Origin of the sequence: Prevotella sp. AM23-5 (assembly GCF_003473645.1) — a bacterium.
Taxonomy (GTDB): domain Bacteria; phylum Bacteroidota; class Bacteroidia; order Bacteroidales; family Bacteroidaceae; genus Prevotella; species Prevotella copri_A.
In genome coordinates, this window is sequence record NZ_QUCG01000002.1 from 1 (window position 1) to 57671 (window position 57671).

Below are 57671 nucleotides of genomic sequence, written 5' to 3' on the forward strand. Positions count from 1 at the left end.
TATTTTTTGCCTTTTTAGGCGTTCTTTTCATCAAAAAAAGGTGGCGCATTCCCCTGTCAATGTGTCTACTTCCTATGTTTTAGGTGTCTACTTCGTAGGAAGTAGACACCCATTTTAACGATTTATTCCCTTTTATTATGCGTTTTTCTGGTATTTATTGAAAAATGGTTAATCCTGTTTTTTATCATCTGGGGCTGCATTTGCAACTTGTTCTTCTCGCCATTCGGTAGGCGTACAACCTTCCTTTGACTTGAATATCCGGTACAGATAGGTACGGGCAGAGAAGCCACACTCGGCAGAAATAATGTCATTACTATAGTCTGGAAATTCCAACATCATCTTCTTTGCCGCATTGAAACGTATATCACCAAGCCATATTCTGAATGTAGTTTTCAGATACTGGTCGAAGAATACAGATAACTCATCCTTGGAGATACAAAGTGTGCGAGAGAGGGTAAGCATATTCACAGTACTGTCCTTATATCCTAAATTCGCACACCATGCATCAAGACTTTTCTGGATGAAATCTCTGCGCTCATCGGAAAGTGGTTGTAAAGATTCTGTTCTGCTATCAGCAGAGGTCTGCTGTTTAGCAGAAAGTGCCCCCCCATATCTATATTTTGTTCCCACTAAGGCATAGTTTTCCACTTCTTTATCCAAGAGTTCTTCGGTAGGGATATAACTGCTGCCGAGAGCGATAAACGTAAGATTGAAGAACAGCAAGGCAAGCAATACGGCTGGACCTACTATATATAATAAGGTAGTAGAAAAGATGGCAACTGGCATAGCGAGAATTGCGAGCCATAGAATGATTACACTTGCACGCGAATATCTTACGTAAGGCAACAAGTCCGTTGCCGCCATTGTCTCCAACATATTTTTACGCCTAATCATCTCCTGAATAATCATGTATATGCAATAGAAAACACTTACGCAAAACAGAGTCAGCATCAGATAAAGCCCTTCTCTGATATACAGGCTATGATGGAGACTGATACCCACGCAAAAGACCACAATGATGGCAGCATAAATACCACTGCACATCAGTATCATCTTTCTGAGGTTAGCACGGGTGGTTTCTATGTTGTAGATTCCTATGGAGATGAGCGAGAAGCAGGGGGTATAGAGGAGAATGTTGATGACCGCCCCTAAATTATCGTGCATAGCACGGAAGCCGAACCCCATCTGCAGCACATATTGTATCGCCAGTCCTATCAGGGCAGCAACGATCATCCATCGAGAACGCTCATACCGCTTGTTCTCCCATCTTACATGCAGATGAGAGAGTGCTACGATGAAGGCATTGATGAGCATGAATATAAAACATGCAAACTGAAGTAGAAATAATGAATCCATACGCTTTTTCCTATTTCGTATGTCTCTTCAGGAAGATGCTGTGGTCGATGCAGGCAGGGAGCTCTTCCTTATAGTGAGTAACCATGATCATCGTCTTGTTCTTTCGCTTGCAGAATGCCTCGATGATATCCTTTACCAGGCGGCGGTTTCTGTTGTCAAGACCATGAAGAGGCTCGTCGAGGATGAGGAGCTCAGGATCCTTCACGAAGGCACGTGCCAGAAGAACCAGGCGCTGCTCGCCACTTGACAGCTTCAGAAAACCACGATCTTCCAAACCCTCCAGACCGAATACCTTCATCCAGAAACGGCACTGGTCCATATCCTCTTCCTTAGGCTTTACATAGAGACCCACTGAATCGGTAAGACCGCTCGCCACGATGCGGATGGCTGGCATATCACGCTGATAGGAACGGTGAAGCTCTGGAGATACATAGCCGATATGCTTCTTGATATCCCAGATGCTCTCGCCGCTGCCACGAGGATTGCCGAAGAGGGCTATGTCACAGGCGTAGCTCTGCGGATTGTCGGCACATACCAGACTGAGCAGGGTACTCTTGCCGGCACCGTTCTGGCCGCTCAGCGCCCAGCGCTCACCATTGTTGACCGTCCAGTCGAGATCGTTGAGGATGATGCGCTCGCCATACTGGATGCGAACCTTGTTCATCTTCACAACTTCCTGACTGTGATATTCCCGGTCGCTATATGGCAGGTCGATGATGGCCTGTTCTAATTCTTCGCATAATACGTGGGCAGGGATGGGGTTGCGCTGTGCCAGATATTCTTCCTTGGTAAGCTTAGGATATACCTTCATATCCTTCACTTCTACCACGTGGGTGATGAACTCTGGGATGTCATCGCTCTTGCTCAATACGAGGATGATCTGCAGATGATGCTCGGTGGTGAGTGACTTGAGAAGCTCCTTGAGCTGGTCGCGGGTGTCGGCATCCAGACCGATGAACGGATTGTCCATGATCAGCACGCGAGGCTCTGAGAAGAGGGTAGAGGCAAGCTTGAACTTGCGGAGCTCTCCACTGCTCAGCAGGATGGTGTATTTGTCGAGCAGGTGGTGCATGTGGAACAGCTCGTAGATGTGTTCCTGCAGCTGTCTGCGCTCCGGCGTATCTTCGCCAGCCATCTGATAAGCCTCTTCCAGCTTATCCTTGACGATAGGCGTGTTCTCATCTATTTCCAACTGGTTCCAGCGCTGCTGCAGGAAGTAGGTGCGGTCGTTGTCGCCTCCGTAGGTATCACGGAAGGTGATATACTTGATATTGTCGCTCACCAGGGATTTGGTACTAGGAGAAAAGTCGTAATCAGGATCGTGCATCAACAGCGGGTGTCTGCCCACAAGGATGTCCACGAACATCGACTTACCTCCACCATTGGGACCTACGATAGCGATATGCTCGCCGTCGCATGCCTCGAAGTTAACTGGCTCAGCCATACGCCATTCCGGCATACGGGTTACGCCATTCTGAATACTGATAATCTTTTGCATCTCTCTTATTTTTTTATTGATATGTTGCTTGATAACAGGATGATATTTCTGGGCTGGGCTACTTGTGCGTGGTACGGTTGATAGCCGCCAGAAGCTTTGCCTGCGGACCCGTCATACCTGTACCTTTCTCTATGCGGCTGGCGTTCTTGGTAGCAAAATCCTTCCAGCTGCTATAGTGCTTGTCGCCCGTTTCGGGTCTGCCCATCTGCAGGAAATGGCAGTAGGCAGCGCCCAGGGCATCGGTGGCATCCATGTATTTCGGCATCTCGTCTTCCCGGATGTTGAGCATGCGCTGCAGCATCGCCGCCACCTGCTCCTTGGAAGCCTGACCTTGTCCGGTAATCGCCATCTTGATTTTCAGCGGAGCGTACTCGTGGATGGGTACGTCGTGGTGGATGGCGGCAGCGATAGCCACTCCCTGCGCCCTGCCGAGCTTGAGCATCGACTGCACATTCTTGCCGAAGAAGGGAGCTTCTATCGCCATCTCGTCGGGCAGATAGGAGTCGATGATGCCAGTCACCCGCTCGAAAATCCTGCCGAGTCGCAAGTAGGGATCTTTCTCCTTGCGCATGTCGATGACGCCCATCACCACCAGTTCTGCCTTGTTGCCGATGACGCGTATCACGCCATAGCCCATCACGTTGGTGCCGGGGTCAATGCCCAGGATGATTTTCTCTGTGTTCGATTTCTTCTGAATCATCTGAATGCTGTATCTTCTGAATCCTTGGAATTCTGAATGCTGTATCTTCCTGAATCTATCGGTCCATATATGGATTATGAGCCAATTCCTCGCCGATGCTGGTAGCCTCACCGTGGCCTGGCAATACCTGTGTTTCATCCGGCAACATGCCGAGATGGCGCAGGCTGTTGATGATGCGGAACATGCTGCCGCCAGGGAAATCGGTTCTGCCGATTGAACTCTTGAAGAGGGTATCGCCCGAGAAGAGTACGTGCTCTGCCTCGCAATGGAAGCATACGGAGCCGTTGCTGTGGCCCGGAGTCTCGATGATGGTGAATTCGTGATTGCCGAACTTGATTACCTCATCTTCCTCAAAGAAATGACCGATAGGAGGAAACTGGGTGTCGAGCTGCATCTGGTAGAATGTCTCTGCCTGATGAGCCAGACCCTTCATCAGCTTCTCATCGCCCTGTGCCACTTCCGGCTTCAGTCCGAACTCCTGGTAGATGGTATCGTTGCCGAAATTATGGTCGAGATGACCGTGGGTAACGAGGAGATGAACAGGCTTCAGATTGTTCTTTCTGATATACTCGGTGATCGCCTTGCGCTCTTCTGGATAGAAGGCACCGCAATCTATGATGACGCACTCGAGGGTGTCATCGCTGACCACGTAGCAGTTTTCCTGCAACATGTTGACTTGGAATCTTTCGATATGTAGCATTTTACTTTTTCTTTAATTTAAGCAGGAACATAAACCAGCTGCTTGTCCTGGCTGAACCACTCCTCATCGAAGAAGGTGCTGAGAGGGGTGATTTCCGAAATCTTATAATACTGCTTGAGCTCCTCCTTCAGATTGCCGCCCTTGAGGCAGAGCAAACCGTTGGGCAGGGCATTCTGCCCCGCCTTCTTGAAGTTCTTCTTGATGATCTTCATCAGGTCGGGCAACTGCATCACGGCACGGCTCACCACGAAGTCGTACTTGCCTTTCTCGTCCTCGCCGCGCAGGTGTTCAGCCACCAGGTTCTTGAGTCCGATAGCGCCAGCCACCTCATTGCACACCTTAATCTTCTTGCCGGTGCCGTCGATGAGCTTGAACTTGCACTCAGGGAAGAGGATGGCGAGCGGGATGCCCGGGAAACCACCGCCGCATCCGAAGTCGAGAATCTCTGAACCCGGGCGGAAGTTGATCGCCTTGGCAATAGCCAGAGAGTGGAGCACATGGTGCTCGTAGAGGTTGTCGATATCCTTGCGGCTGATGACGTTGATCTTGGCATTCCAATCGCGATACAGACCGTCGAGGGCAGCGAACTGCTTCTTCTGCTCGTCGGTGAGGTGAGGAAAATATTTCTCTATGATATTCATTCTATCTTGTTTTTGTTTCTTTCTATCTATATTTATTAATGTATTCAAGTTTCGCAAGTATGCTCCACACGCCCTGAAAGGGCAGAAGCTCCTAGCCCAGGGCATCGCCCTGGGTAATGATGGGTGCAAGTCTGTCGCCCTGTAAGGGCAAAAGCCTTCAAATACCAGGCAATATACAAAGCTTTTGCCCTTACAGGGCGCCTTGCTGATTGCCATTATACCCAGGGCGATGCCCTGGGCTAGGAGCTTTTGGGCCTTCAGCCCGTACTTGAACCACATGCGAAACTTCAGTATACTATATTTATTAATGTATATAAACCGATGCAAAGGTAGTGCAAATTGTAGATAAAACAAAATAAAATTAGCTTTTTTTGTATATTTAGTAGTTATTTCGGGGCTTGTTAGCAAAAAAATGTGTACCTTTGCACCCGAAAAAGATGTTAGATAGTATTTATTTAATATAAAAAGTAATGATAAAAGCAGCATTATTCGACTTAGACGGCGTGGTTTTCGATACCGAAAGCCAGTATTCCGTGTTCTGGGGAATGATAGGCAGGGAGTATCATCCGGAGATGCCTGACTTTGCGCTTCGCATCAAGGGACAGACCCTGGTTCAGATCTACGACAAGTACTTCTCTGATGATGCCACATTCGCTCATATTGATGGATACACCGATTTCAAGTCGGAACAGGCTAAGATAACAGCCCGGCTCGATGAGTTCGAGCTGAATATGTCGTTTCCTTACATTCCCGGATTCGAAACTTTCCTGAAAGATGTAAAGGCGCATGGTGTGAAGTGCGCTGTGGTGACGAGCAGCAATCTGCAGAAGATGGAGCAGGTGTATAAGCATCATCCTGAGTTCAAGACCAATTTTGACCGCGTGCTCACCAGCGAAGATTTTGTCAAGAGCAAGCCGGATCCAGACTGTTATCTCAAGGGTGCTGCCTGTTTCGGAGCAAAGCCGGAGGAATGCGTGGGGCTGGAGGACAGCTTCAACGGACTGAAGGCAGTGAGAGCTTCGGGTGCATTTACCCTCGGACTCGCTACTACCAATTCTGCAGAGAGCATCCAGCCATACAGCGACTATGTGATAGCCGATTATAATGGATTCGGATACGATGACCTGGAGAAGATTGTAGAAACTTTTAAGTAAACACAATTATATGGGATATTTATCTACAGACAAAAAGAAAATCACAACCAAGACCTACGCCGAAATGAAGGCGGCAGGTGAAAAGGTTACGATGCTTACTGCCTACGATTTCACTACCGCAGGCATCATCGATGTAGCTGGCATCGATACCATCCTGATAGGTGATTCGGCTAGCAATGTGATGGCTGGAAATGCTGATACATTGCCTATCACCGTAGATCAGATGATTTACCACGCACGCAGTGTGGCCCGCGCCTGCAATCATGCACTCGTGCTCTGTGATATGCCTTTCGGCAGCTATCAGGTTTGCAAGGAAGATGCCTTGCGCAATGCTTGCCGAATGATGAAGGAGACGGGCGTGGATGCGCTGAAGCTGGAAGGTGGAGTGGAAATTCTGGATACTGTTCAGGCACTCATCAATGCCGGTATTCCTGTTTGCGGCCATCTTGGACTTACTCCTCAGAGCGTGAATAAGTTTGGCGGTTACGGCATCCGTGCCAAGGAAGATGCAGAGGCAGAGAAGCTGATCAGCGATGCTAAAGCACTGGATAAGGCTGGCTGTTTTGCCATCGTACTGGAGAAGGTTCCTGCCAAACTGGCGGCTGAAGTTTCACGTCAGGTAAACGCTGTAACTATCGGTATTGGAGCTGGTAACGGTTGTGATGGACAAGTGCTGGTTTATGCTGATGCGCTCGGTATGACCCAGGGCTTCAAGCCAAAATTCCTGCGTCATTTTGCCCAGGTAGGCGAGGAGATGCAGAAGGGAGTAAAGGCTTATATCGACGCCGTGAAGAGCGTGGAGTATCCAAGCGCAGAAGAGAGCTACTAAGATGGATACGCAAAATACCCCGGTGCATTTTAATCTGTGGCACCGTGACTTCTGGCGTCTCTGCTTCGCCAATCTCTTCCTGATGACGAGCATCTATATGCTCCTCCTGAGCATACCTTATTTTATGGCTAAGGAGGGATATTCCGTTACTCAGATTGGCGTGGTTTATGCTGCTTATGGCTTGGGCATCTTTCTTTTGGGTGGCTTCTGCTCCTATCTGGTGCAGCGCTATCGCCGCAATCGGGTATGCCAGATATCCATCCTGGGTGTGGCAGTCAGTCTCGTCATCCTTTATTATCTGGAAACCTTCTGGAATATCAAGGTGGGCTTCGAGATGCTGGTGGTGATGCGTCTGATTCAGGGCGCTTTCCTGGGTTTGGCAGAGATGTCGCTGGCGAGTACGCTGATTATCGATACCTGTGAATCTTTCCAGCGTACGGAGGCGAATTATATCACCTCCTGGTTTGCCCGCTTTTCCATTGCGGTAGGTCCATTGCTGTCGCTTCTGGTCTATCATGTCTTCAGTATGAAAGTCGTTTTTCCGGTAGCCTCAGTATTGGCATTGGTTGCCTTGGTGCTGGTTTCCAGAGTGAAATTCCCGTTCAAGGCTCCGTCAGAAAACGTGTCACTCATCAGCAGCGACCGCTTCTTCCTGCCTCAGGGATTTCCGCTGTTCGTCAATATTGTATGCATCATGGTGATACCGGGCTTCTATCTGTCGCAGCCTCATTCTCTCACCGTCTATGTGATGTTTTTTTGCGGACTGTTTCTGGCATTGGTGGCTGAGAAATACGTTTTTGCTGATGCAGAGCTGAAGAGTCAGGTAATCGTGGGACTGATATTGATCGCAGCAGCAGAATTTGTTTCCTTAAGCGATCAGAGCTTTGCCGAAGAGATGCTTGTACCTGCCTTGCTTGCCTTGGGAGTGGGCATCATCGGAAGCCGATTCCTGCTTTTCTACATCAAGCTTGCCAAGCATTGCCAGCGTGGCACCAGTATGAGCTCCTTCTTCCTGGCGTGGGAACTGGGGTTGAGCTTAGGAATCGGATTGGGCTTCTGGCTAATAAAGGACGTGTATCAGAAGTCTCCTGATGTGGATATGGCGATATTGAATCCAGTGTATAATGAACTTGTGTATCCAGCTTTCGGATTGACAGTGGTTTCTCTTCTGATGTATAATTTCCTAGTACATCCATGGTATATGAAGCATCGCAATCGCTGATGCTTCGTGTGCCTGCTTTATTAAAAGTTTCTAAAAATAGCGTTTGTGAAACTTTTTTAATATAATTTAGTTAGCTTTATTCGCTTTTGTGCTCATAATTGAGTACTTTTGCGTTTGATTTGAGGACGGAGGGCATTTTGGAAGTGCCCTTTGTTCTGTTTTTAGAATGAATTAAACGTAAAATTGATATAAGATTATGGCAGAAGCTATTGATATCCGTGAGTTGAATATCCGGATTGAACAACAGAGTCAGTTCGTTACCAACCTGGTAATGGGCATGAACAAGGTCATCGTAGGTCAGAAGCACCTCGTTGACTGTCTCCTTATCGGTCTTCTCTCTGATGGTCACATTCTCCTGGAAGGTGTACCGGGTCTGGCGAAGACTCTTGCAATCAAAACATTGTCACAGTTGATTAGTGCAGACTATAGCCGCATACAGTTTACACCCGATTTGTTGCCTGCCGACGTGATCGGTACGCAGATCTATTCGCAGAAGGATGAAGCCTTCCATGTGAAGCGTGGACCTGTGTTTGCCAACTTCGTCCTGGCAGATGAGATCAACCGTGCTCCAGCCAAGGTGCAGAGTGCCTTGCTCGAGGCGATGCAGGAACATCAGGTAACCATCGGCGAGCAGACTTTCCATTTGCCTAATCCATTCCTGGTGATGGCTACCCAGAACCCGGTAGAGCAGGAGGGTACCTATCAGTTGCCTGAGGCTCAGGTGGACCGTTTCCTCCTCAAGGTTATCATCGATTATCCTACCATCGAAGAAGAAAAGCTCATCATCCGTGAGAACATCCAGGGCGGTCTGCCTACCGTGACTCCGGTTACTACAGCCGAGGAAATCCTGAAGGCTCGCAGCATCGTCAACGAGGTGTATATCGATGAGAAAATTGAGCAGTATATTGCCGACATCGTCTTTGCTACCCGTTATCCAGACCGTTACGGCCTGGGCGAATTGAAGGATATGATTACCTTTGGCGGCAGTCCTCGTGCCAGCATCTCACTTGCCAAGGCAGCCAGAGCCTACGCCTTCATCAAGCACCGTGGTTACGTGATTCCTGAGGATGTACGTGCCGTGGCTCACGATGTGCTCCGCCACCGCATCGGCCTCTCTTACGAGGCAGAGGCAAGCGAAATCACCAGCGAGGAAATCGTCAGCCGCATCATCAACAAGGTTGAAGTGCCTTGATTTAGTTCAAAATTCAAAGTAAATTAAGTTGGATACACAAGATATCTTAAAGAAAGTTCGGAAGATCGAGATCAAGACTCGCGGATTGAGCCAGAACATCTTCGCCGGCCAGTATCATTCTGCCTTCAAGGGTAGGGGAATGGCCTTTGCCGAGGTGCGCGAATATCAGTATGGCGACGACGTGAGAGACATCGACTGGAATGTGACGGCTCGCTTCCATCGCCCTTTCGTCAAGGTCTTTGAAGAAGAGCGAGAGCTTACCGTGATGCTGATGGTGGATGTGAGCGGTTCGCTCGATTTCGGTACCATGCGCCAGATGAAGCGCGACCTGGCTACCGAGATAGCTGCAACCCTTGCCTTCAGTGCCATCCAGAACAACGACAAGATAGGTGTCATCTTCTTTTCCGACAGAATAGAGAAATATATCCCTCCCAAGAAGGGACGCAAGCATATCCTCTACATCATTCGTGAGATGCTCGACTTTCATCCCGAGAGTCAGCGTACCGATATCGGATGTGCCCTGGAATACTTCACGAGGGTGATGAAACGCCATTGCACGGCTTTCGTCATTAGCGACTTCTACGATAGCAAGGACTATCAGCACCAGCTGCAGATAGCCAACCAGAAGCACGATGTGGTGGGAATCCAGGTGTATGATCCACGTGCCAAGCAGCTGCCCGACGTGGGACTGCTCAAGGTGATGGATGCCGAGACGGGACACGAGATGTATATCGATACCAGTTCGAAGAAATTGAGAGTGGCTCACACTCAAAACTGGTTGCGACAGCAGGAGAATCTGCGACAGCTCTTTGCCAAGAGCAAGGTAGATTGGACTTCGGTAGCCACCAACGAGGACTTCTCGAAGGCGCTCCTGATGCTGTTCAAACAGAGAGGCTAAAGTAAGATAACATGAAAATAAAGAATATCATATTGACGATGGCGCTGATGGGTTGCTCTACGCTGGCTTTCGGGCAGACCGTGGAGCAGCGCATGGATTCCCTGCAGCTGCTTATCGGACAGCAGACCATCCTGCACCTCAAGGCTACAGCCCGGAAGGGTGCCAGAATTGTGCTGCCATCCTTCAAGCCTCAGGACCAGATTGTACCTGGTGTAGAGGTGGTGGAGCAGAGCAAGGGCGACACGATGCAGATGGGTGATGACCGCATCCAGGTGAGCCGCGACTATACGCTTACCTCTTTCGATGAGAAGGTGTATGTGGTTCCTGCACTCGATGTGAAGATTGACGGCAAGAGCTATCACGGAAATCCGTTGGCGCTGAAGGTGCTCACCGTTCCGGTAGATACGGTGCATCCTAACCAGTTCTATCCGGCAAAGGGTGTACAGGATAATCCTTTCGAATGGAGTGAGTGGAGCTTCGCCTTCTGGTTGAGCCTGCTGATGATTATCATCTGTGGAGCAATGATTTATCTCCGCAATCGTCTGAAGAAGAACAAGCCTATCATCGCCCGCATCCGCATCGTGAAGAGGGTGCCTGCCCATGAGAAGGCGCTGCGTGAAATCAATGACATCAAGCATCATCATACCAGCGCCAGCCAGGAGACTCAGAAAGAGTACTACACCCAGTTGACCAATACGCTGCGTGCCTATATCGTGAGCCGCTTCGGATTCAATGCGATGGAAATGACCAGTGGAGAAATCATCGAGCACCTGCGTGCTTCGGGCGACCAGAAGATGATAGACGAGCTGAGAATGCTCTTCTCTACCGCCGACCTGGTGAAGTTTGCCAAGTACGAGATTCCGATGAACGAGAACGATGCCAACCTGGTGAATGCCATCAACTTCATCGACCAGACGAAGACCGATGAGCAGCCTAAGGAGGAGAAGATCGTTCCAACGCTCAGCACTGAAGACCAGAAGTCGCAGCAGCAGCGCCGACTCATCAAGACCCTGCTCTGGGTGGGCGGCATCAGCGTAGTTGCCATCTTCGGCTACATTGTTTATCAGGTAGCGATGCTCGTGATGTAAATGTCATCAGGCTCGGAAATCCAGAGCTGGTGATGTAAACAATAAAAAGAAATTAAGAAATGGAATTTGCAAGTAAAGCATATTTTCTGCTGCTCCTGCTGCTGATACCTTATATATTATGGTATTTCCTGGGCAGGAAGAAGAGCGAGCCTACGATGCGCATGAGTGATACACGAATCTATCAGTATGCTCCGAAGAGCATGCGCGTCAGACTCATCCATCTGCCGATGGTGCTGAGATGCATCTGCTTCGTGCTCATCGTCATCGCCATGGCCCGTCCGCAGACCCACTATTCCTGGGACAACAAGACCGTAGAAGGTATCGATATCATGCTTGCCATGGACGTATCAACCTCTATGCTTGCTGAGGACCTGAAGCCAAACCGTATGGAGGCGGCGAAGGATGTTGCCACTGAGTTTATCTCAGGCCGTCCTACCGACAATATCGGACTCACCATCTTTGCCGGAGAGGCTTTCACGCAATGTCCGATGACCACCGATCATGCCAGTCTGCTCAGACTTCTGCATGATACCCGCACCGATATTGCGGCTCGCGGACTCATCGACGACGGTACCGCTGTGGGTATGGGACTTGCCAACGCCGTGACCCGACTCAAGGATTCCAAGGCAAAGAGCAAGGTGGTAATCCTGCTCACCGACGGTAGTAACAACATGGGTGACATCTCGCCTATGACCGCAGCCGAAATAGCCAAGAGCTACGGCATCAGAGTCTATACCATCGGTGTGGGAACCAACAAGGTGGCGCCTTATCCGATGCCTGTGGCAGGAGGCGTGCAGTATGTCAATATCCCGGTGGAAATCGATACCCAGACGCTGCGAGACATCGCTCAGACCACCGATGGAAACTTCTATCGAGCTACGAGTACAGCCGAGTTGAAGAAAATCTACAAGGACATCGACAAGTTGGAGAAGTCTAAGTTTAATGTGAAGCATTTTGCCAAGCGCTATGAGGCCTATCAGCCTTTTGCCCTGGGTGCACTCCTGATACTGCTCCTGGAGATATTGCTCCGCCTCACTTGGTTCAGAAGAATTCCTTGATGAAAGAGGAGTTTAGACAAAATAGATTATAACATCATATAAATATGTTAAGATTTGAAGATCCTACGTTTCTCTGGCTGCTCTGGCTGATACCGGTGCTCATACTGGTTCGTCTGGTAGGTTGGAGAAGGCGAAAGGCTAAGCTGAAAAGATTGGGCGATCCGGAGCTGCTCAAGCAGTTGATGCCCAACATATCCAAATACCGTCCTACGGTGAAGTTTGTGCTGATGCTTGCTGCCTTGGCACTCGTCATCGTGATGGTGGCTCGCCCTCAGATGGGAAGCAAGATTTCTCACGACAAGCGTAATGGCATCGAGACGATGATCTGTCTTGATATCTCCAATTCCATGCTTGCCGAAGATGTGGCTCCTTCCCGTCTCGACAAGAGCAAGATGCTGATAGAGAATTTGGTAGATAACTTCAGCAACGATAAGATTGGTCTCATCGTCTTTGCAGGCGATGCCTTCGTGCAGTTGCCTATCACCAGTGATTATGTATCGGCAAAGATGTTCCTGCAGAATATCACACCGGGGCTGATCCAGACTCAGGGTACCAATATCGGCGATGCCATCTCGCTTGCCACCAAGAGTTTTACCCAGCAGGACAATGTGGGTAGAGCCATCATCGTGATTACCGATGGTGAGAACCATGAGGATGGTGCCAAGGAGGCAGCCGAGATTGCCCAGAAGAAGGGCATCAACGTGTTTATCCTCGGTATCGGTAATACCAAGGGTGCTCCTATCCCGATGGGTGATGGCTCTTATCTGAAGGATCACGCAGGCAATACCGTGATGACTGCCCTCAACGAGCAGATGTGCCGCGAACTGGCGCAGGCTGGCAAGGGTCAGTATATCCATGTGGATAATACGAGTGATGCAGAAAAGGCATTGAATGATGACCTTACCAAGTTGCAGAAGGGAGATATGACCAGCGTGATATACAGTGCCTACGATGAACAGTTTCAGGCTGTGGGCATTCTCATCATCCTCCTGCTCATCATCGAGGTCTGCATGCTGGAAGTAAAGAATCCGTTGCTCAGGAACATCAAGTTCTTCAAAAGGGATTCCTTGAAGCTGCCGAAATAAAGCCTTATACGCAAGGCGCCCTGAAAGGGCAAAAGCTTTAAAATATAGATGTAAAAATGAAGTATATACATTATATAATAGTAACAGTGGCAATGTTGCTGGTGGGTACGGCACAAGCCGGAGCCCAGACTGATCGCAACCTGATCCGTCAGGGCAATCGTGCCTTCAAATCTCAGAAATGGGCAGTGGCAGAAACCCAATATCGCAAGGCTATCTCCAAGAATCAGAAGAATCCACAGGCGATATACAATCTTGGTTGTGCGCTCATGGCGCAGCAGAAAGACTCCATGGCGATACAGCAGTTTACCAATGCTGCCCAGTTGGAAACCAACCGCCTCCGCCGTGCTGCCAGCTATCACAACATGGGCGTGATCATGCAGAACCACCGTGAATATGCCCAGGCCATCGAATACTACAAGATGGCGCTGAGATGCAATCCACAGGACAATGAGACCCGTTATAATCTTGCCCTCTGCAAGAAGTTGCTCAAGAACAATCCGCAAAACAAGGATCAAAACAAGAACAACAAGGATAAGAACAAGGACAAGAATAAGAAGGATCAGAATAAGGACAAGAACAAAGGCAACAAGGATAAAAACGACGATAAGAATAATAAAAATAATAAGAATAACAAGAATAACAATAACAAGAATAATCAGAACCAAAACCAGCCGAACCAGGACAAGATGAGCCGCGAGAATGCCGAGCAGCTCCTGAATGCCGCCGTTCAGCAGGAGCAAGCCACCAAGCGCAAGTTGCAGAAGGCGATGAGCCAGCCACGCAGGAAGGCTTACGACAAGAATTGGTAAAAGATTAAATGAGATAAATACGATTTTAAATTAAAATACGATTTATAGATATAAATACGGTTTACATATAATATTTAGCTATTATTTAAGATACGATATGAAAAAAATAGGTTGGTATTTGATATTGCTGATATGCTTGCTAGGCTACCAGGTGCATGCGGTGGCCCAGCATATCTCCGTGTCGGCTCCATCGCACGTAGCGGCTGGAGAAAACTTCCGTGTCGCCTATACCATCAACACCCGTGATGTAGAGGAATTCAGAATGGGTGCGGTGCAGGATGGACTCGAAGTCATCGCAGGCCCTTACACATCTTCGCAATCCAGTTATCAGATGATCAACGGACATACCTCGTCCTCTTCATCTGTAACCATCACCTACACCCTTTATGCGGCAAAGAATGGTACCTTCAATATTGGTTCTTCCCACGCCATCGTGGATGGTAGGAACCTGGCTTCTCGCGCCGTGAAGATTACGGTGTCGGGGCACGCCCAGCATACCAACGGCGCTCCTAGCATGCACGGACAGAATAGCTACGACCAACCTCGTATGCGTACCGCAGGCTCTGCCATCTCAGGCAGCGACCTCTTCATCAAGGTGTCTGCCAACAAGAAGAGAGTACACGAGCAGGAACCTATCCTGCTTACCTATAAGGTATATACACAGGTGGAACTCACCCAGCTGGAAGGCAAGATGCCAGACCTGAAAGGATTCCACAACCAGGAAGTACCTCTGCCACAGCAGAAAACCTTTCATACCGAGATGGTGAATGGTCGTCCTTACAAGTGTGTCACCTGGAGCCAGTATGTGATGTATCCTCAGATGACCGGTAAGCTGGAGATTCCTTCCATCACCTTCAAGGGCATCGTGGTACAGCAGAACCGCAATGTCGATCCTATGGAGGCCTTCTTCAATGGCGGATCCGGATATGTAGAGGTAAAGAAGGACATCAAGGCTCCGGGTATCACCCTGCAGGTAGATCCGTTGCCTCAGCGCCCTGCCAACTTCTCGGGTGGAGTAGGTAAGTTCAATATCTCTGCTTGTCTTGACAAGAAGGAAATCAAGGCAGGCGAACCGATCACGCTCCGTGTGATTGTGGGAGGTATAGGCAACCTCAAGTTGCTTAAGCAGCCAGTAGTGAATTTCCCGAAGGATTTCGACAAGTATGATGCCAAGGTAACAGATAAGACCCGACTCACCGCCAATGGAGTGGAGGGTAATATGATCTACGATTTCCTGGCTGTGCCTCGCAATCAGGGCAGCTATACTATTCCAGCCGTGGAGTTCACCTATTATGATACCAGCAAGAATGCGTATAAGACCATCAAGACCCAACCTTTCACTCTGAACGTGGAGAAGGGAGATGGTTCAACATCCGAGTCGGCTGACTATACCAGCAAGGACAAGGATATCCATACCATCAAGTTGGGCAAGACCTCACAGCATCAGGCAGATGATATGTTCTTCGGAAGCTTCGGCTACTGGACCAGTCTGCTCATTCCGCTCATCGCCTTCTTCGTGCTGCTGGTGGTATTCCACCGCAGAGCCATCGAGAATGCCGACATCGTGAAGAAGCGCTCCAACAAGGCGGGCAAGATAGCCACCAAGCGTCTGCGCATGGCCAACAAGCTGATGCTGCAGGGCAAGCAGGGCGAGTTCTATGATGAGGTGATGCGTGCCCTCTGGGGATATATGAGCTACAAGCTGAACATGCCGGTAGAGCAGCTCTCTCGTGAGAATATCCGTGAGAAACTCTTCGCCCACGATGTGGACGATGCTACAATACAGAAGTTTACTTCCGCTCTCGATGAGTGCGAGTTCGAGCGTTATGCTCCAGGCGATCCTGCCGGCAATATGAACCGTACCTTCGAATCAGCAATGACAGCGATTATGGAAATAGAAAATGCAATCAATGCGACTCGCAAGAACGCCAAGAAGCATCCTGCCGGATATTCCTTCGTATGGCTGCTCCTGGCGATGCTGGGCTTCGGCGCTTCTCCGGTATCGGCAATCACCAAGAACAATGCCGATACGGAATACCAGAAGGGCAATTACCAGCAGGCTATCCGCGACTACGAAGAGCTGCTCAAGAATGGTGCCTCTGCCGAGATTTACTACAATCTCGGCAATGCCTACTATCGTACAGACAATATCACCAAGGCGGTGCTCAACTATGAGCGTGCCCGTCTGCTCTCGCCTGGAGATGAGGACATCAACTTCAATCTCCAGTTTGCACGCAGCAAGACCATCGACAAGATTACCCCGGTAAGCGAAATGTTCTTCGTTACCTGGTATAAGGCGCTGGTCAACTTCACGAGTGTAGATAACTGGGCGAAGACTGGCATCATCTCCATCATCATGGCGCTGCTGCTCGTGCTGCTCTATCTCTTCGGTCCGCACATCCTGATGCGCAAGATCGGCTTCTTTGGCGGTATCGGCTTCTTCCTCGTCTTCCTGCTGAGCAATCTCTTTGCCTATCAGCAGAAGCAGGCGCTCGACAACCGCAAGGGTGCCATCATCATCTCACCTTCAGTGAACATCAAGAAGACGCCTGCCAAGACCAGTACCGATCAGTTTGTACTCCACGAGGGTACCCGTGTAGATATCATCGACAAGGGAATGACCGACTGGCGTGGCATCCGCGTAGGCGATGGAAGAGAGGGATGGATCGAGACCAAGCATCTCGAGGAAATCTAGGAGAATGAAGTGGATGGAGCGTCAGACACTGATATCATTCTACATTCAACATTAAATATAAAACAATAAGTAAATGGATTTTAGTTCGATACAAGATATTGACTTTCAGATACTGCAGTGGTTCAACGGCAGTAACAATGTGATTCTCGACCAGTTGGTGATGGCACTTACTTCGGGTTTCACCTGGATACCGCTCTATCTTGTACTCTTTATCATCGTGATGCGCAATAATGAGACGATCGGGCAGATTGGTCTTATTGTAGGCTGCGCATTCCTGTGCATTCTTTTTGCCGATGGCATTGCCGAGGGAATCATCAAACCGCTTGCGGCCAGATGGCGACCTTCCAACGATCCGCTGGTAAAATATTCCGTACAGGTAGTGGATAATCTTCGTCTGAAGGACTACAGTTTCTGTTCGGCGCATGCAGCCAACACCATGGCGATAGCCGTGTTCTTCTCGCTGCTTGTAAGGAGCAGGATGCTCACCTTCACCCTGATAGCGTGGTCGCTGGTGAACTGCTGGACCCGCCTCTATCTGGGCGTTCATTATCCGTTGGACATCGTTTGCGGCATGCTGCTGGGCATGGTGGTTGGTACGCTGGTATATCTTTTCTTCCATCGTATGTACCGACGTATGTCACCGGAAATCAAGTATGTATCGAATCAATATACCAGTACGGGATATGATTGCGATGACATCGATATGATTATGACCGTCCTGATGCTCACCCTCGTATATGTCATCCTGCGTGCCGTCGTTCTGATGACGGGATTATAGTAGTATAATAGCCTTTTCTGAAAAAAGGCAAATCATAAAGTTCAAAGTTCAAAGCTCAAAGTTCAAAGTAAAATAATGGATACAAAACATATTAAGATTAGTGATTATAATTACGATTTGCCAGATGAGCGCATCGCCAAGTTTCCTATCTCACAGCGCGACCACAGTAAACTGCTGGTCTATAAGCATGGTGAGGTAAGCGACGATGTGTTCTTCCATCTTCCCGACTATCTGCCAAAGGGTGCCATGATGGTATTCAATAATACCAAGGTAATCCAGGCGCGCATGCATTTCCGCAAGGAGACGGGAGCCCTCATCGAGGTGTTCCTGATGGAACCTGCTGCACCTACCGACTATGAGCTGATGTTCCAGACTTCGGGTCACTGCTCATGGCTCTGTATGATTGGTAACCTGAAGAAATGGAAAGAGGGAAGCCTGAAGCGCGACTTCGAGATCAAGGGTCATCAGCTTACCCTCTCTGCTACCATGCGCCGTGGAGATGCGCTCAGCGCAGAGGCTTCAGAGATGGTGGCTAAAGGTGGCGGCACCAACTACTGGGTGGATTTCGACTGGGACAACGAGCATGTTTCCTTTGCCGAGATTCTCGAAGCAGTGGGAGAGTTGCCTATCCCTCCTTATCTGAACCGCAAGACAGAAGAAAGTGACAAGACCACTTATCAGACTGTATATTCCAAGATCAAGGGTAGTGTAGCTGCCCCAACAGCCGGTCTGCATTTCACCGATGCAGTGCTCCAGGACCTGGATGCGCATGGCATCGACCGTGAAGAGGTAACCCTTCATGTTGGAGCGGGAACCTTCAAGCCGGTGAAGAGTCTTGAGATAGAAGGTCATCAGATGCATACCGAATATATCGTGGTTCATCGTCGCAGTCTGGAGAAGCTCATCAAGCACGAGTGCCAGGTCATCGCCGTGGGAACCACCAGTGTGCGCACCATCGAGAGTCTCTACTATATGGGCGTGCATCTCATCAAGCATCCTGAGGCAAGCGAAGAGGACCTGCATGTAAACCAGTGGGATCCATACGAGTTGTCGGCAGATGGCAATCTGGTGGATGACATCACTCCGGTGCAGGCTATCCAGGCAATCATAGATTACCTCGACCACAACGGATTGGAAGCCCTTCACTCCAGCACGCAGATCATCATCGCTCCAGGCTACACCTATAAGATAGTAAAGATGCTGGTAACCAATTTCCATCAGCCTCAGAGCACCCTGCTTCTCCTGGTGAGTGCCTTCCTGCATGGTGATTGGAAGAAGGTATATGATTATGCCCTCTCTCATGATTTCCGCTTCCTGAGCTATGGAGATTCCTCCCTGCTCATTCCGTAAGGAGAAGAAGAAGTCAGAGCAATAACAGAACTGCTAATCATAAAGTTCAAAGTTCAAAATTCAAAGTTCAAAGTATAAAATATGATTTCAGTAGAAGGACTGAAAGTAGAGTTTGGCGTAAAGCCACTTTTCAATGATGTAAGCTTCGTAATCAACGACCGCGACCGCATTGCCTTGGTAGGCAAGAACGGTGCCGGCAAATCTACGATGCTGAAGATTCTCTGTGGCTTGCAGAAGCCAACCTCCGGCGTAGTGGCTATCCCTAATGAAACCACCATCGGCTATCTGCCTCAGGTGATGAAACTGCAGGATGATACCACCGTGAAGCAGGAAACCCGCAAGGCTTTCGCCCACAATACCGAGATGAAGGCGCACCTCGACAAGATGCAGCAGGAAATGGCCGACCGCACCGACTACGAGAGCGAGAGCTATGCCCAGCTCGTGGAGAAATTCACCCAGGAACATGATCGCTATATGATGATGGGCGGTGAAAATTACGAGGCGGAAATAGAGCGCACGTTGAGCGGTCTGGGTTTCACCCGTGAAGACTTCGACCGTCCTACCCGAGAGTTCTCTGGTGGATGGCGTATGCGTATCGAGTTGGCAAAGATCCTGCTCCAGAAGCCGGATGTACTTCTCCTCGATGAGCCTACCAACCATCTTGATATCGAGAGTATCCAGTGGCTGGAGCAGTTCCTGGCGCAGAGTGCCAAGGCGGTGGTGCTGGTAAGTCACGACCGTGCCTTTATCAATAATGTAACCAACCGCACCCTGGAGATTACCTGCGGCAGGGTAGAGGATTACAAGGTGAAATACGATGAGTATGTGGTACTTCGTGCCGAGCGCCGCGAGCAGCAGCTCCGTGCCTACGAGAACCAGCAGAAGGAAATAGCCGATATCAAGGATTTCATCGAGCGTTTCCGCTATAAGCCTACCAAAGCTGTACAGGTGCAGAGCCGCATCAAGCAGTTGGAGAAAATCGTTCCTATCGAGGTGGACGAGGTGGATACCAAGCAGATGCATCTCAAGTTCCCTCCTTGTCTCCGTAGCGGCGATTATCCGGTCATCTGCGATGAGGTGAGAAAGGATTATGGCGATCATACCGTCTTCGACCATGTGACCCTTACCATCAAGCGTGGCGAGAAAGTGGCATTCGTAGGTAAGAACGGCGAGGGTAAATCTACTCTGGTGAAGTGTATTATGGGCGAGATTCCTTTTACGGGCAATCTCAAGATAGGTCATAACGTGCAGATTGGTTATTTCGCACAGAATCAGGCACAGCTGCTCGATGAGAAGCTTACCATCTTCCAGACCATCGACAATGTGGCTACCGGCGAGATGCGCCTCAAGGTGAACGATCTGCTGGGTGCCTTTATGTTTGGTGGTGAAACTTCCGAGAAATATGTCAAGGTGTTGAGTGGAGGAGAGCGCAGTCGTCTGGCGATGATCAAGCTCCTGCTCGAACCGGTGAATCTCCTGATTCTCGATGAGCCTACCAACCATCTCGATATGCAGTCGAAGGATGTGTTGAAGGAAGCCATCAAGGCATTCGATGGTACCGCTATTATCGTGAGCCACGACCGTGAGTTCCTCGACGGACTGGTAGATAAGGTATATGAGTTTGCCGGTGGAAAGGTACGTGAGCATCTGGGCGGTATCTACGATTATCTCCGTGCCCACAATGCCGAGAGCATCAGTCAGGCACTTGCCAATCAGGTCGGAAGTCAGAATATGTCATCTGCCGGCTCTCCATCTTCTTCATCATCATCTGCAGAGTCTTCCGAAGTATCCTCCGGAAAGCTCAGCTATGCCGAGCACAAGGAGCAGCAGAAGAAGATTCGCAAGGCTGAGAAGGCAGTGAAGGAATGCGAGACGAAGATTGAAAAGCTCGAAACCCGCAAGGCTGAGATTGATGCCCTCCTGATGAAGCCTGAGAATGCCACGAATATGGAACTCGTTACCGAATATACCGAGCTGATGAAGAGCCTGGATGAGGAAAACGAGAACTGGATGATGCTCTTCGAAGAGCTGGAGGAAATCAAGAATTCATAGTTAAAACAATAATAAATAACGAGAAAATGAAAATGAAGTACATCCTTCCGATGATGATGCTCGCAGCCATGCCTTTGGCTGCTGATGCTCAGAACAAGTCGGGACTTGTCATGAGCAATCTTGACAAGACAGCAAAGCCTGCTGATGATTTCTATCAGTTTGCTACCGGTGGCTGGCAGAAGAACAATCCGCTGCCTGCTGCCTACAGCCGTTATGGTAGTTTCGATCAGTTGGCTGAGAACAGCAACAAGCGTATCAACTCTATCCTTGATGAGCTCAAGAAGAAGACCTACAAAGCTGGAACCATCGAGCAGAAGCTTTCCGACTTCTATAAGTTGGCGCTCGATATTGATCGCCGCAATAAGGAGGGCATTGCTCCCGTAAAGCCTCTCCTCGACGAGATTGCTGCTGCCAAGACCAAGGCTGAGCTCCAGAACTTGCAGGTGAAGTATGCCATGCAGGGTTTGGGCGTAGGTTTCGGTACCGGTTTCGGTGCTGATGAGAAGAACGTTACCATGAACATCTACAATGTGATGCAGGGTGGCTTGACTCTCGGTTCCAAGGATTACTACCTCAACAACGATGCTGCTACCGTAGCCATCCGTGAGGCATTCAAGACCTACGTGGCAAAGATGTTCCAGCTCTATGGCTTCTCTGCTGCCGATGCTGCCCAGAAGGCACAGAAGGTATTCCTCCACGAGACCAGTCTTGCTACTATCTCCAAGAGCCGTACCGAACTCCGTGACCCGCAGGCTAACTACAACAAGATGAGCCTGAAGCAGTTTAAGGAGAATTATCCAAACATTCCTCTTGAGGCATTGGCTAACGGCGAGGGCATCAAGAGTGAATATATCCAGGAGATGATTGTGGGTCAGCCTGCATTCATGGCTGGTTACGACAAGATTACTGCTGCTGAGGATGCTGAGACCTTGAAGGCATTGATGGAGTGGAGTGTCATCGGCAGTTCTTCTGCCTATCTCACCGATGAGATCCGTGAGGCAAACTTCGATTTCTTCGGCAAGACCATGAGTGGCAGAAAGGAAGACCATCCATTGTGGAAGCGTGCCACTTCTCAGGTAGATGCTCAGATGGGTGAGGCGCTCGGCAGAATCTACTGCAAGAAATTCTTCCCTGAGTCTTCTAAGAAGATGATGGAGACTTTGGTCAAGAATCTCCAGGTGAGTCTCGGTCAGCGTATCGACGCTCAGGAGTGGATGAGTGCTGAGACCAAGGCTGCTGCTCACAATAAGCTCGATAAGTTCTATGTCAAGATTGGTTATCCTAACCAGTGGACTGACTATAGCAAGCTTACCATCGACCCATCCAAGAGTTTCTATGAGAACGTGATGGCTTGCCGTCAGTTCCGCAACAATAAGGAGATTGCTGAGAAGGCTGGTAAGCCAGTCAACAGAGACGAGTGGTATATGACACCTCAGACTGTGAATGCATACTATAATCCTACCACCAACGAGATCTGCTTCCCAGCAGGTATCCTTCAGTATCCATTCTTTGATGCCAAGGCTGACGCGGCATTCAACTATGGTGCTATCGGTGTAGTGATTGGTCATGAGATGACTCACGGTTTCGATGATCAGGGTCGCCAGTATGATGCCAGCGGTAACCTGAAGGATTGGTGGACTGCTGCTGATGCAGAGGGCTTCAACAAGCGTGCAGATATGTATGCTGATTTCTTCAGCAACATCAAGGTATTGCCTGATTTGAATGCCAACGGTCGCTTTACATTGGGTGAGAACCTTGCCGACCACGGTGGTTTGATGGTATCTTTCAATGCCTTCAAGAATGCGACAGCCAAGAAGCCATTGAAGAACAAGGATGGTTTCACTGCTGATCAGCGCTTCTTCCTTGCTTACGCAGGTGTATGGGGTCAGAACATCACCGAGAAGGAGATTCGCAACCGTGTGAAGAACGATCCTCATGCGCTTGGCAAGTGGCGTGTAGATGGTGCTCTTCCTCACATTGATGCCTGGTATGAGGCATTCGGTGTAAAGCAGGGCGACAAGATGTTCATTCCTAAGAATGAGCGTCTGGAGCTTTGGTAAAGATCAAATATCCTATCCCGTTAGTTTTTAAAGTTTTAAAGGGATAAGAATGAAATATGAAAAGGCTGCGTTACTTTGTGGTGACGCAGCCTTTTTTGTACCTGATGCTCTAAAATATGGGTAATGATGATAACTAGTATTGATGGCTATCGTAAGTAATATGGTTAGCCATCGTAAGTGATATGATTAGCCATCGTAAGTGATATGATTAGCTGTCGTAAGTGATATGATTAGCTGTCGTAAGTAATATGAAAAGTCTTCGAAGTTAATAGGGATAGTTGTTGGAAGATATAATCTCTGTCGTTGGGATTGGCTATATCTAAAACCGCACAACAGCTGTTGTGCGCTTGCATATCAGCTGTTGTGCGGTTGTCCATCAGCTGTTGTGCAGATGCCCATCAGCTGTTGTGCTATGAAATCCTGGCAAATTATATGCCGTTAAAATAACTCCAGGATCTTATCGATTATCTTTTCGATGCTGGAAGAATCGGTGGTTTCGTCGAGCTTCTGGTTGATTTTCTCTTCTACCTTCTTGCTCACTTTATCCGCAGCCTTATCGAAAGCCTGATTGGCTTTCTCTTCCAGTTTCTTCTGCATTTTTGTGCTGAAGCTGCCTTCATCGCTTTCAGCCTGGTCCTCATTGACATTGGCTTCTGAATCTGAGCTATCCATATTAGGAGTGTCAGAGGATACATTTGATTCCGACTCCTCGATATGGAGATTATCGGCAGATTCCAGCGCCTTCACCATATCGTCGGCATTCATCGTATAGACATTGCCGAGGATACCGAAACTCACGGTATGCGGCTTGCCGTTGAACTCTACGGAACCCGTAGAGCAAACGATATAGTTGTGGTATTCGAAAAGCTGGTTCATCGCTTCGTCCATCATGCTGCCAGCCATCATCTTGGCTACAGAGCGGAGCGCCTGCGAGAAGAAATTGTTGTCGGTAGATCCTACCGCCTTTTCTACTGCCTTGCTTGCCTCCGTGCGAACCTTCTCCTTATGAGCATCTGCGCCCGGATTGGTTATGGCAAATAGGGCAAGGATGAAAATGATGAGACCGATCACCATCTTTATGGCGAAATGGCTCGTCTTCTTCTTAGACTGCTGCTGGAAATTCGAATTCATTGCTGCTCCCTGCTGGAATCCCTGCTGATAGGCTCCCTGCTGGAATCCCTGCTGATAGGCTTCCTGCTGGGCTTTCTGATAATCCTGCTGGTAGGTTTCCTGCTGGAAATCTTGCTGAACTCCTTCTTGCTTTTGGGCATTCTGGTTGCTCTGGTTGGCTTCTATAGCTTCCAGTACTGCTCTCAGTTCCTCTACCTTCCAGGCAGGAGTCCAGTCTGCCATACCCTGCTTCCACACCAGTGTTTCGGGACTGATGCCCTTCTGTACGAGTTGGTCGAAACTGAAAGGACCTGCCTGCTGTCCATTATGATCGATTATAAAAAATTCCATCTTTGTCCTTTTAATTTTTAAATGTTAACATTAAACTTTATTAGTACTTAACCTTTCTTTGCAAGTAAGTTCCTCTTTATGAGTACTTAACCTTTGCAAGTAAGCCCCACACGCCCTGAAAGGGCAGAAGCTCCTAGCCCAGGGCATCGCCCTGGGTATTTATGGACGCAAACCTGTCGCCCTGTAAGGGCAAAAGCTTTCAAATACCTGGCAATATACAAAGCTTTTGCCCTTACAGGGCGTCTTGTAAACTGCTATTATACTCAGGGCGATGCCCTGGGCTAGGGGCTTCTGCCCTTTCAGGGCGGCACGCTTGCGTCCATAATTCCCAGGGCGATGCCCTGGGCTAGGAGTTTCTGCCCTTTCAGGGCGTGCTGCTTCAGGTATTAGTGTGTTGCCTTCCACCATCCTGTCTTCTCTCTTCCCTTCAGGGCTACACTGTGCTGGCTCGGGTCGGAGATGGAAAGACCGCAATAGCTCTTCACCTGGAAGATGGTTCCTCTATACGGGTCCTTCAGCATGGTAAATGCCTCATCGGTATGTGCAGCAGCCTTGATGGTTTTCTGCATCTGGGCGGCAAACTGATCTTTCAGGTAACCGCTTGGCTTGAGGCTATCTACATATACCGACATGTCATAGAACAGGTTAGGAGTGAAGCCGTCGAGAGGTTGGATCGTTTCTAGAGGAGTGGAGGAATCGAGCGTATATTTGCTGTTGATTTCCTTCATGACGCTAGCCAGATTATCCATCTCGCGACAGTCGATGGCTGCCATGTTGCAATAAGGTACATAGCTGGATTTGTAGAAGTTGACAATGCCGTTTACGATGCCGGAATAGTTGGGCGTTGCGGAATTGAGCATGCTCCAGATGCTTCGGTATGGAAAGCCTATAGCCATCACCTCGCTGCTCGAACTGATGAGATAGTTGGTGACATCCTTCAGCTCGTATGCTGTCTCCACATTTCCCATATAGCAGGCATCGAAGAGAATGTATTGCATCTTCATTCCGCTCTGTCTGATTCCTTCTGCCAGGGTTGGGAGGTCCATGGCATAACTCTTGGAATTTACACTTCCAAAGAAGCGGGTGACCGGATGGTCTGGGTCGCTACCAAACTGGATGCCGCTGAATGCACTGGATGGCTTGCCGGCTGTGGCAGTGCTTCCGAAGCCAGGACGGGCATAGTTCGGATAATTCACCCAATCTTCTGCATAGGTCCATCCGGAACCATGTACTCCGATGATGAGGGCATAGTTGAGTGCCTCGGCATTTTGCTTCACTTCATTGAGAAGGTTGGCGAATCCCTCTGCCGTGCAATAGCTGTTGTCCTCGTAGGTCTTCACGGGCACACAGTTCACCTTCCTGCTGGCGGCATCGTACTGCAAATCGTAGAGTGTGCTCTTGTTGTATTTCTCGCTGAAAAATACCATCACACGTGAGTCACTGAGTCCTTTCTTGGCTACGATACCCTGGCAGATGCTGTCGATGTTGTTGGCTAGGTATTGCTTCAAACCCGAACTGGTGGTACTGCCTGTCCATGGATAATATACCAGGATGGTCTGCTTGTTGACGCTATCCACATCAAAAGCCTCGTCGCTACAACTGGTGAAAGTCATGGCGAACGAAAACATACATATAAATAAGGTGAAAAGCTTCTTGATCATAATAAAAAAGTTGAATGTTGAATGCTGAATGTTGAGTTGCAGAATGGCTGACGAATTCATCCGTCTGAGATTCTGCATTCATCATTCTACACTCAACATTCAACATATATAAAAAAAGAATTTGTTACTTCTTCTTGAGTTCCTCGATGGTAGCCTTCAGGGCAGCAATCTTCTCTACAGAGTCGCTTTCCTTCTTGCGCTCCAGAGCCACTACCTTCTCAGGGGCGTGAGCTACGAAGTTCTCATTGCTGAGCTTCTTGCAAACGCCCATCAGGAAGCCCTCCAGGTGCTTGAGCTGAGCCTCTGCCTTCTCAATCTCGGCTGCGACGTCGATGAGGTCGCCCAATGGTACGGCAAACTCGTCGGTGCCTACCATGAAGCTGGATGCATCGGCACTCTTCTCGGCGATGACCTCAATCTTGTCGAGGTTAGCCATCTTCAGCGTTACGTCGTTGTATGCCTCGAAATCGTTCTTGCCTACTACCTGAAGAGACAACTGCTCCTTCTGGGCAATGTTCTTCTGGTTGCGAACGGTACGAACACCGGCGATAATCTGCTTCACTGCCTCAATGTCGGCTGCCAACTTCTGCTCCTCAGCTGTAGGTGCAGGAATCTCCAGCTTCTCGCGCATGATGCTCTCGCCATCCTTGCGGTCGTAGATGTGCTGCCACAACTCCTCGGTGATGAATGGCATGAATGGATGCAACATCTTCAGGAGGGCATCGAAGAAACGGAGGGTAGCGTCGTAGCTCTTCTGGTCGATAGGCTGACCGTAAGCTGGCTTCACCATCTCCAGGTACCAAGATGAGAACTCATCCCAGAACAGCTTATATACAGTCATCAATGCCTCAGAGATACGGTAGTCCTTAAACTGCTTCTGCATCTCCTCGTTCACCTCCTTGAGCTTGGCGTCAAACCACTTCACGGCGATTTCAGCACTCTTAGGCTGCTCGATATCCGCAGTCTCCCAACCCTTCACGAGGCGGAAGGCATTCCAGATCTTATTGTTGAAGTTACGTCCCTGCTCGCAAAGGCTCTCGTCGAAGAGGATGTCGTTGCCGGCTGGAGCACTGAGCATCATACCCATACGAACGCCGTCGGCACCAAACTTGTCAATCAGATCCAATGGGTCTGGTGAGTTGCCGAGACTCTTGCTCATCTTGCGACCCAGCTTATCGCGAACGATACCTGTGAAATATACGTGCTTGAATGGCATCTTGCCACGATACTCGTAGCCAGCCATGATCATACGTGCTACCCAGAAGAAGATGATATCCGGACCAGTTACGAGGTCGGAAGTAGGGTAGTAGTAGTTGATCTCCTCGTTGTCAGGATGCTCGATGCCATCAAACAGAGAGATTGGCCACAACCATGAAGAGAACCAGGTGTCGAGGCAGTCGCTCTCCTGCTCAAGATCCTCAGCCTTGATGCTGGCGTTCTTCTCCTGAGCGAGCTTCAGAGCCTCCTCTGCAGTCTCTGCTACCACGAAATCCTTCTTGCCGGCATTGTCGAAGTAGTAGGCTGGGATGCGGTGACCCCACCAGAGCTGACGGCTGATACACCAGTCCTTGATGTTCTCCAACCAGTGGCGATAGGTGTTCTTGTACTTCTTAGGATAGAACTCGATGTCATCGTCCATCACTGGAGGGAGGGCGATGTCAGCAAAGTGCTGCATCTTGAGGAACCACTGTGTAGAAAGCTTTGGTTCGATAGGCACATTGGTACGCTCAGAGAAGCCCACCTTATTATTATAGTCCTCAATCTTTTCCATCAATCCGGCGTTCTGAAGGTCGATGGAAATCTGCTTGCGCACGTCCATGCGGTCCATACCTACATAGAGACCTGCAGCCTCGCTGATGGTACCGTTGTCGTTGAAGATATCGATGGTCTCCAAGCCGTGCTTCAAACCGAGGGCGTGGTCGTTGATATCGTGAGCTGGAGTTACCTTCAAGCATCCGGTACCGAACTCGATATCTACGTATGTATCCTCGATAACAGGAATCTCGCGGTTTACGAGAGGCACGATTACGTGCTTACCCTTCAGCCAGGTATTCTTCTTATCCTCTGGGTTGATACACATGGCAGAGTCGCCCATGATGGTCTCCGGACGGGTTGTTGCTACCACAGCATAGTAGCCCTTCTCATCCTTGTGCATCACGTTCTCCTCGTCCACCTGCTGGCAGTCCTGCTCTACTACATAATACTTCAAGTGGTAGAGCTTAGAGTGCTCGTCCTTGTAGATAACCTCCTCGTCAGAGAGTGCAGTCTGGGCCTGAGGGTCCCAGTTAACCATTCGCACGCCACGATAGATGAGTCCCTTCTGGTAGAGGTCGCAGAAAACGTGGATTACGGCACGAGAGCGGGTCTCGTCCATGGTGAATGCTGTGCGGTCCCAGTCGCAGCTGGCACCGAGCTTGCGGAGCTGCTTGAGGATGATGCCGCCGTGCTCGTGAGTCCAGTCCCAAGCATGCTTGAGGAACTCATCGCGAGTGAGGTCAGTCTTCTTGATACCCTGCTGAGCGAGGCGATTTACCACCTTAGCCTCGGTAGCGATACTAGCGTGGTCGGTACCTGGTACCCAGCAAGCGTTCTTGCCCTCCATGCGTGCACGGCGAACGAGAATATCCTGGATAGTATTGTTGAGCATGTGTCCCATGTGGAGCACACCTGTTACGTTTGGTGGAGGGATTACCACCGTATAAGGTTCACGACCATCTGGCTTAGAGCTGAAAAGCTTGTTGTCGAGCCAGTACTGATACCATTTACTTTCCACTGCTTGTGGATCGTATTTACTTGCTAATTCCATTGTTTCTATCTAATTTTTATTCTTTTTCTTTCTTTTTCCTTAAAAAACGGTGCAAAGATACGAATTTTTGAGCGAAAAATGCTATCTTTGCATCAAAATTATTAATTTTTGCACAAAACGATGGTTAGTAATGCAGTAAAAAAGTAGAAATATGAATTGGGATATTATGGGAGCTTGGTTTCTCTTTAATGTCATGGTATGTGTGGCAGCTGTTTCTTTCGCCATATTTCTTAATACGAAAGCGGGGAAGAAGTGGAAGAAGAACCTTTAAAAATTATGGAACTGATCTTTCGCAAGTGGTTTAAGTACGCCCTGAAAGGGCAGAAATAAAGATGGCAAGCTGGCTCCACACGCCCTGAAAGGGCAGAAGCTCCTAGCCCAAGGCATCGCCCTGGGTATATTGGCAGTCAACAAGGCGCCCTGTAAGGGCAAAAGCTTTGTATGTTGGCTGGTACTTGAAAGCTTTTGCCCTTACAGGGCGATAGGCATGCGTCCATAAATCCCCAGGGCGATGCCCTGGGCTAGGAGCTTCTGCCCTTTCAGGGCGTATGGGGCAACCCTCGTTGTTTCATGGCGTATGGGGCAGCCCTCGTTGATTCATGGCGTATGGGGGCAAACCTCGTTAGTTCTGTGCGTGGGGCTTATTTGTGAACTTGAATGTAGAATATTAAACACTTGAATATAATATATTTAAACAATGCATACGAAAGAAGAGAAAATGGCGGCGTTCAGCCGCTTGCTGGATGTGCAGGACCGTTTGCGCCTGCAGTGTCCATGGGATAAGAAGCAGACATTTGAGAGTCTTCGTCCGAATACCATCGAGGAGACTTTCGAGCTTTGTGACGCCTTGATGAAGCGCGATTACAAGGATATCAAGAAGGAGTTGGGCGATGTGCTGGAGCACGTGATGTTCTATAGCATCATCGGCAGAGAAGACGGCGAGTTCGATATCTGTGATGTCTGCAATCAGGAAGCTGACAAACTGATGTTCCGCCATCCTTTCATCAACTGGAAGGAAGAGGGAGAATGGACTGTGGCGAATCCTGATATGTATATCAATGATGAGGGACAGGTGGTATATAGAGAGTCGGAAGTGGAAGAAGAGAAGGCAGAAACTGCCAATTCGGAAGAAACCCTGGCTCTTAGTGTCACCAAACCCAAGAATGCTGCCTCGGTAGAGAAAACCTGGGAGCAGATCAAGCAGCAGGAGAAAGATGGCAACGAGCGCGTTCTGAGCGGTGTGCCAAATTCCCTGCCATCCCTTATCAAGGCCTATCGCATTCAGGACAAGGCACGAAACGTGGGCTTCGACTGGAAGGAGAAGGAGGATGTATGGGATAAGGTACACGAAGAACTGGAAGAACTCAAGGCAGAACTTGCCAAGGATGACAAGGAAAACTCAACCCAGGAACTCGGCGATTTCCTCTTCTCCGTCATCAATGCAGCCCGTCTCTATAAGCTCAATCCTGACAATGCGCTGGAGAAGACAAACCAGAAGTTTATCCGCCGTTTCAACTATGTAGAAGATCATTCGCTCAAGCAGGGTAAGAATCTGAAAGACATGAGTTTGGAAGAGATGGATAAACTGTGGGATGAAGCCAAGAAACAGGAAAGACTTCAGAAAGAATCGTAAGCTTCAATAGGAGGAGCTTCATGATAAACAAGATAAATAGGACGTTTTTATAACAACAAAAACTATAAGGATTATGAAAAGATTAGTTTATATGATGATGGCTTTGGTGGTACTCTTTGCTGCCAATAGCTGCAAGGATAAGAAAACCGCACAGGTAATCACTCCTACAGATTCCCTCGATCTGGAGGAAGTTGCCGATGATTCAACCATCTACGGTGTTTGTGGTGAGGGAACTTCCATGCACAATCTGGAGCTGATTTCTGATGAGGGTGACACGCTCTCTGTCTTCATCGATGATGAGCAGCCAGACATCGTGCAGGGTGGTTTGCTGGCAGGCGACCGCATCGCTCTTATCGGTTACAAGGCACAGGATGGAGAGATGATGGCACAGAAAATCATCAATCTTACTTCACTCTTGGGTAAATGGACTTCGCTCGACAAGAACTTCGACTTGCTGGAAGGTGGAGAGGTAAAAAACAATGTGAAGGCTGAGACCAATCCTTGGACTTCATGGAAAATCCTGAACGGAAAGCTCCTGCTCAACAAGGATACCTTTGCCATCGACAAACTGGGCTCTGACAGCTTGATGCTGGAAAATACCCAGGGCATCTATGTCTTCAAGCGCCAGGAGTAAATTGTCATTCTAAATTTTAGATTAAGTTGGAACCATTTAAGATACATATACTGGGGTGTGGCAGTGCGCTGCCAACCCTGAAACACAATGCTTCCTCGCAGCTCATAGAGATGCGGGGAAAGTGCTATATGATAGATTGTGGCGAGGGTGCACAGATGCAGTTCCGTCGTTCCCATATCCATTTCTCCAAGCTCAATGCCATCTTCATCACCCACATGCATGGAGACCATTGCTTTGGTTTGATGGGCTTGCTTTCTACGCTCGGAATGCTCGGACGAACATCTAAGTTAAGAGTCTATGCTCCAAAGGATTATGCTACTCTGTTTAAACAACAGGTTGACTTCTTTATGCAGACGATGGAGTATGAGATGGAGATGATTCCGGTGGATACGGAGAAACAGCAGATAATCTATGAAGATCATTCTCTGTCGGTGGAGACGGTGCCTCTGAAGCATCGTCTGCCATGCTGCGGCTATATCTTCAGAGAGAAGCCTACGCTGCCTCATATCAAGAGGGATATGATAGATTACTACGGCATCCCGATCAGTCAGATCAACAACATCAAGAATGGGGCTGACTGGACCAACGAAGATGGCGAGGTGATTCCGAATGCCCGTCTGGTGACACCTGCCGACACGCCCCGCAGTTATGCCTATATGAGTGATACCCGATATATTCCGAATCTCTGGGAAAAGGTGAAGGGGGTTACGGTACTTTATCATGAAAGTACTTATACTTCGGAGCAGGAAGACCGGGCTAAGATCTACAACCATAGTACGGCGAAGCAGGCTGCGATGGTGGCAAAGGCTGCCGGGGTAGGCAAGTTGCTCCTGGGACATTATAGTGCGAGATATAATGATGAGACGGTTCTACTGAAAGAAGCCAAAGAGGTTTTCGAGGAAAGCTATCTCACCAATGAAGGAATGGTTATCTCGGTATAAAAACAACCTTGCATCAAAAAAAATTTGTTTTTTGGTGCAAGGTTTTGTGTTGATATTCGTTTAATATATAAAAGATAGAGAAAATTGGAATCTGAAAAACTACTTTTGCACGACATCAAAGGCGGCAGTCGGGCGGCGATGCACCGGCTCTACGACCGCTACGTAGGATATGCCATGGCGGTAGCGCTGAGGTATGTCCCTTTACGTGATGATGCGGAGGATGTGGTGCAGGATAGTTTTGTGAAACTTTTCTCTGGTATTGCCAACTTCGAGTACAGGGGCGAAGGCTCGCTGAAGGCGTGGTTTCTCCGGATTGTGGCAAATGAGGCTATCAGCTTTACCCGAAGGCAGAGTCGCATCACTTTCGTGGATGAAGTTCCGGAAGATGTGAGTGACGACGAACCGGAGGTAGAACGGGTGCCGCCTGCCGTATTGACGAAGATGATCGGTGAATTGCCCGAGGGCTATCGACTGGTTCTGAACATGTTTGTGTTTGAGCAAAGAAGCCATAAGGAAATTGCTGATCTGCTGGGTATCAAGGAGAGTACCTCTGCCTCGCAATATCTAAGAGCCAAGAAGTTTCTGGCAAAGAAAATAAATGAATATCTAAATAATATAAACGAGAAAGAATATGAGTAATCAAGATTGGACAAGCAAACTTCAAGACCAGTTGGCAGGCTATCAGGAGTCTGTCAGCCACGACTTGTGGGCAGGCATTGAACAATCGCTTGCTCAGAATCATATAGAATCTGTTTCGTCGAATCCACAGACGATAGCTTCAGAAAGTTCAGAATCAGCTGATTCAAACGTTGGTTCAGAGGCTAAAAAGAATGCCAGGGTTTTACACGACAGTTCAGAGGCTAAAAAGGATGCCAGGATAGTCTATTTCAAGCGATGGTCTGCGGCTGCAGCAGCCGTGGCTTTATTGGGAATAGGTGGAAGCTATGTTTATCTGCACCAGGAGGATGTGGAAAAGGGTAATCTGCAATTGGCTGCATCCCAACCCGCTCCATCCCCCGTTGTTTCTGCGGATTTGCAATCCGCTGCATCTCAATCCGCTCCATCCCACGCTGTTTCAGCGGATTTGCAATCCGCTGCATCTCAACCAGCTCCATCCCCCGTTGTTTCATCGGATTTGCAATCCGCTGCATCTCAACCAGCTCCATCCCTCGTTGTTTCAGCGGATTTGCAATCCGCTGCATCCCAAAAGAAGATGGGTAATGTTCTTGAGAAAGAATCTGAGAATGAAATCTCTTTGCTTGCAGAGAAATCCAATCATAAGGCCTTAACCCGCTCTACCGATCATCATGCGGCAGCGTATGCTTCTCAATCTTATCATTTTGAAAAAAATGAGGAGGTTTCTGGCTGGTCGATGCAACTCTATGCCGAAAACCTGACGCCAAGTTTGGGCGGTGTGAATTCCGACGCGTCTGGAGGCTATAATGATTTTAGCTATGGAACGATGGCAGAACCGATGCCTGGTGTCATCCCTGATCCAACGGCTGGAGGCATATATGGAGAAGAATATCTCTTGGCATCCTATAAGGCGATTCAAAGAAACCAGCAGGGGAATGCCAAGCATCATGCTCCGGTTTCTGTTGGTCTGCAGGTAGCCTTTGGCATTGCACCTCGTCTGTCTTTGAGCACGGGCTTGGTATATACACGCACTTCTTCTGATTTTTATCCATATGCATCAAGTAGTAGCTACAATGTTCATCAGGTGCTTCATTATGTGGGTATTCCGGTGGGATTGAATTATGAATTCTGGCAGAGTGGAGGTTTCCATGCTTACGTGATGGCTGGTGCTGAGGCTGATTACAATGTGAAGAATGATACCGAAGAAGAGGGAGTAAAGAAAGAGAATGCCAAGCGCGACAGAGTGCAGTTCTCAGGAAAGGCTTCGCTCGGTGCGCAGTATGACATCACGCCAAAGGTGGGTCTGTATATCGAACCGGGTGCTAAATATTATTTCGATAACGGAAGTCATGTGGAAAATACCTTCAAGGATAAGAAGTTGAATTTCAATCTCCAGTTCGGTTTGAGATTCAATCTATAGTATAAAAGAGGGTGTGTCATAAGTCTAGATAATGGCAGCCGAGGACGGGCTGAAAGCCCAAAAGCTCCTAGCCCAGGGCATCGCCCTGGGTAATGTTTGCAAAAAGCAAAGTCGCCCTGAAAGGGCAAAAGCTTTGAAATTGAAAGCTTTTGCCCTTTCAGGGCGACTGGTTTACATCCACAAATACCCAGGGCGATGCCCTGGGCTAGGAGCTTCTGCCCTTTCAGGGCGTGTGGATGCAAAACACACTCTTCTTTCAGGGCGTATTGGATGTGACTTATGCCCCCCCTTTATACTATTTCTTCAAAAGCCTCTCACTCATGTTGAGTGCAGCCTTTCTACCATCTCCCATGGCAAGGATTACGGTAGCACCACCTCTTACGATGTCGCCGCCAGCATAGATTTCCTCAATAGAACTCTGCATCTGGTCATTTACGGCAATCGTATTCTTTCTGCCGAGTTCCAATCCCTCGATGCTCTGAGGAACGAGTGGGTTAGGGCTTACACCAACTGCTACGATTACCTGGTCGCACTCCAAAGTGATGGTCTCGCCTGTTGCTTCCGGACGGCGACGGCCGCTGGCATCAGGCTCTCCGAGCTGCATCACATCCAAGACCACAGCCTTTACTGCGCCCTTCTCATCCGCCTCATATTCCTTTGGATTATGTAAGGGCATGAAGTTGATGCCTTCTTCCTTGGCATGCTTCACCTCCTCAAGTCGGGCTGGCATTTCTGCCTCCGAACGGCGATAAACCAATGTTACCTCGGCTCCCAGACGCTTAGCGGTGCGGCAGCTGTCCATCGCTGTGTTTCCACCACCTACTACCACCACCTTCTTACCCAGGTTGATAGGGGTGTCGGTGTGAGGGTTGGCTGCATCCATCAGGTTCACACGGGTAAGATACTCGTTGGATGACATGATGTTCAAGGCGTTCTCACCAGGGATATTCATGAAGTTAGGAAGTCCTGCTCCCGAACCAACGAAGAATCCCTTGAATCCCTGTTCTTCCAAATTCTTCACGGAGATAGTCTTGCCCACGATGCAGTCGGTAATGAACTTCACACCCATCTTCTGGAGATTCTCTATCTCTACATCCACGATGGCGTTTGGCAATCGGAACTCTGGAATACCATATTTCAATACACCGCCTATCTCGTGCAGAGCCTCGAACACGGTGACGTCGAATCCCTTCTTCGCCATATCGCCAGCAAAGCTCAAGCCGGAAGGACCTGAACCCACTACCGCCACCTTGATGCCGTTTGCCTCATCGCATTCAGGCACAGAGATGTTGCCACTTTGACGCTCGTAGTCGGCTGCGAAACGCTCCAGGTAGCCGATGGCTACGGCTGGCTCGTTCATCTTGAGATGTACGCACTTGCTCTCGCACTGTTTCTCCTGAGGACAAACACGACCGCAAACGGCTGGTAGGGCAGAGGTGTTCTTCAGAACCTTGGCTGCAGCAAGGAACTGCCCACGCTCGATGTTCTTGATGAAGGATGGGATGTTGATGCTCACTGGGCAGCCCTCCATACAGGTTGGTTTCGGACAGTCGAGACAGCGCTTTGCCTCTGTCAAAGCCATCTCCTTGGTCAAACCGATGTTTACTTCCTCGGTGCGGGTAGTTGCACGATAAACTGGGTCCAGTTCTGGCATCTTGACGCGCTCGATAGCGGTGCGTTCCTTTGCTTTCATCGATGCACGTAACTCCTTGCGCCACTCTGCGTTACGGTCGGTCAGTTCTTCTATGGATGCATCTGTCGGCTCCACATCCATCGTAATGTCTGTAGTCTCCTTCTTCTTCCCTGCATCCACTGTAGCCAGGTGTTCCTCGAAGTGCTCCATCTCCTCGCGCTCTACATCCTTGAAGGTGCCCATACGCTTGAACATCTCATCCCAATCTACCTGGGCGCCATCAAACTCCGGACCATCGATGCAGACAAACTTGGTCTTGCCGCCGATGGTGAGACGGCAGGCACCGCACATACCGGTACCATCTACCATGATGGTATTAAGCGATACATCAGTAGAAAGATTATATTTCTGGGTAAGGAGGCAGCAGAACTTCATCATGATAGGAGGACCGATGGCGAACACCTTATCTATATGTTCCTGATTGATGAGCTTTTCGATGCCCACGGTTACTACGCCTTTCTCGCCGTAGCTTCCGTCATCGGTCATGATGATGAGTTCGTCGCTGGATGCACGCACCTCATCTTCCATGATGACGAGGTCCTTGCTTCTGCCTGCAATCACGCTGAGCACACGGTTGCCTGCTGCCTTGAGTGCCTTGATGATAGGGAGCATGGGAGCTACACCTACGCCACCACCTGCACAGATCACGGTACCGAAGTTCTCGATGTGGGTAGGGTTTCCGAGTGGTCCCACCACGTCGTGAATCTCATCGCCCTCGTTCAGGGCGCAAAGCTTGGTAGAGGAGAGTCCTACCTTCTGTACCACCAGTGTGATGGTGCCTTTCTCGATATCAGCATCGGCGATGGTCAGCGGCATGCGCTCGCTGTTGTTATCTACACGGATGATGACGAAGTTGCCAGCCTTGCGGCTCTTGGCGATGAGTGGAGCTTCCACATCGAAACGGAATACCTTTTCAGAGTATTGTATTTTCTTGATAATCTTGTTCATGGGCTATTAACTTTTTATGTTGAATACTATTTTTGATTCTATTTCTTATTAGTTATCTTGATGTTTGCTCATGGTATATAAAATGCAAAAGGATAACTGCGGCCGCCTTTTGGGTAGCCGAAGTTATCCTCGTACAATATGTTTTATTTTAATTTTATCGAATGAATCGATGTTTTATCGAATGAATCGAATTAATCGAAGTTCTTGTCGTCGAGCATTTCGAATCCGCAGTAAGGAACCAATACCTTAGGAACGCGGATACCCTCTGGAGTCTGGTTGTTCTCCAGGATGGTTGCTACGATACGTGGCAAGGCGAGAGCAGAACCGTTAAGGGTGTGGCAAAGCTCAATCTTCTTGTCCTCTGCATGGCGGTAGCGGCAGTGGAGTCGGTTAGCCTGGTAGCTCTCGAAGTTAGATACTGATGAAACCTCCAGCCAGCGACCCTGTGCTGCGCTCCATGTCTCGAAGTCGTAGCAGATAGAAGAGGTGAAGCTCATATCACCACCGCAGAGACGGAGGATGTGGTATGGCAACTCCAGCTTCTTCAAGAGACCCTCTACGTGGTCGAGCATCTCGTTCAGGCTCTCGTATGAGTGACCTGGCTTATCGATGCGTACAATCTCTACCTTGTCGAACTGGTGCAGGCGGTTCAAGCCACGAACGTCCTTGCCATAGCTACCAGCCTCACGACGGAAGCAGGCAGAGTAAGCGCAGCGCTTGATAGGGAGATCCTTCTCATCGAGGATAACATCGCGGAAGATGTTGGTTACAGGAACCTCGGCAGTAGGGATGAGGAAGAGGTTGTCGAGATTAGCGTGATACATCTGACCCTCCTTGTCTGGCAACTGACCTGTGCCGCGACCAGAATCCTCGTTAACTACGTAAGGAGGCTGAATCTCCAGGTATCCGCTCTTGCGGGCCTCATCGAGGAAGAATGCCTCGAGAGCACGCTGGAAGCGAGCCATCTTGCCGATATATACAGGGAAACCAGCGCCTGTGATCTTCACACCGAGGTCGAAGTCAACGAGGTTGTACTTCTTCAGGAGATCCCAGTGGCAGAGAGCGTCTGCGCCGAGGTTAGGCTTTTCGCCGCCTTCCTTTACAACTACATTGTCAGCAGCATCCTTACCTTCAGGAACCTGCTCGCAAGGAATGTTAGGGATTTCGAGCAACTGGTTGGTCATATCATTCTGAGCCTTCTCCATAATCTCTTCCAGAGCCTTGGCATCAGCCTTGAGCATAGCTACCTGAGCCTTAGCGCTCTCAGCTTCCTCTTTCTTGCCTTCCTTCATCAGGGCACCAATCTGCTTGGCAAACTGGTTAGCCTGCTGCTTGTTGTTATCCAACTTCTGCTGAGCTTCGCGACGAATCTTGTCGTACTCCAAAACTTTCTCTACTGCCTCACGAGCATTTGGAAAATGCTTCTTTTCGAGACCTTTAACTACACGTTCAGTTTCTTCACTGATGAGTTTAAGTGTAAGCATAATATTTCTTTTTTATATTAATTTTCCTATTTGAAGGCAAAATTACAAAAAATATTTGTGATAGCGCAAAAAAATGCCAACTTTTTTGCAGAGAAGGGTAGAATTAAAGTTTTTTCGTGGTTTTTATGGGGGTTAAACGAAGAAAGCCTGCTCTAGGTATGAGCAGGCTTCTATGTTGTTTGTTTGGAATAGTTTTTTCTAAAACTTTAAAATTTAAGCGTCAGCTTTCTTAGTCTTCTCAGCGTAAACCTCTGGAGAGAGAACAGAAACTGTACTCTTGTCCTTGCGGCCCTTGTGGAAGTAAACGATACCGTCTGCCAAAGCATACAATGTATCATCCTTACCCTGAGCTACGTTCTCACCTGGGAAGTGCTTGTTACCACGCTGGCGAACGATGATGTTACCTGCGATGATGCTCTGACCACCCCAGATCTTAACGCCTAATCTTTGTGAAGCTGATTCACGGCCGTTCTTAGAACTACCAACACCTTTCTTATGTGCCATTTTCTAATTCCTCCTAATTTTAAGCGATTACAGATTTGATTGATACCTCAGTGAACTGTGCACGGTGACCGTTCTTCTTGCGATAGTCCTTGCGGCGCTTCATCTTGAAGACGATAACCTTGTCACCCTTTACGAGTGGGTTCACTACTTCTACTACTACTTTTGCACCCTCTACAGCTGGTGCACCGACAGTGATTGCGCCGTCCTTGTCAACGAGCAAAACCTTGTCGAACTCAACAGTCTGACCTGCCTCAACATCCTTGATGTGATGTACGAAGAGCTTCTTGCCCTCCTCAGCCTTGAACTGCTGACCGTTAATTTCTACGATTGCGTACATTTAATTATTTATATAAACGGGTTTTTCCGCGAGGCGTCCTGCATCGTGCCGGATCTTTACCGAGCCCCAACGAACTTAACTTTTTCTGTAATATTTGCCCAATCCATGAGCATTCGGGGTGCAAAATTACTTATTTTCTATGAAATAAGAGAATAAAGGGATGAAAAACCTTCTTCTTTTAGGAAGAATTAACAAAGACGTAGGCCTATTAACAAAAAGTGGGTAATAAAAAGTGGGTATTAACAAAAAAGGGGGTATAAACAAAAAAAGCGATGACCTTCACAGGCTACCGCTCCAAATCTTCAATAGGTATTAGTTTTCCTTAAGGTAAAAAGATTGTTTTCAGGATAACTGCTGCAAAGGTAAGGCTTATTTTTGATATCTCCAAATCTTTTTGAAACTTTTTTTGGCTTATGTCAAGTGTGTAGGTGCACAAAGATAATATTTAACTCCCGTTAACAGAAAAAAGAGTGCAAACGTTTTCATTTTGTTAGATTGAGCGTAGCTTCTCCATAAACAAAAAAGGGCAGAAACTTTCACAAGTTCCTGCCCCCTAATGCTCTTTTTATATATCTTTTGCTGTTACCAGCCTAATATTCTACATTCAATAACTCTTGTATAATAAGAGGTTATTTCTGATTCTTGATCTTCTCCACGTAAGCATCGATTACAGCTACGGCTGTGATGTTTACGATATCCTGTACACTGCTCTCTGAGTCAGTGAAGTGGATAGGCTTGTTCAATCCCATCTGGATAGGGCCGATGATCTCTGCCTCTGGGTTCAAGCCCTGGAGAAGCTTGTATGCACCATTTGCACTGCTCAGGTTAGGGAATACCAATGTATTCACATCCTTGCCCTTGAGACGTGAGAATGGATACTTCTCATCGCGGAGATCCTTGTTGAGTGCATAGTTTACCTGCATCTCGCCATCGATAGCGAGGTCTGGGAACTCCTTCTGCATCTCTGCTACTGCCTTCTTTACCTTTACAGGAGAACCGATGGCATCGGTACCGAAGTTAGAGTAGCTCAACATAGCCATTACTGGCTCCTCGTTGAAGAACTTCACGGTTCCTGCAGACAACTTGGCGATGTCGGTGAGGACATCCTCGTCTGGGTGACGGTTGATCAGTGTATCAGCGATGTAATATACGCCCTTCTGAGTGTTGAGGATGTGCATGGTTCCGAATGTCTTGTACTCATCACGGATGCCGATAACGTCCTTGGCTACCTTGATGGTATTGCTGTACTTGGTGTAGAGACCCGTGATGAATGCATCAGCATCACCCTGCTCAACCATAGACATACCGAAGTAGTTGCGCTCGTACATCTTATCGTAAGCCTCTTCGAAGCTGTAACCCTCGCGGGCACGCTTCTCTGCCAGGTGCTTGGCAAACTTGGCACGGCGGCCCTGTTCGTTGTCAGCACGCATATCTACAATCTCGATGCTTGAGAGGTCGAGCTTCAATCGGCTTGCCACACGGTTCAGACGGTCTGGGTTGCCCAACAGGATAGGCTCGCAGATACCCTCGTTCTTTGCCTGGACTGCAGCCTTCAGCATAGTTGGGTTACCGCCCTCTGCGAATACTACGCGCTGTGGGTGGAGGCGGGCTGTATCGTGGAGCTTGCGGGTGAGCTTGGTCTCCTGACCGAGCAACTGGCGCAATTCCTGCTTGTACTTCTCCCAGTCTTTGATAGGGGTGCGAGCTACGCCGCTTTCCATTGCTGCCTTGGCTACTGCTGCAGATACCTCTGTAATCAAGCGTGGGTCAACTGGCTTTGGAATGAAATACTTAGGACCGAATGTAAGGTCGTTTACGTGATATACGTCGTTCACTACGTCTGGCACAGGCTGCTTAGCCAGGTCGGCGATGGCGTGAACGGCAGCCATCTTCATCTCCTCGTTGATGGCACGGGCGTGAACGTCGAGTGCACCACGGAAGATATATGGGAAACCGATAACATTGTTAATCTGGTTTGGATAGTCGGAACGGCCTGTTGACATCAATACGTCTGGACGGCTGTCCATAGCATCCTCGTAACTGATCTCTGGAACAGGGTTGGCGAGGGCGAATACGATAGGGCTGTCAGCCATAGAGCGGATCATATCCTTAGAGAGTACGTTACCCTTGCTGAGTCCTACGAATACATCGGCACCCTTCACAGCCTCTTCGAGTGTGTGAACATCACGGCGGTCGGTAGCGAACAACTTCTTCTGCTCTGTCAGGTTCTCACGGTCGCTTGTAATTACACCCTTAGAGTCGAGCATGACGATATTCTTCACCTGTGCACCGAGGGCAACGTAGAGCTTGGTACAGCTGATGGCTGCAGCTCCGGCACCGTTAACCACAATCTTCACTTCGGCAATGTTCTTGCCAGCTACTTCGAGGGCGTTCTTCAAACCTGCAGCTGAGATGATGGCAGTACCATGCTGGTCATCGTGCATCACAGGGATATCGAGGGTCTTCTTCAAGCGCTCTTCGATGTAGAAGCACTGAGGCGCCTTGATATCCTCCAGGTTGATACCACCGAAAGTAGGTGCAATCTTCTCAACGGTCTCGCAGAATTTCTCTGGATCTTTCTCGTCGATTTCGATATCGAAGACATCCACTCCACCATAAATCTTGAACAGCAATCCTTTACCTTCCATTACTGGCTTGCCGCTCATCGCACCGATGTCGCCAAGTCCGAGCACAGCAGTACCGTTACTGATCACAGCCACCAGGTTACCCTTGTCTGTGTATTTGTAAACTTCGTCTGGGTTTTGCTGAATCTCCAAGCATGGGAAAGCTACGCCTGGTGAATACGCCAAACTCAAGTCTGTTTGTGTGTGATAAGGTTTTGTTGGTTTAACCTCAATCTTACCAGGACGGCCTGCTTCGTGATATTCGAGAGCCGCCTCTTTTGTGATTTTTACCATAACAATGTATTGGTTTAATGATTCTATTTCTTTCTGTTTTTCGCAAAAAATGCGTTTTATCTTAAAGATTGTGCAAAGGTAATAAAAAACTTATTAAAAAAAGATGGATTTTTATTTTTTTTTGTATCTTTGCACAAAAATTATTTAAAGGATGCGGTTTTGCTATATGGAGTTGGCAGAATCGGATATGCAACAAACTATTAAAATAAGAGATATGGCAGAAATTAATCAATATAGAAAGGAATTGCGCGATAAGATCATAGCTTATGCCATGAGGGAGTTTCACCAGCGCGGCGTGAAGGCGGTGAAGATGGATGAGATTTCTCGTGGGCTTCGTGTGTCGAAGCGTACGGTGTATGAGATCTTCGGCGACAAGGAGGAACTGCTGCTTGCAGGGATGAAGATAGAGCGGGCAGAATACAAGGCCCGCGTTGAAGAGTATGCTCTTGCGCACGCACGTAATGTAATGGATGTGATTGGCTATATCTATCGCCTTCAGATGGAGCGTAACCAGCAGGTGGGTGTAGTTTTCTATGAGGAGATTCATAGAATGCCCCGCATCCTGGAGTTCCTGAAAGAGGAGCATGATAAGGAATATGATGATAGCATGCGCTTCTTCCAAGCTGGTGTAGATGAGGGATACTTCCGCAAGGATGTAAATTTCGAGGTGGTTTATGAGTCTTCGAGAATCTGTATGTCAGAGATGATGCATCAGCAGCTCTATAAGAGATTTACGATGCAGGAGCTCTTCGATAATTTCACTCTCATTATGATTCGTGGTTTCTGTACCGATCGCGGTCTCGAATTACTGGATAAGGCAATCGGACAGCTTTAAAGCTTGTATATCCATTTCATCAGTCTGTTGATGATACCGATGTTGCATCTGAACCAGCGGTATTTTGCCACGGGCTTGCCTCCGAAGCTGCGAATGAATTCTCTATACGGATTTCGCTTCCAAGGTAAGCCTACATCCATAAAATGCAGGTGCTTGAAGCCCCTTTGGTGGGCGTATTGGATGGCGTGCCAGACGGTCAGAGCATCGGGATGCAGATATCGGTAGCTTTTCCTGAGCGATGCCAGGTGCCACAGATAGGCATCGCTGTCGCTGAAGGCCATGGTGCATCCGCCCAGTATCTTGTTTTCGTAAGATGCTTTCTTGATACCCAGCCGTTTCTTGTCGTAGGTTGTCACGAAGACCTTTGCTTCGCTGCTTTTGCTTATTTGCTCAAAGTATTCTCTTGGTGGTACATAGCGGCGAGGTTTCATCTTGTAGAATTTTCTATAGAGTTGGTAGAATTTTCCCACTTCGTTTTCGTCAGAAGTACTATGGCATTTCAATCCCTTTCTTTCTGCTGCTTCAATCTGCATTTTAGCCTTTTCGGTGAGTCGCTCTTCCGGCGTCTTGCTGTGTAGCGAATTATATACTTCCTGCCAAGCTATAGGGTAATAGCCCGTGCGACGGAAATGTCGGTAGCCGAACATCTTTTTCTGTATCTCTGAAAATTCGATGTAGAGGGTGTGGCGGCGGGTGAGTTCGCGGGTCATCGCATGCAGGAGAGTAGGGAAGGTGGCTTCGGCGGTTTCTTCATCCAGATAGGCTCCTTCTCCATGTACGTGCGCATGTGTATATATAAAAGGTGGAATAAGGATATGGCGGCGGTGTATCATGGCTAGCATTTGTCCGACTACTCTTCCTTCCTGGGTAGCTACAGCCATAATGGGGGTGTCGCTTGGTACTTTTTCACCTATCTGGAAGAGTTCCAAGCTATGGAAGAAGTTGCCCTCCAGCAGATGGGGCAGCTCCTCGTTTTCCGAATATATTCTTACTTCTATTCTTTTCACATTGCAAAAATAATAAATTAATTATAAAAAAACAAGTTTTCTTCCATTGTGTGGCTCTTTTTTAGTATTTTTGCACATTATCAAGGATTGTTTAGGTAAAAATGGTCTGATGGCTTGCGTAAAGCGGCTTGATGGCTTTAGGTAAAAATAAGATTGAAAAAGAAAAAGATATGAAGGTGATATTGATTGGTGCTGGCAATCTTGCCACTCATTTGGGGAAGGCGATATTTGCCGCAGGTCATGATGTGGTGCAGGTGTTCAGCCGCACGATGCCATCGGCTACGGCTCTGGCTTCCGAGGTGGGCGCACAGCCTGTTTCGGATATATCAGATGTTCGCTCAGATGCAGATCTGTACGTCGTTTCGGTGAAGGATAGTGCTATTGTGGAGTTGATTCCTGTTCTCTGCAAAGGAAAGGAGACCAAGGTTTTTCTGCATACGGCAGGCTCTATCCCAATGGATGTTTTCCAGGGAATGGCTTTACATTATGGTGTGCTTTATCCGATGCAGACTTTCTCCAAGCAGCGTGAGGTGGATTTCTCTCAGATACCTTGTTTTATCGAGGCGAATGATGAGCATGCCTTGCAGCTGATCGGTGATGTGGCGCATCAGGTGAGCAGTAGGGTGTATCATCTGGCGAGTGAAGACCGCAAGTACCTGCATCTCTCTGCCGTCTTTGCCTGCAATTTCGTGAATCATTGCTATGCCTTGAGCCGGGAAATCCTGGAGGAGCACGGAATTCCGTTCGATGTGATGCTTCCGTTGATAGACGAGACGGCTGCGAAGGTGCACGAGCTGGATCCGAAAGATGCACAGACGGGGCCGGCTGTAAGGTATGATGAAAATGTGCTTCGGGCGCAGGGAGCTCTGCTCAAGTCGAATCCGCAGATGAAGGATATCTATGACAGAATGAGCATGAGTATTCATAAGCTGAGTGTCAAGGAATAGAGTTCAAGTGTCTGATTACTAAATAGAAAAAGTTTTCAAGTATGATTAATTACGATTTGAAGAAGATAAAGGCAATTGTATTTGATGTGGATGGCGTGCTTTCCCGCCAGACCATTACGCTTGCCAGTACGGGTGAACCTCTTCGCACCGTGAATATCAAGGATGGCTATGCTATCCAGTTGGCTCAGAAGGTGGGGGTGCGCATCGTCATTCTTACGGGCGGAACGACCGAGGCTATCCGCAAGCGATATGAGGGATTGGGCGTGCAGGATATCTATATGGGATGTGCTGTGAAAATCAACACCTATGATGCTTTCCTGGAGAAGTATCAGCTTTCTGATGAGGAAATCATCTATGTGGGTGATGATATCCCGGATTACGAGGTAATGCGTCGTTGTGGCTGCCCGTGCTGCCCAGCCGATGCCTGCTCTGATATCAAGGAGATTTCCTGCTATGTCTCTTCTGCCAATGGTGGCGAAGGAGTGGGCAGGGATATTGTAGAGCAGGTGCTTCGTGCCAAGGGGCATTGGCTTTCCAATGCCAAGGCGTTTGGATGGTAATCATAAAGTTCAAAGTTCAAAGCTCAAAGTTCAAAGTAAATAAACAGATGAAGTATAAGATTATTTTGGCGAGCAATTCGCCACGCCGCAGGGAGTTGTTGGCAGGATTGGATGTTAATTTCGAGGTGAAGGTATTGCGTGGTATTGATGAAAGCTATCCTGAAGATTTGGATGCATACGATGTGGCTGAGTATATTGCCCAGAAGAAAGCGGATGCTTATCGCTCTTTATTGAATGGAGATGAGGCTTCCGAAGAGGTTTCTGAAGATTCTGCTTCAGAAAAATCTTCAGACAAATCCTCTTCCGATGATTTGCTCATTCTTACAGCGGATACCGTAGTGATAGCTCCTGCTGCTGATGAACAGAACGATCAGGAGGGTAAGGGAATCATTCTCGGAAAGCCGCAGAATGCCGATGATGCGGTTCGCATGCTCAAGATGTTGAGCGGCAAGACTCACCATGTGGTTACGGGCGTATGTCTTACTACGAAGAAAGAACAGCGCAAGTTCTCGGTATGTACGGAAGTAAGTTTCAAGGAATTTGAAGAATGGGAGATCAATTATTATATCACCCATTACAAACCATTCGACAAGGCGGGTGCCTATGGCATCCAGGAATGGATAGGTTACATCGGATGTACCGGACTCAAGGGCAGTTACTTCAACGTGATGGGCTTGCCTGTGCAGCGCATCTATGCTGAAATGCTTAAATTAGCAGAGTAATTGGTCGGGGCTTTTGTGGCAATTTGCATCAATAATCCCTAAACAGCCATCAGATTGGTGAAGAAACAGCAGGAAAATCATCAAAAATAGGGCAATTTAGTTTTTTTAAATTTAAATATGCCCTTATGTCCGGAATTATGAGTATCTTTGTGCGTTTTATGTAACTAACAAGGATTATGACTGAGAAAAATAAAGCCAAGGTTCGTGAAATCTTGGACACATATTTGGAGTGCAATCATCACCGCAAGACCCCGGAAAGATATGCAGTTCTGGATGCGGTTTATAGCATTGATGGACACTTCACTCTTGAAGAGCTGGATGCTGAGCTCACGAAGAGAAACTTCCGGGTGAGCAGAGCTACGCTCTATAATACAATGCATCTCTTCATCGAGCTGAGGCTCGTGATGAGACACAGTCTGGTGGATGGTACCAAATACGAGGCGTGCTATTACAATGATAGCCATATCCATCAGGTGTGTAGCGTGTGTGGGCAGGTAACGGAGATCAATGTGCCGGCTGTTACGGCAGCAGTGAATGACCTCAAGCTGCAGCGTTTCCGAAAGGATACTTTCGCCCTCTATATTTACGGCGTATGCAGTACATGCCAGGCAAAGCTTACACGCAAGAAAAACGATAAGTAATAAAAATAACTATATTTTATAGAAATGAACACAGGTAAAGTAGATGTCCTGCTCGGTTTGCAGTGGGGCGATGAAGGAAAAGGTAAGGTGGTTGATGTTTTGACCCCTAAGTATGATGTCATTGCTCGTTTCCAGGGTGGTCCTAATGCGGGTCATACTCTCGAGTTCGAAGGCGAGAAGTATGTTCTTCGTTCTATCCCTTCTGGTATCTTCCAGGGTGGCAAGGTAAATATCATCGGTAACGGCGTAGTCTTGGCTCCAGACCTCTTTATGGGCGAGGCTAAGGATTTGGAGAAGAGTGGCCATGACCTCAAGAGCCGTCTCTTCATTTCTAAGAAGGCGCATCTCATCATGCCTACTCACCGTGTGCTCGATGCAGCCATCGAGGCTTCAAAGGGCAAGAACAAGGTAGGTACCACTGGTAAGGGTATTGGCCCTACTTATACTGATAAGGTAAGCCGTACTGGTCTTCGTGTGGGTGATATCCTCGAAAACTTCGAGGAGAAGTATGCTGCTCACAAGGCTGCTCATCTCAAGACTATCGCTAGCCTCGGATACACTGATTTCGATATCACTGAGGTAGAGAAGACCTGGATGGAGGGCATCGAATACTTGAAGCAGTTTAAGCTCATCGACAGCGAGGTGGAAATCAACAAGGTGCTCCGCTCTGGCAAGGACATCCTCTGCGAGGGTGCTCAGGGTACTATGCTTGATGTTGACTTCGGTTCTTATCCATTCGTAACTTCTTCTAATACCATCTGTGCGGGTGCCTGCATCGGCCTGGGTATCGGTCCTAACCGTATCGGCAATGTCTATGGTATCATGAAGGCTTACTGTACTCGCGTAGGTGCAGGTCCATTCCCAACAGAGCTCTTCGATGAGACTGGTGCCAAGATCCGTGACCTGGGTCATGAGTATGGTGCGGTTACTGGCCGTGAGCGTCGTTGTGGCTGGTGCGACCTCGTACAGCTCAAGTATTCTGTTATGGTAAACGGTGTAACCGAGCTTATCATGATGAAGAGCGATGTGCTCGATGGTTTCGATACCATCAAGGCTTGCGTGGCTTACAAGTTGCCTGATGGCACTGTTACTACAGATTTCCCTTACGAGATTGATAACGTAGAGCCTGTTTACAAGGAGTTCAAGGGATGGAAGACTGATATGACTCAGTTTACTTCTGAGGATCAGTTCCCACAGGAATTCAAGGACTACATTGCATTCGTAGAGGAGTTCCTTGAGACCAAGATTGGTATCATCTCTATCGGTCCAGACCGCGCTCAGACTATTGTTCGTAAATAAGCAAAAATAAGAAACTGAACTTTCGCAGAGGGGAAGTTAAAGGAAGTTAGGGAAGTTAGAGAGAAGTTGAGGGACAAATGTCCTACGTTTTACGCCAGATGACTATTGTCTCTTAACTTCCCGAACGACCGTAGGGAGTGATAACTTCTTTAACTTCTATCAATTCCCTCACTTACGAAAATTATTAATTAATACAACATGGCTCAGAAACCAAGTATTCCAAAGGGCACCCGCGATTTCGGTCCTGTTGAGATGGCAAAGCGTAATTACATCTTCAACACCATCAAGGATGTGTATGCCCTTTACGGATTCCAGCAGATTGAGACTCCTGCCATGGAGACCCTTCAGACCTTGATGGGTAAGTATGGCGAGGAGGGCGACAAGCTGCTCTTTAAGATTTTGAATTCAGGTGACTATATGAATAAGGTGAGCGATGAGGATATTCATTCGCTCGGATCACTCAAGCTGGCAGCAAAGCTCTGCGAAAAAGGTCTTCGCTACGATCTTACCGTGCCTTTCGCACGCTACGTAGTGCAGCATCGTGATGAGTTGCAGATGCCTTTCAAGCGCTATCAGATTCAGCCAGTATGGCGTGCCGACCGTCCACAGAAGGGTCGCTATCGTGAGTTCTATCAGTGCGATGCCGACGTGGTTGGTTCTGATTCTCTTCTCAACGAGGTTGAGTTGATGCAGATTGTAGATACAGTCTTCACCAAGTTTGGTGTGCGTGTCTGCATCAAGATCAATAACCGTAAGATCCTTACCGGCATCGCTGAGGTAATTGGCGAGGCAGAGAAAATTGTAGATATCACCGTGGCTATCGATAAGCTCGACAAGATTGGTCTTGACAATGTGAACGAGGAGCTGCGCAAGGATGGTATCTCTGAAGAAGCTATTGAGAAGTTGCAGCCAATCATCTCATTGTCAGGTTCTAATGATGAGAAGCTTGAAGTGATTTCCAAGGTGCTCGAAGGTTCTGAAATCGGATTGAAGGGTGTAGAGGAAACTAAGTTCATCCTTGATACCTTGAAGTCTGTTGGTCTGAACAATGAGATTGAGCTCGACCTTACTTTGGCTCGTGGCTTGAACTATTATACTGGCGCCATCTTCGAGGTGAAGGCGCTTGATACTCCTATGGGCAGTATCACTGGTGGTGGTCGTTACGACAACCTTACCGGTATCTTTGGCTTGCCAGGATTGAGTGGAGTAGGTATCAGTTTTGGTGCCGACCGTATCTACGATGTGCTCAATGCCCTCGATCTCTATCCAAAGGAGGCTGTCAATTCTACTCAGGTGCTCTTCATCAATTTCGGTGAGAAAGAGACTGCCTATTGTCTTCCTATCGTGACTGCCGCTCGTGCAGCTGGTATCCGCACTGAGATCTTCCCAGACAAGGCGAAGATGAAGAAGCAGATGAGCTATGCCAACGCGAAGCAGATTCCATTCGTAGTTCTCGCTGGCGAGAATGAGATGGCAGCTGGCAAGGTTACATTGAAGAATATGGAGAGTGGTGAGCAGACTTTGGTTTCTGCAGAGGAGCTCATCGCTGTCGTTAAGAAATAATAAAGGCTATACTATTTTGGTATAAGGTTTTTCTACCGTATATATTTACCATTCGTCCGTTCTCTTATGTGTGAATTTGTGAAAACTCTGCATAGGAGGCGGATTTTTATTTGCTTTAGGGCTAGAAACGAATCCTTCTCATGTTGCCGGCAAGTAGATCAAGTATGTGCTGCAGTTTGGTGCCAGTATAGAGAAGTAGCTGCAAGTGATAGGAGAGGCAGCTGCAAGTGATAGGAGAAGTAGCTGCAAGTGATAGGAGAGGTAGCTGTAAGTGATAGGAGAGGCAGCTGTAAGTGATAGGTGAACTAGTTGTATGATAACCTATTTCCCGCAAAAGAAAGGGGGAGGCAAGCAGTCGTGATAGACTGATGCCTCCCCCAAACGATATGGAAAGTTTTAAATGTCTTAATTCTTAAAGCTGTGGATAGGAGCAGGAATACGTCCTACACGATTTACGAAATCAGAGCAGCTGAACTGATTAACCGGCATGATTGGAGCATAACCCAACAAACCGCCGAAATCTACAGTATCACCCACCTTCATACCCACAACAGGGATGATGCGGACGGCAGTAGTCTTCTGGTTTACCATACCAATGGCAGCCTCATCGGCAATGATACCGGAGATAGTGGTAGCTGCAGTATCGCCTGGGATAGCAATCATATCCAAACCTACAGAACAAACGCAAGTCATTGCCTCCAACTTCTCGATGGTAAGTGCACCTGCCTCTACGGCATTGATCATACCCTGGTCTTCAGAAACAGGGATGAAGGCACCACTCAAACCGCCAACATAAGAAGAAGCCATGATACCGCCCTTCTTAACCTGGTCGTTCAAAAGTGCGAGTGCTGCGGTTGTACCTGGAGCACCAGCACGCTCCAAACCGATCAACTCCAAAATATCAGCTACGCTGTCGCCGATGGCTGGAGTAGGAGCCAATGAAAGGTCGATGATGCCGAATGGTACATTCAGGCGGCGTGATGCCTCCTTGGCAACCAGCTGACCTACACGTGTAATCTTGAAAGCAGTACGCTTGATAGTCTCGCAGAGAACCTCGAAGCTTTCGCCCTTCACCTGCTCCAGTGCATATTTTACTACACCAGGACCGCTGACACCTACGCTGACAACAGCGTCTGCCTCAGAAACGCCATGGAAGGCACCTGCCATGAATGGGTTATCATCAGGAGCATTGCAGAGAACAACGAGCTTAGCGCAACCCAAAGAACCATTGTCCTTGGTAGCCTCAGCTGTATCCTTGATGATTTCGCCCAGCAGGCGCACGGCATCCATATTGATACCGGTCTTGGTAGAACCTACGTTTACAGAGCTGCAGATGAAATCGGTCTGGGCCATAGCCTGAGGGATGGAACGGATGAGAAGCTCATCGCTCTTGCTCATACCCTTGCTTACGATGGCAGAGTATCCACCGAGGAAGTTGACACCCAATTCCTTGGCACACTTGTCGAGAGTCTTGGCAATCTTCACATAGTCATCGGTAGTCTTGCAGGCAGATCCGCCCACAAGTGCAATCGGAGTGATAGAGATGCGCTTGTTTACGATAGGCACACCATACTCTTTAGAGATGTCCTCACCAGTCTTCACCAAATCCTTGGCGAGGCGGGTAATCTTATTATAAATGTTCTGACAGAGCTGGTCGAGATCTGAAGTGGCACAGTCCAGGAGGTTGATACCCATGGTGATGGTGCGCACGTCGAAGTTCTCCTGCTCAATCATCTTGTTGGTTTCGATAACCTCAGATATATTGATCATATTCCTTCTATTGCTTTTAAATGTGATAAACTTAGATGCGGTGCATCATGTTGAAGATTTCCTCACGCTGGCATTTTACCTGAACACCAATGCTCTTGCCAAGATCAGCGAGTTCGTCGGCAACAGTCTCGAAAGATGTATTCATCTTACCCATGTCAACAATCATCATCATGTTGAAGTACTCCTGTACGATGGTCTGAGAGATATCCAGGATATTGACGTCCTTCTCTGCCAAATAGGTACAAACTCTGGCGATGATACCCTTTGTATCCTTGCCTACTACTGTAATAATCGTTCTGTTCATGTAATAAATTATTTTATATGGATAGTTTAATGCTGCAAATTTACAACAATTTAGGGAGACTACCAAATAAAAAACAGAAAACTTGCAAGATGACAGACATTTTGCAAGTTTTCTGATATGGCGTTTACTTGATTCCTCTTTCGTTGAGTGCCTTGGAATATTTTGCAGCATTCTGCAGGTGCTCCTGATAGGTGCGGGCAAAATTGTGGGTGCCGCTGAAATCCTCCTTGGCGCACATATAGAGATACTCATGCTTTACATGGTTGAGTACGGCATCAATGCCGGCAACCGATGGAATGCGGATTGGGCCAGGAGGAAGACCTGGATTCTTGTAGGTGTTGTATGGGCTCTTGATGTACAGGAGGTTGTTGTAGATACGCTTCAGTTCGAAACGCTTCCAGGCGAACTTGATGGTTGGGTCAGCCTGCAGTGGCATACCTTCCGGATACTCTGCATTGCGCAGCATCAGTCGGTTGTAGTACATACCTGCAATCATCGGTTTTTCACCGTTGTTGGCTGTTTCCTCATCCACGATACTGGCAAGTGTAATCACCTGGTTAGGGGTGAGCTTCATCGTCTTTGCCTTCTCGGTGCGCTCAAAGTTCCAGAACTTGTCGCTCTCTTTCTTCATGCGTTCCAGGAATTTCTCGATGGATACATTCCAGTAGATGTCGTAGGTGTTAGGGATAAACATACAGGCGATGGTGGCTGTATCGTAGCCCATTTTCTCGCAAACCGCCTCATCTGTGAGTGCCTTCTTGATTTCTGTGCTGTCGAGCATCAGTTTCTTGCTCAGCTCCACGGCGAGCTTGTCGATGGTGCGTACGGAAGGTATGGTGAGGTTGACAGGTTCCTGCAAACCGTTCTTCATGTGACGCCAGACCTTGAGTGCTCCGTCTCCAGGATGGATGGCGTATCTACCGGTGCGGATGTGGTCGGCATAGCCTGAATGAAGGGTGAGGGTGCGGAATGCCTGCATCGGGATGCTCTTGGCGAAAGGTTTCACCTTATTATATACAGAGTCGATGTTGTCATCGGCGTCGATATACACATACTTGGTTTCGCTGCTTTTCGAGAATGATGAGAAGCAGTAGAGATAACCTACGATGGCGATGGCGGCGATGCAGCCGATGGCGCCATAGAGGTAAAACTTAGAAGTTGTTTTCTTTTTCTTCATTTTCTTTATCTACTTAAAATATTTTCTGTTCTTCTTGAAACATTTCTGTTTGTCTTTGAACTTGATCTGTTCTTCTTGAAACATTTTGGTGCAAAAGTACAGTAAAAATGCCAAATAGCAAAGCGTATGCAATTAAAATAGGTTAATTCACCGATTCTTTATCCGTGGTATGAAGATTTTCATTACCTTTGCATCATTGAAACTGAGGAATATTGACATATTAAAACGATTGATGATATGAGAATGAAATTTACAATATCATACAAGGCAGAGTGGGGGGAGTCTCTGCATGCTGATATCACCTTCTTCGCACGTGACGGAAAGCGGAAGGTGGTAGATCTGGCGATGAACACAGTAGATGGTTATCATTGGATGGCTGAAACCCATACTTTGGAAAACCGTCATCATCCCTTTGTGGCTGTAGCCTATTATTATAAGGTGGTAGATGCCGAGGGAAACGTGGTGCGCAGGGAATCTGTAGCTTCTCCTAGAGCCTATGTGTATGAGGCGAACAGAAACTATATCCTGTCCGACTTCTGGCTGGATGATGAGAATGAGCTGCTGGGCGGTTTCATCAACTATACGGCTCCGGTAGTCTGGACGGGTGATGAGGCTGCCAAGCTACCTCTGTTCGAGCAGACCGTGATCTTCAAGGTTTCTGCTCCTCAGCTTCACGAGGGTGAGGCTGTGGCACTGCTGGGCAATCATCCAACCTTGGGCGAGTGGAATACCGACCATTATCTTCCGATGATTCATCAGGGCGGAACCAGTTGGGTGCTCTCTGTCAACGTACAGGCTTTGGAGGCTCCGCTGGAGTATAAATATGTGGTAGTGGATGCCAGGACCCATCAGTTCAAGAGATGGGAGTTTGGTGAGAATCGCACCATGGGAACAGGTATTGCCTATGGCCATGATGAGGAGAAGAAAACCAACCGGTATGCGTCTAGCGGTCCGGATGAAATCCGACTTTATTCCAAGGATGTCTGTATCCTTCATGGTGGTGAATTCCGTGTGAAGAAAATGCCGCCTCATGCTCAGTTTAATTTCGATACCTATATCTTCGACTTGGATGGTACCTTGCTTTCTACCCTGGGCGATTTGGCTGCGAGCTGCAATTATGCCCTCAAGACGAATGGCTTTCCTGAGCGAAGCGTAGATGAGGTGCGCCGCTTTGTAGGAAACGGTGTCAAGAAATTGATGGAACGTGCCATTCCGGATGGTTTGGAAAATGAGAAGTTTGAACAGGTGTTTGCCGATTTCCGCAAGCACTATATGATGCATAATCTTGATACCACGCAGCCTTATCCGGGTGTGATGGAAATGTTACAGGAGTTGAAGGACAGAGGCAAGAATATTGCCGTGGTGAGCAATAAGTTTTATGCTGCCACCCAAGCCCTCTGTCGCCATTTCTTTGGCGACTTGGTAGATGTGGCTATAGGTGAGCGTGAGGATATTCAGAAAAAGCCAGCCCCGGATACTGTAAATGAGGCTTTGCGTCAGATGAATGCCGATAGGGAAAGCGCTGTCTATATCGGCGACAGTGATGTAGATGTCATGACCGCCAAAAACAGCGGAATGCCTTGCATCAGTGTGCTTTGGGGATTCCGGAATCTCGAATTCCTTATCGCACATGATGCTAGAATATTTGTTACATCCCCACTGCAGATCTGTTAGTTGATTCCGTGTTCTTCTACGAATTTCACCACATCATCCTTGTTGGTGTCAGAGATAGGCACCGCCAGTTTGCCATAGATGACCTTCATGTTCTGGATGTAGTCAAAATTAGTTAGATTGGCAATGAAAGAGCGGTGCACTCTTCTGAACTTCTCGCGTGGGAGTTTCTCTTCCAGGCGTTTCAGGTTGCCTAGGGTCATGATGTTGTGTCCATCCGCCATATGGAACTTTACGTAATCTTTCACGCTCTCGATAAAGAGTATGTTCTCGAAAGGAATCCTGGTGTATCTGCTTTCGTTCTTCACCACTACAAAGCCATCGCGCTTGATGGGGTTGTAGGCATCGTCCTGCATATAATGGTCGAATACCTTCTGGCATGTCTGCATGAAGTCTTCGTATAGGATAGGCTTGACCAGATAGTCGAAGGCGTTCACCTTGTATGCTTCGATGGCATACTCCTTGAATGCGGTGGTGAAGATAATCTTCACGTTCATTGGTACGAGCTTGGCAAACTCGAGTCCGCTGATCTGCTGCATGTGGATTGCAAGAAACAGAATGTCAAGATGGTTGTGGTGGATTCCGTCAACAGCCTCGATGGCGTTGCGGTACGCACCGATAAGGTTAAGGGATGGTGTTTCCTCAACATAATGCTTCAGCAAAGCCAAAGCCTCAGGATCTTCATCTATGATGGCGCAGTTTAATATCATACTTATTTTTATTTTTTGATTAGTTGGATGGTATTATCATTTATTTGCCTAATAACGGCTGTTTTCCCGTTTTATTGTATCCGAAAGAACTTTTTTTCAGAAAATCTTATTTTTATTCTTTTTCCCTTAAATTTGCTTAATCTATTTGGCAGTTTGCCGAAAAAGCGTTACTTTTGGGGATTGAATCGAATATATCGGTTCTGAATCGGTCAAACTCCGCTCTGGACTCGCAATCATGTGGTCCGGGAAAGGCTGTCATACCGGTTCTTTTCGCAATCAAAATGATGATAAACGACATGAATGATAAGAAAAACAATTCTGTAAGATATTTTTCTGTAAGCACGTTTTTGCTTACAGGTAAGCAGATGATGCTGGCGATGATGCTGGCATGTTCGCCTCTTGCCATGTCGGCGCAGAAAATCTCGCTCGGTAGCTGCATCACCCGTGATGGCGGTCAGTATAAGGGAGAGATGGTAAGCGGCAAACCACAGGGCAAGGGATCTACCGTTTATAAGAATGGTGATACTTACGAGGGTGCCTACGTCAAGGGAAAGCGCAGCGGATATGGCGTATATACTTTCTCGGATGGCGAGAGATACGAAGGACAGTGGCTGCAGGACCAGCAGCACGGCAAGGGCACCTATTACTTCCAGAACAATAATAAGTATGTGGGACTCTGGTTCCGCGATTTCCAGCACGGACATGGCGTGATGTACTATTACAATGGTGATAAGTATGACGGCGACTGGTATAAGGATAAGCGACAGGGAAAAGGTACCTACACCTATTCCAATGGTGCCAAATACAAAGGCCAGTGGATGAACGACATGAAGAATGGAAATGGATTCTTTGACTGGGGAGATGGAACCACCTATGATGGACAGTGGGTAGATAACCAGCGCTCAGGCAAGGGTACCTTTAAATATGCTGACGGTGATACCTATATCGGCGACTGGAAGGATGATATCCAGGACGGTAAGGGTATCTACAAATTCCATAACGGCGATATCTATGAAGGTGATTATTCGCAGGGTGAGCGTACCGGTGAAGGTATTTTCCGCTCAGCCAGCGGTTCGAAATACACCGGACAGTTTGTGGATGGTCAGCGTTCCGGACAGGGTACTTTCGTATGGAAGAATGGCGACATCTATGTTGGCAGCTGGAAGGACGACCTGCAGAACGGTAGGGGAAAGTTGACCAAGAAGAACGGCGACATCTTTGAAGGCGAGTTCAAGAAGGGATATGTGGATGGCAACGTGGTGATACATTACGCCAACGGCAACCGCTTCAAGGGTGTCTATCACAATGGTAAGCGCGAGGGCTTCTGTATCGAGGAAAACAAGGACGGCAAGCGCTTCGAGGGCAACTATAAGAAGGATGCACGTGATGGCAGATTCGTAGAGAAAGACCGCAATGGTCAGGTTACTGCCAAGGGTGTATATGAGAACGGAAAGCGATTTGAGGATTAAACTTCCGGCAAGAATTGAATCATGTTCAATCTAGAGGCAATGAAACGCTCACTAGAGGCAATGAAATGCTTATCCGCTTCTATGCTTTCCTGAAATATAAACTTAAGAAAGTAGAAATCAATCACAAAATTCAATATACTATGGTAATTGATACATTAGACAATTTGGAGAAATATGTTTCTCTTAATCCACTCTTCACAGAAGTAGTGAAGTTTATCAACGAGACTGATCTCACTAAGTTGGAGACCGGCAAGCATCCTATCCAGGGTGATGAACTCTTTGTGAATATCGCTGTAGCTCACGGCAAGACCGAGGAAGAAGCTACCATCGAGGCACATCGCCAGATGATTGATATTCAGATTCCTCTCAACACAGAGGAAACCTATGGATATTCTCCTGTAAAAGATCTCCCTGAAGTGGAATACAACGAGGCTAAGGATTGCACCTTGTATCCTGGCGTGAAGGCTCAGACACTGGTAACCTGCAAGCCAGGCCAGTTTGCTATCTTCTTCCCACAGGACGGTCATCAGCCATGCATCGGCAAGGGTGATATCCATAAGGCTATCTTCAAGGTAAAGGCTTAAAAACCTTAATCAAATAGTAGAACCATCTAAAATCATGATATATGGCAACAGAAAAGAAAACTTCAGCTAAAAATACTACAGCAAAGAAGACAACAGCCAAGAAGGCTACCTGCAAGGCAACCGCCAAGTGCGCTACCAAGAAAACCGTGAAGGCTGCTGCCCCAAAACATA

The 57671-nt window shown here is 48.1% G+C and carries 48 protein-coding genes and 1 pseudogene (1 of these 49 running past the window's edge); 31 read left to right on the forward strand and 18 right to left on the reverse strand.

Annotated features, from left to right (window positions below):
* Nucleotides 1-168: 168 nt before the first annotated feature.
* The 5 genes from DW657_RS18250 to rsmG are packed head-to-tail and all read right to left on the reverse strand — an operon-like array spanning nucleotide 169 to nucleotide 4895.
* A complete protein-coding gene (locus DW657_RS18250; protein WP_233546575.1) occupies nucleotides 169-1356 on the reverse strand; it encodes a helix-turn-helix domain-containing protein in 1188 nt (395 codons plus the stop codon).
* A 10-nt stretch (nucleotides 1357-1366) separates the two neighbouring features.
* A complete protein-coding gene (locus DW657_RS00735) occupies nucleotides 1367-2854 on the reverse strand; it encodes an ATP-binding cassette domain-containing protein (protein WP_118311043.1) in 1488 nt (495 codons plus the stop codon).
* A 58-nt stretch (nucleotides 2855-2912) separates the two neighbouring features.
* Nucleotides 2913-3554 (reverse strand): crossover junction endodeoxyribonuclease RuvC, encoded by a 642-nt coding sequence (gene ruvC, locus DW657_RS00740; RefSeq protein WP_118311044.1) that lies wholly within the window; start codon nucleotides 3552-3554, stop codon nucleotides 2913-2915.
* A 55-nt stretch (nucleotides 3555-3609) separates the two neighbouring features.
* Nucleotides 3610-4254: an MBL fold metallo-hydrolase gene (locus tag DW657_RS00745; protein ID WP_118311045.1), complete on the reverse strand. Its 645-nt coding sequence runs from the start codon at nucleotides 4252-4254 to the stop codon at nucleotides 3610-3612.
* Between the two features lie 17 nt (nucleotides 4255-4271).
* Nucleotides 4272-4895, reverse strand: a complete 624-nt coding sequence (gene rsmG, locus DW657_RS00750; RefSeq protein ID WP_117663092.1) for a 16S rRNA (guanine(527)-N(7))-methyltransferase RsmG — start codon at nucleotides 4893-4895, stop codon at nucleotides 4272-4274.
* A gap of 470 nt (nucleotides 4896-5365) precedes the next feature.
* Here rsmG and DW657_RS00755 point away from each other — a divergent pair, with 470 nt between their 5' ends.
* The 14 genes from DW657_RS00755 (at nucleotide 5366) to DW657_RS00820 (ending at nucleotide 23165) form a co-directional block, all read left to right on the forward strand.
* Complete coding sequence (locus tag DW657_RS00755; protein WP_118311046.1) at nucleotides 5366-6049, forward strand: HAD family phosphatase; 684 nt, start codon at nucleotides 5366-5368, stop codon at nucleotides 6047-6049.
* A 10-nt stretch (nucleotides 6050-6059) separates the two neighbouring features.
* Nucleotides 6060-6878, forward strand: coding sequence for a 3-methyl-2-oxobutanoate hydroxymethyltransferase (panB, locus tag DW657_RS00760; protein WP_118311047.1), 819 nt, complete (start codon nucleotides 6060-6062; stop codon nucleotides 6876-6878).
* A 1-nt stretch (nucleotide 6879) separates the two neighbouring features.
* Nucleotides 6880-8100, forward strand: coding sequence for an MFS transporter (locus DW657_RS00765; RefSeq protein ID WP_118311048.1), 1221 nt, complete (start codon nucleotides 6880-6882; stop codon nucleotides 8098-8100).
* A gap of 196 nt (nucleotides 8101-8296) precedes the next feature.
* Complete coding sequence (locus DW657_RS00770; RefSeq protein ID WP_118311049.1) at nucleotides 8297-9292, forward strand: MoxR family ATPase; 996 nt, start codon at nucleotides 8297-8299, stop codon at nucleotides 9290-9292.
* 28 nt (nucleotides 9293-9320) lie between these two features.
* Complete coding sequence (locus DW657_RS00775; protein WP_089543423.1) at nucleotides 9321-10190, forward strand: DUF58 domain-containing protein; 870 nt, start codon at nucleotides 9321-9323, stop codon at nucleotides 10188-10190.
* A gap of 11 nt (nucleotides 10191-10201) precedes the next feature.
* On the forward strand, nucleotides 10202-11278 hold the full coding sequence (locus DW657_RS00780) for a BatD family protein (RefSeq protein WP_089543422.1): 1077 nt from the start codon (nucleotides 10202-10204) through the stop codon (nucleotides 11276-11278).
* Between the two features lie 59 nt (nucleotides 11279-11337).
* Nucleotides 11338-12336 (forward strand): VWA domain-containing protein, encoded by a 999-nt coding sequence (locus DW657_RS00785; protein ID WP_118311050.1) that lies wholly within the window; start codon nucleotides 11338-11340, stop codon nucleotides 12334-12336.
* Between the two features lie 44 nt (nucleotides 12337-12380).
* A complete protein-coding gene (locus DW657_RS00790) occupies nucleotides 12381-13421 on the forward strand; it encodes a VWA domain-containing protein (protein WP_117663107.1) in 1041 nt (346 codons plus the stop codon).
* Nucleotides 13422-13477: 56 nt separating this feature from the next.
* Complete coding sequence (locus DW657_RS00795; protein ID WP_118311051.1) at nucleotides 13478-14230, forward strand: tetratricopeptide repeat protein; 753 nt, start codon at nucleotides 13478-13480, stop codon at nucleotides 14228-14230.
* 97 nt (nucleotides 14231-14327) lie between these two features.
* On the forward strand, nucleotides 14328-16925 hold the full coding sequence (locus DW657_RS00800) for a BatD family protein (protein ID WP_118311052.1): 2598 nt from the start codon (nucleotides 14328-14330) through the stop codon (nucleotides 16923-16925).
* A gap of 73 nt (nucleotides 16926-16998) precedes the next feature.
* Nucleotides 16999-17703 carry a phosphatase PAP2 family protein gene (locus tag DW657_RS00805; protein WP_118311053.1) on the forward strand — a complete coding sequence of 235 codons (705 nt, stop codon included), beginning with the start codon at nucleotides 16999-17001 and terminating at the stop codon, nucleotides 17701-17703.
* A gap of 75 nt (nucleotides 17704-17778) precedes the next feature.
* A complete protein-coding gene (locus DW657_RS00810) occupies nucleotides 17779-19053 on the forward strand; it encodes an S-adenosylmethionine:tRNA ribosyltransferase-isomerase (protein WP_118311054.1) in 1275 nt (424 codons plus the stop codon).
* 81 nt (nucleotides 19054-19134) lie between these two features.
* Entirely contained in the window at nucleotides 19135-21105 is a 1971-nt protein-coding gene (locus tag DW657_RS00815) for an ABC-F family ATP-binding cassette domain-containing protein (RefSeq protein ID WP_118311055.1), read from the forward strand.
* 26 nt (nucleotides 21106-21131) lie between these two features.
* Nucleotides 21132-23165, forward strand: a complete 2034-nt coding sequence (locus DW657_RS00820; RefSeq protein ID WP_118311056.1) for a M13 family metallopeptidase — start codon at nucleotides 21132-21134, stop codon at nucleotides 23163-23165.
* A 438-nt stretch (nucleotides 23166-23603) separates the two neighbouring features.
* Here DW657_RS00820 and DW657_RS00825 read toward each other — a convergent pair whose 3' ends face one another.
* The 3 genes from DW657_RS00825 to DW657_RS00840 all read right to left on the reverse strand — a co-directional run bounded on the left by DW657_RS00825 (nucleotide 23604) and on the right by DW657_RS00840 (nucleotide 29093).
* Nucleotides 23604-24626 carry a GYF domain-containing protein gene (locus tag DW657_RS00825; protein WP_118311057.1) on the reverse strand — a complete coding sequence of 341 codons (1023 nt, stop codon included), beginning with the start codon at nucleotides 24624-24626 and terminating at the stop codon, nucleotides 23604-23606.
* Nucleotides 24627-25012: 386 nt separating this feature from the next.
* Nucleotides 25013-26287, reverse strand: coding sequence for a clostripain-related cysteine peptidase (locus DW657_RS00835; RefSeq protein ID WP_118311122.1), 1275 nt, complete (start codon nucleotides 26285-26287; stop codon nucleotides 25013-25015).
* Between the two features lie 124 nt (nucleotides 26288-26411).
* Nucleotides 26412-29093, reverse strand: coding sequence for a valine--tRNA ligase (locus DW657_RS00840; protein ID WP_118311059.1), 2682 nt, complete (start codon nucleotides 29091-29093; stop codon nucleotides 26412-26414).
* A gap of 697 nt (nucleotides 29094-29790) precedes the next feature.
* Between DW657_RS00840 and mazG the strand changes: the two genes are divergently transcribed.
* The 5 genes from mazG (at nucleotide 29791) to DW657_RS00865 (ending at nucleotide 34357) form a co-directional block, all read left to right on the forward strand.
* Nucleotides 29791-30726: a nucleoside triphosphate pyrophosphohydrolase gene (gene mazG / locus DW657_RS00845; protein WP_118311060.1), complete on the forward strand. Its 936-nt coding sequence runs from the start codon at nucleotides 29791-29793 to the stop codon at nucleotides 30724-30726.
* A 73-nt stretch (nucleotides 30727-30799) separates the two neighbouring features.
* Nucleotides 30800-31360, forward strand: a complete 561-nt coding sequence (locus tag DW657_RS00850) for a hypothetical protein (RefSeq protein ID WP_118311061.1) — start codon at nucleotides 30800-30802, stop codon at nucleotides 31358-31360.
* Between the two features lie 26 nt (nucleotides 31361-31386).
* Nucleotides 31387-32301 (forward strand): ribonuclease Z, encoded by a 915-nt coding sequence (locus DW657_RS00855; RefSeq protein WP_118311062.1) that lies wholly within the window; start codon nucleotides 31387-31389, stop codon nucleotides 32299-32301.
* 105 nt (nucleotides 32302-32406) lie between these two features.
* Nucleotides 32407-32940: an RNA polymerase sigma factor gene (locus DW657_RS00860; RefSeq protein ID WP_367383238.1), complete on the forward strand. Its 534-nt coding sequence runs from the start codon at nucleotides 32407-32409 to the stop codon at nucleotides 32938-32940.
* Nucleotides 32933-34357, forward strand: a complete 1425-nt coding sequence (locus DW657_RS00865; protein WP_118311063.1) for an outer membrane beta-barrel protein — start codon at nucleotides 32933-32935, stop codon at nucleotides 34355-34357. The genes DW657_RS00860 and DW657_RS00865 overlap by 8 nt, the downstream gene beginning before the upstream one ends.
* 295 nt (nucleotides 34358-34652) lie before the next feature.
* Here DW657_RS00865 and DW657_RS00875 read toward each other — a convergent pair whose 3' ends face one another.
* From DW657_RS00875 to DW657_RS00895, 5 genes are all read right to left on the reverse strand, one after another.
* Complete coding sequence (locus DW657_RS00875; RefSeq protein WP_118311065.1) at nucleotides 34653-36998, reverse strand: bifunctional dihydroorotate dehydrogenase B NAD binding subunit/NADPH-dependent glutamate synthase; 2346 nt, start codon at nucleotides 36996-36998, stop codon at nucleotides 34653-34655.
* 191 nt (nucleotides 36999-37189) lie between these two features.
* Nucleotides 37190-38482: a serine--tRNA ligase gene (gene serS, locus DW657_RS00880; protein WP_117663378.1), complete on the reverse strand. Its 1293-nt coding sequence runs from the start codon at nucleotides 38480-38482 to the stop codon at nucleotides 37190-37192.
* Between the two features lie 213 nt (nucleotides 38483-38695).
* Nucleotides 38696-38986 carry a 50S ribosomal protein L27 gene (gene rpmA / locus DW657_RS00885; RefSeq protein WP_006848684.1) on the reverse strand — a complete coding sequence of 97 codons (291 nt, stop codon included), beginning with the start codon at nucleotides 38984-38986 and terminating at the stop codon, nucleotides 38696-38698.
* Between the two features lie 19 nt (nucleotides 38987-39005).
* On the reverse strand, nucleotides 39006-39323 hold the full coding sequence (rplU, locus tag DW657_RS00890) for a 50S ribosomal protein L21 (RefSeq protein ID WP_089543391.1): 318 nt from the start codon (nucleotides 39321-39323) through the stop codon (nucleotides 39006-39008).
* A gap of 629 nt (nucleotides 39324-39952) precedes the next feature.
* Nucleotides 39953-42241, reverse strand: coding sequence for an NADP-dependent malic enzyme (locus DW657_RS00895; protein ID WP_118311066.1), 2289 nt, complete (start codon nucleotides 42239-42241; stop codon nucleotides 39953-39955).
* 214 nt (nucleotides 42242-42455) lie between these two features.
* On the opposite strand from DW657_RS00895, the gene DW657_RS00900 reads away from it, so the two are divergent.
* Nucleotides 42456-43076, forward strand: a complete 621-nt coding sequence (locus DW657_RS00900) for a TetR/AcrR family transcriptional regulator (protein WP_158556325.1) — start codon at nucleotides 42456-42458, stop codon at nucleotides 43074-43076.
* Here DW657_RS00900 and DW657_RS00905 read toward each other — a convergent pair.
* Entirely contained in the window at nucleotides 43073-44083 is a 1011-nt protein-coding gene (locus DW657_RS00905) for a GNAT family N-acetyltransferase (protein ID WP_233546576.1), read from the reverse strand. The two genes, DW657_RS00900 and DW657_RS00905, sit on opposite strands and share 4 nt — an antisense overlap.
* A 131-nt stretch (nucleotides 44084-44214) precedes the next feature.
* Here DW657_RS00905 and DW657_RS00910 point away from each other — a divergent pair, with 131 nt between their 5' ends.
* From DW657_RS00910 to hisS, 6 genes are all read left to right on the forward strand, one after another.
* Nucleotides 44215-45030, forward strand: a complete 816-nt coding sequence (locus tag DW657_RS00910; protein WP_118311069.1) for a Rossmann-like and DUF2520 domain-containing protein — start codon at nucleotides 44215-44217, stop codon at nucleotides 45028-45030.
* 41 nt (nucleotides 45031-45071) lie between these two features.
* Nucleotides 45072-45590 carry an HAD family hydrolase gene (locus DW657_RS00915; protein WP_089543386.1) on the forward strand — a complete coding sequence of 173 codons (519 nt, stop codon included), beginning with the start codon at nucleotides 45072-45074 and terminating at the stop codon, nucleotides 45588-45590.
* Nucleotides 45591-45637: 47 nt separating this feature from the next.
* The gene (locus DW657_RS00920; protein ID WP_118311123.1) at nucleotides 45638-46312 is read left to right on the forward strand and encodes a Maf family nucleotide pyrophosphatase; all 675 of its coding nucleotides are present in this window, start codon (nucleotides 45638-45640) and stop codon (nucleotides 46310-46312) included.
* Between the two features lie 176 nt (nucleotides 46313-46488).
* Nucleotides 46489-46953, forward strand: a complete 465-nt coding sequence (locus DW657_RS00925) for a Fur family transcriptional regulator (protein WP_089543384.1) — start codon at nucleotides 46489-46491, stop codon at nucleotides 46951-46953.
* A 24-nt stretch (nucleotides 46954-46977) separates the two neighbouring features.
* On the forward strand, nucleotides 46978-48252 hold the full coding sequence (locus DW657_RS00930) for an adenylosuccinate synthase (RefSeq protein WP_118311070.1): 1275 nt from the start codon (nucleotides 46978-46980) through the stop codon (nucleotides 48250-48252).
* Nucleotides 48253-48450: 198 nt separating this feature from the next.
* Nucleotides 48451-49815, forward strand: a complete 1365-nt coding sequence (hisS, locus tag DW657_RS00935; RefSeq protein WP_118311071.1) for a histidine--tRNA ligase — start codon at nucleotides 48451-48453, stop codon at nucleotides 49813-49815.
* Between the two features lie 405 nt (nucleotides 49816-50220).
* Here the strand turns inward: hisS and DW657_RS00940 are convergent, their stop codons facing one another.
* The 3 genes from DW657_RS00940 to mltG all read right to left on the reverse strand — a co-directional run bounded on the left by DW657_RS00940 (nucleotide 50221) and on the right by mltG (nucleotide 53066).
* On the reverse strand, nucleotides 50221-51585 hold the full coding sequence (locus tag DW657_RS00940; RefSeq protein WP_118311072.1) for a PFL family protein: 1365 nt from the start codon (nucleotides 51583-51585) through the stop codon (nucleotides 50221-50223).
* Nucleotides 51586-51616: 31 nt separating this feature from the next.
* A complete protein-coding gene (locus tag DW657_RS00945) occupies nucleotides 51617-51889 on the reverse strand; it encodes an ACT domain-containing protein (protein WP_089543380.1) in 273 nt (90 codons plus the stop codon).
* Nucleotides 51890-52013: 124 nt separating this feature from the next.
* A complete protein-coding gene (gene mltG, locus DW657_RS00950; RefSeq protein WP_118311073.1) occupies nucleotides 52014-53066 on the reverse strand; it encodes an endolytic transglycosylase MltG in 1053 nt (350 codons plus the stop codon).
* 372 nt (nucleotides 53067-53438) lie between these two features.
* On the opposite strand from mltG, the pseudogene DW657_RS18255 reads away from it, so the two are divergent.
* Both DW657_RS18255 and DW657_RS18260 read left to right on the forward strand, forming a co-directional pair.
* Nucleotides 53439-53948: pseudogene (locus tag DW657_RS18255) on the forward strand (carbohydrate-binding module family 20 domain-containing protein); the annotation flags it as partial.
* Nucleotides 53949-54086: 138 nt separating this feature from the next.
* Nucleotides 54087-54740: an HAD family hydrolase gene (locus DW657_RS18260; RefSeq protein WP_233546581.1), complete on the forward strand. Its 654-nt coding sequence runs from the start codon at nucleotides 54087-54089 to the stop codon at nucleotides 54738-54740.
* On the opposite strand, the gene DW657_RS00960 is transcribed toward DW657_RS18260, so the two are convergent.
* A complete protein-coding gene (locus tag DW657_RS00960) occupies nucleotides 54737-55447 on the reverse strand; it encodes a LytTR family DNA-binding domain-containing protein (protein ID WP_118311075.1) in 711 nt (236 codons plus the stop codon). The genes DW657_RS18260 and DW657_RS00960 overlap by 4 nt on opposite strands.
* Nucleotides 55448-55812: 365 nt before the next feature.
* Here DW657_RS00960 and DW657_RS00965 point away from each other — a divergent pair, with 365 nt between their 5' ends.
* From DW657_RS00965 to DW657_RS00975, 3 genes are all read left to right on the forward strand, one after another.
* Nucleotides 55813-56916, forward strand: a complete 1104-nt coding sequence (locus DW657_RS00965; RefSeq protein ID WP_222847546.1) for a phosphatidylinositol-4-phosphate 5-kinase — start codon at nucleotides 55813-55815, stop codon at nucleotides 56914-56916.
* Between the two features lie 140 nt (nucleotides 56917-57056).
* Nucleotides 57057-57500 (forward strand): YhcH/YjgK/YiaL family protein, encoded by a 444-nt coding sequence (locus DW657_RS00970; RefSeq protein ID WP_118311125.1) that lies wholly within the window; start codon nucleotides 57057-57059, stop codon nucleotides 57498-57500.
* Nucleotides 57501-57541: 41 nt separating this feature from the next.
* A protein-coding gene (locus tag DW657_RS00975) for an alpha amylase C-terminal domain-containing protein (protein ID WP_118311076.1) crosses the window boundary here: on the forward strand, nucleotides 57542-57671 show its start. The gene runs 1997 nt beyond the window's last position; only the first 130 of its 2127 coding nucleotides appear in the window; it begins with the start codon at nucleotides 57542-57544; its stop codon lies beyond the right edge, outside the window.

Coding starts and splice junctions, on each gene's coding strand:
- DW657_RS18250 (WP_233546575.1), bottom strand. CDS start 1,356: ATGGATTCATTATTTCTACTTCAGTTTGCATGTTTTATATTCATGCTC.
- DW657_RS00735 (WP_118311043.1), bottom strand. CDS start 2,854: ATGCAAAAGATTATCAGTATTCAGAATGGCGTAACCCGTATGCCGGAA.
- ruvC (WP_118311044.1), bottom strand. CDS start 3,554: ATGATTCAGAAGAAATCGAACACAGAGAAAATCATCCTGGGCATTGAC.
- DW657_RS00745 (WP_118311045.1), bottom strand. CDS start 4,254: ATGCTACATATCGAAAGATTCCAAGTCAACATGTTGCAGGAAAACTGC.
- rsmG (WP_117663092.1), bottom strand. CDS start 4,895: ATGAATATCATAGAGAAATATTTTCCTCACCTCACCGACGAGCAGAAG.
- DW657_RS00755 (WP_118311046.1), top strand. CDS start 5,366: ATGATAAAAGCAGCATTATTCGACTTAGACGGCGTGGTTTTCGATACC.
- panB (WP_118311047.1), top strand. CDS start 6,060: ATGGGATATTTATCTACAGACAAAAAGAAAATCACAACCAAGACCTAC.
- DW657_RS00765 (WP_118311048.1), top strand. CDS start 6,880: ATGGATACGCAAAATACCCCGGTGCATTTTAATCTGTGGCACCGTGAC.
- DW657_RS00770 (WP_118311049.1), top strand. CDS start 8,297: ATGGCAGAAGCTATTGATATCCGTGAGTTGAATATCCGGATTGAACAA.
- DW657_RS00780 (WP_089543422.1), top strand. CDS start 10,202: ATGAAAATAAAGAATATCATATTGACGATGGCGCTGATGGGTTGCTCT.
- DW657_RS00785 (WP_118311050.1), top strand. CDS start 11,338: ATGGAATTTGCAAGTAAAGCATATTTTCTGCTGCTCCTGCTGCTGATA.
- DW657_RS00790 (WP_117663107.1), top strand. CDS start 12,381: ATGTTAAGATTTGAAGATCCTACGTTTCTCTGGCTGCTCTGGCTGATA.
- DW657_RS00795 (WP_118311051.1), top strand. CDS start 13,478: ATGAAGTATATACATTATATAATAGTAACAGTGGCAATGTTGCTGGTG.
- DW657_RS00800 (WP_118311052.1), top strand. CDS start 14,328: ATGAAAAAAATAGGTTGGTATTTGATATTGCTGATATGCTTGCTAGGC.
- DW657_RS00805 (WP_118311053.1), top strand. CDS start 16,999: ATGGATTTTAGTTCGATACAAGATATTGACTTTCAGATACTGCAGTGG.
- DW657_RS00810 (WP_118311054.1), top strand. CDS start 17,779: ATGGATACAAAACATATTAAGATTAGTGATTATAATTACGATTTGCCA.
- DW657_RS00815 (WP_118311055.1), top strand. CDS start 19,135: ATGATTTCAGTAGAAGGACTGAAAGTAGAGTTTGGCGTAAAGCCACTT.
- DW657_RS00820 (WP_118311056.1), top strand. CDS start 21,132: ATGAAAATGAAGTACATCCTTCCGATGATGATGCTCGCAGCCATGCCT.
- DW657_RS00825 (WP_118311057.1), bottom strand. CDS start 24,626: ATGGAATTTTTTATAATCGATCATAATGGACAGCAGGCAGGTCCTTTC.
- DW657_RS00835 (WP_118311122.1), bottom strand. CDS start 26,287: ATGATCAAGAAGCTTTTCACCTTATTTATATGTATGTTTTCGTTCGCC.
- DW657_RS00840 (WP_118311059.1), bottom strand. CDS start 29,093: ATGGAATTAGCAAGTAAATACGATCCACAAGCAGTGGAAAGTAAATGG.
- mazG (WP_118311060.1), top strand. CDS start 29,791: ATGCATACGAAAGAAGAGAAAATGGCGGCGTTCAGCCGCTTGCTGGAT.
- DW657_RS00850 (WP_118311061.1), top strand. CDS start 30,800: ATGAAAAGATTAGTTTATATGATGATGGCTTTGGTGGTACTCTTTGCT.
- DW657_RS00865 (WP_118311063.1), top strand. CDS start 32,933: ATGAGTAATCAAGATTGGACAAGCAAACTTCAAGACCAGTTGGCAGGC.
- DW657_RS00875 (WP_118311065.1), bottom strand. CDS start 36,998: ATGAACAAGATTATCAAGAAAATACAATACTCTGAAAAGGTATTCCGT.
- serS (WP_117663378.1), bottom strand. CDS start 38,482: ATGCTTACACTTAAACTCATCAGTGAAGAAACTGAACGTGTAGTTAAA.
- rpmA (WP_006848684.1), bottom strand. CDS start 38,986: ATGGCACATAAGAAAGGTGTTGGTAGTTCTAAGAACGGCCGTGAATCA.
- rplU (WP_089543391.1), bottom strand. CDS start 39,323: ATGTACGCAATCGTAGAAATTAACGGTCAGCAGTTCAAGGCTGAGGAG.
- DW657_RS00895 (WP_118311066.1), bottom strand. CDS start 42,241: ATGGTAAAAATCACAAAAGAGGCGGCTCTCGAATATCACGAAGCAGGC.
- DW657_RS00900 (WP_158556325.1), top strand. CDS start 42,456: ATGGCAGAAATTAATCAATATAGAAAGGAATTGCGCGATAAGATCATA.
- DW657_RS00910 (WP_118311069.1), top strand. CDS start 44,215: ATGGCTTTAGGTAAAAATAAGATTGAAAAAGAAAAAGATATGAAGGTG.
- DW657_RS00915 (WP_089543386.1), top strand. CDS start 45,072: ATGATTAATTACGATTTGAAGAAGATAAAGGCAATTGTATTTGATGTG.
- DW657_RS00920 (WP_118311123.1), top strand. CDS start 45,638: ATGAAGTATAAGATTATTTTGGCGAGCAATTCGCCACGCCGCAGGGAG.
- DW657_RS00925 (WP_089543384.1), top strand. CDS start 46,489: ATGACTGAGAAAAATAAAGCCAAGGTTCGTGAAATCTTGGACACATAT.
- DW657_RS00930 (WP_118311070.1), top strand. CDS start 46,978: ATGAACACAGGTAAAGTAGATGTCCTGCTCGGTTTGCAGTGGGGCGAT.
- hisS (WP_118311071.1), top strand. CDS start 48,451: ATGGCTCAGAAACCAAGTATTCCAAAGGGCACCCGCGATTTCGGTCCT.
- DW657_RS00940 (WP_118311072.1), bottom strand. CDS start 51,585: ATGATCAATATATCTGAGGTTATCGAAACCAACAAGATGATTGAGCAG.
- DW657_RS00945 (WP_089543380.1), bottom strand. CDS start 51,889: ATGAACAGAACGATTATTACAGTAGTAGGCAAGGATACAAAGGGTATC.
- mltG (WP_118311073.1), bottom strand. CDS start 53,066: ATGAAGAAAAAGAAAACAACTTCTAAGTTTTACCTCTATGGCGCCATC.
- DW657_RS18260 (WP_233546581.1), top strand. CDS start 54,087: ATGCCGCCTCATGCTCAGTTTAATTTCGATACCTATATCTTCGACTTG.
- DW657_RS00960 (WP_118311075.1), bottom strand. CDS start 55,447: ATGATATTAAACTGCGCCATCATAGATGAAGATCCTGAGGCTTTGGCT.
- DW657_RS00965 (WP_222847546.1), top strand. CDS start 55,813: ATGATGCTGGCGATGATGCTGGCATGTTCGCCTCTTGCCATGTCGGCG.
- DW657_RS00970 (WP_118311125.1), top strand. CDS start 57,057: ATGGTAATTGATACATTAGACAATTTGGAGAAATATGTTTCTCTTAAT.